The organism is Nocardia sp. NPDC049190 (assembly GCF_040648115.1).
Taxonomy (GTDB): Bacteria; Actinomycetota; Actinomycetes; order Mycobacteriales; family Mycobacteriaceae; genus Nocardia.
Window position 1 is genome coordinate 1 of record NZ_JBEZDE010000025.1, and the last position, 57,671, is coordinate 57,671.

The following is a 57,671-nucleotide window of genomic DNA, read 5'->3' on the forward strand; positions in this document are numbered from 1 at the left end:
CCGAGCGACCGACGCGCCCGCGACGAAGTCGCAAGCGGCGGCCGCTCGGACGCGAGCCACCGGGGGGCCGCGAACCCGCAGCGCCGCAGGCGCTGCCGACTACACAGCACCCTTGCGCATGGGCAAGTGTGGGATGCCGTCTTCGTCGAACTCCTCGCCGTCGACTTTGAAGCCGTGCTTGCGGTAGAGGTCGACCAGGTAGCTCTGCGCGTTCAGCCGTACCGTGGCGGAGCCGACCTCGGCCAGCGCCGCCTGCAGGAGTCGGGTGGTGTACCCGTGTCCGCGTGCGGGCGCGGCGGTGCAGAGCCTGCCGATGCGGAAGCTCTTCACTCCGTCGTGGTGCTCCTCCCACAGGCGCAGAGTCGCGATGACTTCACCTTCGTCATCGAGCCAGAAGTGCCGGGTCTCGGGAAGCAGATCGTTCCCGTCCAGTTCCGGATACGCGCATTTCTGCTCGACGACAAAGACTTCGACGCGGAGTTTCAACAGCTGGTAGAGCGTGGCAGTGTCGAGATCCTGTGCCCATGACCGTTTGAGAGCAACCGTTGACATCATCGCGCCTTGCTATCACACCTAGGCGTTCGCCGCGACCCCAACGTGGTTCGGCGTGTTCGCGAGGCTCAGTGTCTTGGTGGTCCAATCCCATATTTCGTGGAACAGATCCGGGTTCTCCGACAGCGACACACCCAGCGACGGAACCATTTCCTTCAGCTTGGGTGTCCATTCGGTGTATTCCCGTGGGAAGCAACGCCGTAGGACGTCGAGCATGGCGGTGACACAGGTCGAGGCGCCGGGCGACGCGCCGAGCAGGCCGGCGACCGTGCCGTCCTGCGCGGCGATCACGGCGGTGCCGAATTCGAGCACGCCACCCACACCTTTGCGACGGATCACCTGAACGCGCTGGCCCGCGGTGATCAGTTCCCAGTCTCGTGCCTCGGCGCGCGGAATGAACTCCGACAGCGTGAACACCTTGCCTGCTTCGGACTTCAGCAGCTCACTGACCAGGTACTTGGTCAGGCCCAGTTCGGTGACGCCGACGCCGAGCAGCGAGAACAGGTTGTTCGGCTTCACCGACTTGAACAGGTCGGTGTTCTTGCCGTCCTTGAGGAACTTCGGCGTCCAGCCCGCGTACGGACCGAACAGCAGGCCGGGTTTGCCCTTGATCACGCGGGTGTCCAAGTGTGGCACCGACATCGGCGGGGCCCCGACCGCGGCCTTGCCATACACCTTGGCCTCGTGCTGTTGGATGAGCGACGGGTTGGTACAGCGAAAGAACTGGCCGCTGACCGGGAACCCGCCGTATCCCTTCGCCTCCTTGATGCCCGCCTTCTGCAACAGCGGGAGTGCGCCGCCGCCCGCGCCGACGAACACGAATTTGCTGACCAGCGTGCGGGTTTCCCTGGTACGCAAATTACGTACCGTGACCAGCCAGGAACCGTCGGACTGCTTGGACAGGTTGCGTACCTCGTGACCGAAGGCCAGGTCGGCCCCGCTGGCGCCGAGGTAGGCGAGCAGTTCCTGGGTGAGCGCACCGAAGTCGATGTCGGTGCCGCTGTCGGACCAGTTCAGTGCGATCGGGTCGGAGAAGTCGCGACCGCGCGCCATCAGCGGCAGCCGCCTGGTGAACTCGTCGGAGCTGTCGATGTACTGCATGCCCTCGAACAGCGGGTGCGCCGCCAGCGCCTCGTACCGTGTGCGCAGGTACTGCACATTGTCGGCGCCGTGCACGAAACTGACGTGCGGGATCGGGTTGATGAAGGTGGACGGGTCGCCCAGGATGCCGTTCTCCACGCCGTAGGACCAGAACTGGCGCGAGACCTGAAACCGCTCGCTGATGTCGACGGCTTTGCTGATATCGACCGAGCCGTCGGCGTTCTGCGGACTGTAGTTCAGCTCACACAGCGCGGAGTGCCCGGTGCCCGCGTTGTTCCACGGGTCGCTGCTCTCCGCCGCGGCGGCGTCCAGCCGCTCGAACAGGGCGATCGACCAGTCCGGCTGCAACTGCCGCAGCAGCGCGCCGAGGGTGGCACTCATGATCCCGGCACCGATGAGTACTACATCGGTCTTTTCAGTCACGGCAGCGTTCGGCACGGGTAGATCGACTTCCTTGTCCTTCTGCGCGGGCCCACCGAGCGGGTGGACCTGCCTGGGCGCGGTGTTCAGTTGTGGCCCGGGTCCGGCATTCGCCGTTCCCGAACAGCATGGCTAGAGGTAGGTTACCCACCGTTCACCTATCCCAATTCTGCACCTCACCACGCGCATCGTCCGCAACCAGCCTGCGGAATGTGCCGAATGCGACAGAGATCATCGTCACCACCAGGGCCTGGAAAGAGCCACACGCTGTCGGGTCGCGGCGCCGTCAAATACATTGGTCGGGTGACGAACGAACAGTCGCTCGCCGAGCCGGTCGGCACCGCCGCGCAGGACGGCGGCTGGCTTCCCGATGTGCTCGGCGCGCACTTCCAACAGCGCACGCTGATGCTGGGCGCCGATCCCGACGGTGAGGGCGAAGTGGTCGCCACGCTGGTGCGCTACGTGCCGAACGGGACCGTCGAGCAGACCGCGGGCGCGGTGCTCTACGTGCACGGATTCACCGATTACTTCTTCCAGGAGCATCTCGCCGAGCATTTCGCCGAGTGTGGGTTCCAGTTCTACGCGCTCGATCTGCGCAAGTGTGGTCGCTCGCTGCGGGATGGGCACACACCGCACTATGTGACGGATCTCGCTTTCTATGACCGGGAACTCACCGAATCGCTGCGGATCGTCCGGGCGGAGACCGGTGCGCCGGTGGTGCTCAACGCACACTCCACCGGTGGTCTGATCGTGCCGCTGTGGCTGGATCGACTGAACCGAACGCACGGCACGGCCGCCGCGGGGATCACCGGTCTTGTGCTCAACAGCCCGTGGTTCGACCTGCAAGGTCCGTCTTACTACCGGACCGTCGGCACGCCGATCATCAAAACACTCGGGCGGTTCCGGAGGATGATCGAAGTACCCGGCGGGAAGGTCAGCACCTACGGTGACAGCCTGCACCACACGGTGTCCGGCGAGTGGAACTACAACCTGGACTGGAAACCGCTGCACGGCTTCCCGGTTCGGCTCGGCTGGCTGCGCGCGATCCGCCAGGGCCACGCGCGTCTGCACGAAGGACTCGATATCGGGGTGCCATCGCTGATCCTGCGCTCCAGGATGACCAAGTTCGCCAGGACATACGGTCCTGCCGTGGACGTGGCCGACGCGGTGCTGGACGTGAAACAGATCCAGCGCTGGTCGGGCTGCTTGGGCGATCGGACCAACATGGTGCCGATCGACGGAGCCAAGCACGACGTGTTCCTGTCCGGCCCGGAGCCGCTGGCGCGCGCGTTCGCCGAACTCGACAGCTGGTTGGACTGGCTGCGGGTCTACCGGACCACGTCCGGCGACAGGTCACCAGAGGCTGGTGCGTAGCACGATCTCGGTGGCCAGTTCGTGGTCTGCCTCGGTCGCCACATCGGTCACGTCGACCTCGACCACCCGGAACTCGCCGTGGACGAACCGCCCGGAGGTATCGGCCACCGATCGGGGCAGGTTCTTGGTGACCAGCACGGTGGTGGGCACCTCCACCGGACGAGTGTTCGCGTCGAGCACCGTCCCATCGGCGCCCGGAACCGCCGGGTGGCCCCGGTCTGCGACGACCAGGCTCTGGTAGCGACCGAATCCACTTGCGCATACCTGCCAGGCCAGCGCGGCTCCCGCGCCACGCCCGGCGACATTCACCCAGGGCAGCCCGAGTTCGTCCAGGATCGCGGTCACCCCGCCCGGGTCGAGGCCCTCGATCGATTCCACCGCGAACGTGCGCAGATCCGAGGTGTGCAGTCGGGCGCATACCTGGTCGAAGACGTCCGCCGGGTCACCCGAATCAGGCAACAGCAGCACGCTGTGCCGGGATTCCGGCCCGTCGATCCGAACGGTCCATGCCCGGTCACCCACCGCGATCTGCCGAGATTTCATGCCGAATCACGCTACACGGGTCACCGGCTCGAGGCGTCGTGTCGCGAGTGCACGCGTCAGGCGAGCAGCCGCATTCCGGCCTGCTCACCTGCGCAGTGATCGAAGGTGACGGTCAGGTCACAGCCCGCCTCCTGTCCGAGCTGCTGAATCAGCGCGTCCGCGAAATCCGCGCCGTCGGCGGCCCTGCGCAGCGCCTGGCGCACCGTGTCGGCGCGCTCGACCACGATCTCGCTGGAATCGAGCAGCCCGAGCAGCACGTCGGTGACCGCGTCGGGGTCCTGCTTGTAGCCCCGGCGCAACACCCAGTGGATCTCGGCGAGCACGATCATCGTGACATAGCCGGGCTTGCTCTCGCTGAGCCCGTCGATCACCTGGTTGGCCCGGGCGGACTGGTCCGGGTCGTCCTGGGTGAGGTAGCGAATGAGCACGTTCGCGTCCAGACCGATCATCGCTGCTTGCTCTCCACCACGTTGCCTGCGATCGCCTCGTTCATCTCGGAGAGTCCGATCGGCGAACCGGACCAGCCGACGATCCCCTTCAGTGATTTGATCGTGCGCGTCTCGGGGACCAGTTCGTAGGTGCCGTTGGGGGTCGGCACGAAGGCGACGCGCACGCCCGCGCGCAGCCCCATCGCCACGCGCACATCGATCGGGATGGTGATCTGGCCTTTGCTCGTGACGGCCGCCGAGACCACGTTTCCCCCTCTGCTGGTCGACCTTTTGTCCGTCACCATCACCCTCACCCGACCGTGATCGTTTCGCGTCGGATTGCCCGGCGCCTTACTCGGAGTCGAATTCCTTACTGCAAGGTAAGGCTCGGAAGTCGCCGCGTCAACCATTCAGTCACGCGACGAGGTACCGCCGGGCACGACGTCGGTGGCGAGGATCGGCAGATCGGCAGGCGCCCCATCGGCGAGCAGACGTTCCAACCGCACGATGTCCAGGTGGTCTTCGACCAGGTCGGCCAGCAGATCGAGCTGCCCTTCCCGGACTGCGGCGACCGAGACATCCTCGGCGGCAACGAAACCCGTGCGCCCGGCGGCGAACGCGACCGCGCGCAACCAACTGCGCCGGAATCGGTCCGACTCCAGCAGGCCGTGCAGATGGGTGCCCCACACCGCGCCACGGACACTGCCCTCCGGCTGCCCGTCGAGGGTGAGCCATGCCGGGTCGCCGCGGCGGACCACCCGACCGTGATGAATCTCGTAGCCCCGCACCGGAATTCCCGCGCTGTCTCCAGAGCTGGTACGCAGTACCTTGGCCGCGGCGAACTCGACGGACAGGTCGAGCAACCCGAGCCCTTCGACCGCGCCCGCATTCGACTCGACCCGGTCGAGGATGTGGTTACCGAGCATCTGATAGCCACCACAGATGCCGAGTATCGGCGCGCCCGCGGCCGCGCGTGCGCGCAGCACGTCGGCGATACCGGTGCGGCGCAACCACTCCAGGTCCGACACCGTCGCCTTGCTCCCCGGCACGACCACCAGATCCGTGCCGGTCAACCTGGACGGCTCACTCACCCAGCGCACCGCGACTCCCGGCTCACAGGCCAGCGCCTCGATATCGGTGGAGTTGGAGATCCGCGGCAGCCGGACCGCGGCGACGGTCAGCCACTCCGTGCCCACCGGCGGGCCGGGGCGTCCGACCGGCGCATCGGCAACGGTGCCGAGCGAGTCTTCGGCGTCGATCCAGAGGTCGTCGGTATGGGGGAGCACGCCGAGGGTCGGTCGGCCGGTGAGCTCGACGAGGCGATCCAGCCCGGGGCGCAGCAACTCGACGTCGCCACGGAACTTGTTGACGATGAACCCCGAGATCAGGCGCTGATCTTCGGGTTCGAGGATCGCGACCGTGCCGAACAGGTGGGCCAGCAGACCGCCCCGGTCGATGTCGCCGACGAGTAGAACCGGCAGCCGCGCGGCCCGCGCCAGACCCATGTTCGCCAGATCGGTGGCCCGCAAGTTGATCTCGGCCGGCGAGCCGGCACCTTCACAGATCACCACGTCGAATTCGGCGCGCAGCGTGGCGAGTTCGGCGGCGACGACAGCACGCAGCTCCCGCCGGCGCAGGAAGTAGTCCTCGGCGCCGACGGTGCCGACCGCGGCTCCTCGCACGACCAGCTGTGCGCGCCGGTCGCTACCCGGCTTGAGCAAGACCGGGTTGAACCGCACGCTCGGCGCCAGCCCGCACGCCCGCGCCTGCAACGCCTGCGCACGCCCGATTTCCCCGCCGTCCAGCGTGACGACGGAATTATTGGACATGTTCTGCGCCTTGAATGGGGCCACCCGCACACCGCGGCGTGCCAGCATTCGGCAGATCCCGGCCACCACGACACTCTTGCCTGCGTCCGAGGTCGTCCCCGCGACCAGCAGTGCACCCTTCATCGCGCGGTGCCGATCTCGACGGCACCGCGGGTCGACGCCGTTCGGCGCGGCATGGCGCCGCTCGGATCGCGCAGCAGGCCGGCGCAACTCGCACACCCGGTCGGCACGGGCCCCGGAGTGATCCGCCCTTCGTCCGGAACGCACCGCATCCCTACTGCCAGGCTCGGAGTCACGGCAGGGTCAGAATCTCGGCCCCCGTCTCGGTGACGACCAGGGTGTGCTCGAACTGCGCGGTCCACTTGCGGTCCTTGGTGACCACGGTCCAGCCGTCATCCCAGATCTCGTAGTCGATGCCGCCGAGGTTGATCATCGGCTCGATGGTGAAGGTCATGCCGGGTTGGATGATCGACTCCACCGCCGGCTGGTCGTAGTGCAGGATGACCAGGCCGCTATGGAAGGTCGGGCCGACACCGTGACCGGTGAAATCGCGCACCACGCCGTAGCCGAAGCGATTGGCGTAGGACTCGATCACCCGGCCGATCACATTGAGCGCCCGTCCCGGCCGAACCGCCTTGATCGCCCGCAGCGTGGCCTCCTCGGTCCGCTCGACCAGCAAGCGCACCTCCGCATCGACGTCGCCCGCGAGGTAGGTCCGGTTGGTGTCGCCGTGCACACCGTGGATGTAGGCGGTGACATCGATATTGACGATGTCACCGTCCTCGATCACCGTCGAATCGGGGATGCCGTGGCAGATCACCTCGTTCAGCGAAGTGCAGCAGGATTTCGGAAATCCCTTGTAGCCCAACGTCGACGGATACGCGCCGTGGTCGCACAGGTATTCGTGTGCGATCCGGTCCAGCTCGTCGGTGGTGACGCCGGGCGCGACCGCCTTACCTGCCTCGACCAGCGCCTGGGCAGCGATCTTGCTCGCGATCCGCATCTTCTCGATCGTCTCCGCGGTCTGCACCCAGGGCTCATGTCCCTCATTCACGGTTTTCTTCCACGCATACTCAGGGCGTTCGATGGTGCGTGGAACCTCGCGGGTGGGCGACTGCGTGCCGGGGATGAGCGGCTTGCGGGTGCGGACAGACATAGCGAACAGCGTAATCGGGCGACCGAGCCCATGCCGAGAGCCGGGCGGAATAGATCCGGACCACGGTCCGATAAATAATAAATCCGTCGCACCCGCGCCGACCCATCGTGTGACGCCGACGCCCGGTCCGGCCATCCGACCACGTGATGGCCGAAGCAGAGCCGTCACAGGCGCGCACACCACTCGTCGAACCGGTTCCCCAGCATGGCGTAGACATCCAGCCATCCGCTACTGGCCGCGATCTCACACAGCGGCCCGGTCGGCAGGAACAGAAATCTGAGATCGGACATCCTGCTCACATCGCCCCGCCGGATCCGGCCCGCATGATCGGTCAGATCGTCCACGAGCTCCCGCTCATCCGAGTACCGAGCTTGCCAGGTCAGATCCTGTGGCACGCGTTGCACAATCGCCAACACGTGATCGAGGATGTCGACAATCTCCGCAACGGACGGCTCCATCACGCCAGTATGACCAGAGACCGGCAGCGCGCGGAGGCGCCGCACCGAACAGTATTCCGCGGCAAGGAGTTCCGGTCGGCGATCCAGACCGGCGCCCGGTTCGGAACGCGGCGCGGGAAAGCGGACCATCAGTTCCATACCCGAACCGACGTTCCGCGATCGTTCCCAGGCGCGGCAGGCAACTTCGCAGGCAGTCGTGCCACGGGCCGTCATATCCCGTCGAGTTCGACGCATAACCCGCGCATACGGCGGCGGACGCGCATCCGAGGTCCATCAATGGCGGAATACGTGACGACAGCCCCGCGGAGCGCGTTACGATCGACAGGTTATTTGCTGTGAGATAGCGGGGGTGTGGACGTGCGGCGCGGTACGCGCCGCGGTGTCTTCTGATCGTGTTCCGCAATCCAATTCGGCTACGCAGGAGGAGGAAGATCTACGATGACTATCCGGAACTACCGACGTTCTGCCGCCATCATGACCACATTCGGAGCGATCGGGGTGGCCGTTGTGTCGGCCGCCACTACCGCTCTCGCCGCCAACACCATCGATGTCAGCGGTGTCGGGCCGACCAATGTAGGGGTCGACTACAACTGCGAGGCCGCGGCCGGCGTGACCGCCATTCGGGCCATGGTGGGCGAACCCGACGCGGACGATCCGTCCGCTACCGGCACGCAGAGCGCCGTCACCTGCGACGGAGCCCCACACACCGCCGTGGTCACCCTGGTCGGAGCCGCGGGCGAGGAGGCGCCGCTGTCGGCGGGGCAGACGGTCCAGGTGCGGGTCGCGCTGGTCGACAGCAATGACACTGTCGTTTCCGGGCAGTCGAAGGTGGTCTCGCTCGGGCAGTGATCTGTGGCAGCCGGGCCCCTCGACGTCGGGTCATATCCTCTGGCGGGATATCGGCTCGCGCCGAGGGCCCCGGTTCGTCCGACCTTCCGGTCACCCCATGCCTACGCGCTCCGGCACTCGCTCGAGCGTCGATGTCGCGGCCGCGCTGATATCGAGGCGGCGCGACGCGCCGGCTCCGGCCTTTCCTGGCGATCAGGTCGTCCGGGATTGTGCCGGGCCGGCGGGCTTCGGTAGGCATGCGGCCGAACTGTTTCGATGACCTGTCGGCGTACACCGCTAATCTGCCGACATGGTCAAACCGGAGTCGGCGTTGCGCCGCCTGATGCGCGATGCCGGGAAGCTGTTGCAGCCGTACGGGTTTCACGGCTCCGAGCCCACCTGGGTACGGGTCGAACCGAGCGGTGTGGCGTCCGTCGGTCGCACCAGGACATTCCGCACGTGGACGGATGGGCAGCAGCTCCTCAGATTCGGCCTGGTTCTGAGCGCGACTCCGATCGCCTGGTGGGAGTACTGCAACTGGCGCAATGCGCGGCTGGGTCGCCCGCCCACGCCACTGGAGAAGGCCACCGGCCCCGACCTGATCAATGATCACGGCATACCAGCGGACCTGACCGAGTTGTGGTCGCTGCGGCTCGACCCGGCGCGATCGGGGCACCACGTGTTGCAGACGGATGTCGACGCCATCCGCGCCGAGCTGCCCCGGCGGGTGCACGCGCACGCGCGACGAGCGATCCGACTGGTAGAACCGGGCCGGTATCTCGACGAGTTGCTGGCGCGTCCCACCGCGCAGATCGCAGGCTGGGAGGCGCTGGTGGTCCTGCTCGCAGACCAAGGGCCGGGACCACGACTCGACAGCGCGATAGACCACCTGCGCGTGTGCTGCGCGGAGCAGAACGCGGCCGCCTACGCGGCGGAGGTCATCGAATACGCGCAGGCCAGGGCCACCTTGGTGTGAACATCCGGCTACGACTCGAACCGCCGCGGGCCATGGCGGCAGACGTGCCAGCACTGTCCCGACAAGCTCCGCCAGACACTGCCACCACGCGGCAGGCCCCGATTTCAACGCACAGCGGATCGCGTCGGCTCGACTTGACCTGGAGCGCGCTCCAGCACTTAGCGTGGTCAGTCAAGGTCGTCTAGCACAAGGGATCGCTTCATGGAGCTGGGATTTCACATACCGATATTCGACGTCGACGGCGGCGCCACTGCCATCGCAGGCGAGCTGGCCAGAGTGGGCGCCGCGGCGGAAGAGTCCGGGGCGACCTGGCTGTCGTTCATGGACCATTACTTCCAGATCGAGCCGACGGGCCTTCCGGCGGAGTCGAACATGCTCGAGGGCTACACCACGCTGGGCTACCTGGCCGCGCACACCTCCAGCATCGACCTCGGTCTGCTCGTCACCGGCGTGACGTACCGCCACCCCGGCCTGCTCGCCAAGATCGTCACCACTGTCGATGTGCTCTCCGGCGGCCGCGCCGTGCTGGGCATCGGCGCCGCGTGGTTCGAGCGCGAGCACCGCGGGCTCGGCGTGCCGTTCCCGCCGATCGCCGAACGGTTCGACCGACTGGAGGAGACGCTGCGCATCTGCCGGCAGATGTGGGACCCGCAGAACAACGGACCGTTCGAGGGTAAATACTTTCAACTCGCCGAGACACTGTGCTCTCCGCAACCGATCAACCGACCCAAGGTACTCATCGGCGGCGCCGGGGAGCGCAAGACGCTGCGGCTGGTCGCTCAGTACGGCGACGCCTGCAACCTCTTCGGTTCCGCGCCGCAGGACGTCGCACACAAGCTCGACGTCTTACGACGGCACTGCGACGACGTCGGACGGGACTACGACCAGATCCGCAAGACGATCCTGGCCAACAACCCACGGCCCGACCCGGACAACCGCGATGCCTTCGTCCGGCAGATGGCCGCCTACGCCGAACTCGGCGTGCATGCCGTCATCGTCACTCCGACGACCGGCTCGCCGGCCGCTTGGATCGACCGCATCGCTCCGGTTGTCCCGCAGCTCGCCGAACTCGGCTAGGCGGACACCGCACCGTGTCTCAGCAGCCGTGATCCGGGCGCACAGCAGCGTTCCGCTCGCCCCCGAGGCGGGGATACCCGATGGTCAGGTGTTCGTTGCGTCCGCCCGGGCCGGCGCCTCGTCGAGATGTCGCGGATATCAACGACTCGGACAGCGCGGTGTCATTGGTGTCCGTTCGCCGAAAACCCACAGCCAGAAGACTTCCCACACACCGCGAACGCCACGCGTCCGTGAGCCGGACTTGCCGCGATCGACCGGTTGCCGGCAGCTCACCCGTTCTTCGCCCGCTCACTCGCCGCCTCCATCACCACCCGCGACCAGTCGATCAGGTCCTCGCTACCGTGCTCATCGCGTACCGCCCGGTGTAAATCCCGCCATACGCCCGTCTTTGTCCACACCGTGAAACGGCGATGCGCAGTAGGAACAGTGACCCCGAACAAAGCAGGGAGCGTCCGCCACGCACATCCGCTGGTCAGTACGTAGACCACGGCGGTGAATACCGCCCGCTGGTCGACCGGCGCGGTGCCGCCGCCCTGCATGCGCGCGGCGAATTTCGGCAACAACGGCTCAGCCAACTGCCACAACTCGTCCGGCATCAGCCGCTTCGAAAATTCGTCGACCACGACCGAACATCATGCGACACAGGAGATTCCGACACACCGAAATCAAACCACTTCGATAGCAGACCCGGGCGCGGCGCCTTTCGCGCAATCGCCCGGCCCGCCTCCCGAGTCGTCGTCGCCGACGCGGTGCGGATGCCCACGCGTCGAGGCCGGGCCACCATACGATGGGCACGTGTCCGCGCTACCTCTCCTCTTCACCGCCGGTTGGGCCAGCGGCGTGAACGCCTACCTGGTCGTCCTGCTGCTCGGGCTGCTCGGTCGGTTCGGACTCGCCGATGCGGTGCCGGAAACATTGCAGCGCAGCGATGTCCTGATCGCGGCGACAGCACTGTTCCTGATCGAGGTGGTCGCGGACAAGGTCCCCTACCTCGACTCGTTCTGGGATGCGGTGCACACCGTGATACGACCGATCGCGGGGGGCGTGGTCGCCGCCCTGTTGGCCGGGCAGGACGACTCGCTGCCCGAACTCGCCGCGGCCGCGGTGGGCGGCACCGCGGCGCTGGTCAGCCACCTGGTGAAGGCGGGGACCCGAATGGCGGTCAACACCTCCCCCGAACCCGCCAGCAACATCGTAGTCAGCACCGCCGAGGACATCGGCGTCGCGGGCATCATCACTCTCGCCGTCTTCAACCCGGTGGCCGCGGCGGTGGTCGCGACCATCCTGCTAGTCATCGGACTGGCGCTGGTGTCCTTGTTCGCCAGCCGGATCCGCCGCGCGCTACGCCGCCGAAGGGCGCGACGTACAGCACGCCACGTCGTTGCCGCGAAGTAAGTACCGGAACGGGTGTAAACAACGGGGCGTGCCGCGCTGAATCGACCACGCGGCACGCCGGGCGGGGCGCCCCATTGCGCCCGCCGTCACTGTGTCGGCGATATAAACGCCCAGGTGGAGTCGCTACTGGACAACTCCCGCCCCTGGCGACGTCGCCATTCGGACAAGTGACGCTGACGGGCATTATCGCTGTTGTGGACGAGACCCCTGTCGCTACGGATCACTGCTCGGGCAAACGAGATCATTGCTCGGGCAAACGACGGCGGCCACCGGCCACATCTGCTACCAGATCAGTGTACCCGTCGACGAGTTCAGCCAGCTGATACCAATGCCTGTGCGTATTGCCACTGCGCGCCCCCTCGGCGTCGATGACCTGATTCGCGTCCACCCAGCTGCGCGCCATCCGATCCACCACCGCGCCGAGGCTCTCGGTGTGCAATGAGGCGCCGTTGCGATGCTGCGGAATCTCCTGCGTGATCCATTCGTTGATGTCATCGACGAGTTCACTTCGCCGACAGTCGATTTCGGCGATCAACGCCACATCCCGGACTTGTGCGCGACGCTCGTGCAGCTCGGCGAGTGCGTGCGCGGAACGCAGCAACTCCCGATCTTCGAACCGCCGCCCCTGGAATGCGCACAACAGCTGCGGCGCGGTCGGCAATAATCCGACCGTCGGCGCGCTCACCGCCACACCCCGAGTCCACCCGACACCAACGCTCTTTGTACCAACATAATTGGCTCTCGATTCGGCTATACCGGTCATCGGATCGTTGTCACCACTAGGCTAACCGGATTATGCACGTACAGGTGCAAGAACGCACGATTGCGTCCGCATTGCTGCAGTCAAGGTCTCCTGACAGCGCGACGCCACCCACAGTCCCTCCGCGGCAATGACTTCGGAGCCGCTGGCCGCCCGCGCATCGGGCGGGCCACGCGGGCCGCTCGAAGCCCGAGCGCTCGCCGCCACCGGGTAGTTGCCACCCGACTCCGTCGGCACCCGATCGCGATCGGAGACACCCGGACCGTCGCCGCCCGCCACGCTCGGATCACCAGAACTCGCCGATACCGGCCGGCAGCCCCGTGGCGCCGGTCGCAGCCGGACCACAATCTCACCCCTGGACGGCGAGAACCGAGGCCCCGTCGATCGCACGACCGGATCCCAGCCACCGCCGCGCCGGGAAGGACTTCGACCCTCGGGCGACCGGGCTGACGGCGGAGGGCACGCGGAACAGCATTTTCCACCGCGTTGCTCGAGCACCCGTATATGACGAGATCACCGCCGAGGATAGGGCGCGGCCAGCGCGATCCCCAGCTGATCGGACTGATCCGGCGGTTCGCCAGGCATAAACTGGTTACCGACCGCAGGGACCACAGATACCCGACACAGAGCAGGGCCATGGCCGGTTCAGACCCCTTCGCGATACAGAACGGCCGACCTCCAGAGATCGAGCAGGAGCTGGAGGACGCAGGTTTCCACGAACCCCGCGTGGTAGGCGAGGGTGGTTTCGGCGTGGTCTACCGGTGTCGGCAGCAGGCGCTCAATCGCAACGTCGCGGTCAAAGTTCTCACGGCGAGGCCAGATCTCGAACCGGAGCATGTCGAGCGGTTTCTGCGCGAGCAGCAGGCCATGGGCGCACTGTCCGGACATCCGAACATCGTGCCGATCCTCCAGGTGGGCACCACCGGTGGCGGACGATCGTATCTGGTGATGCCGTACTACTCGCATGGCTCGCTGGAGACGCGTATCCGCAAGGAGGGGCGCCTCCCCTGGGCCGAGGCGATCCGGATCACGATCAAATTGTCCGGCGCGCTCGAGACCGCGCATCGAGCCGGGGTCCTGCATCGGGACATCACGCCGGGCAATGTCCTGCTCACCGACTACGGTGTGCCACAGCTGACCGATTTCGGAATCGCCCGCATCGAAGGCGGTTTCGAGACCGCCATCGGCGTGGTGACCGGATCCCCCGCGTTCACCGCGCCGGAGGTGCTGCGTTCCGGCGGCCCGTCGGCGGTCTCCGACGTCTACGGGCTCGGCGCGACACTGTTCGCCATGATCACCGGTCACGCGGCCTACGAACGCCGTTCCGGCGAACAGATCGTCACGCAGTTCCTACGGATCGCCGCCGAGCCGCTTCCCGATCTGCGGCTCGACGGCATCCCCGATGATGTCTGCACCGTCATCGAGGCGAGCATGTCGCAGAATCCAGCGGATCGTCCCCGTTCAGCCGCCGATTTCGGCGAACTGCTTCGCGATATCCAGCGCGCCAACGGCCTGCCGATCGAGGATATGACCCTGCCCTCCCCCGCCGACGACCACGACGCGCGTCCGACCGGAGTTCTCAGCCCGCGTCCGCTGCCATCCCCCAGCCGACCCCCGTCCGCTCGCCCCAGGACACCACCGGCACCCGACACGAAATTCCGTCCGGCGATACCTGCCGGAGCATTGGTTCAACGCGACCGACTGATCGATGCCTTACAGACCGACCCGCGGCCACGGCTCGCCGTCCTGCACGCACCGGCGGGATTCGGGAAGAGCACGCTGGCGGCACAGTGGGCACAACGCCTCGCCGAGAAGGAAGGGGTCGCGGTCGCGTGGCTCAACGCCGACCGCGACGACAACAATGTCGCATGGTTTCTCACGCACCTGATCGAGGCGTTCGACCACGCCCGGCCCGCGCTGGCGCCGGACCTACCTCGCATAGTCGAAGAGGGGGACTTCAGCGCGACTCGCTATGTGCTCACCACCCTGATCAACACCATTCACGAGCGCGACGAGCGCTTCGCCGTCGTCATCGACGACTGGGATCGGGTCACCGACGCGACCACCATCGACGCATTACGCTTCCTGGTCGAGCAGGGTTGCCACCACCTGCAGATCATCCTCACCAGCCGGTCCCGCGCGGGGTTGCCGGCGCTGGATACCGTGCGCCTTCGCCATGAGCTCGTCGAAATAGACACCGCTGCTTTACGTTTCGATGCCGACGAAGTGAAAGCGTTCCTAGCCGGTCAGGGTGGCCTCGAGCTGAACGACAAGCAGAGCGCCGAACTGCGCGACTGCACCGAAGGGTGGGCCGCCGCACTGCAACTCGCCGCGCTGTCCACGCGTGAACACCCCGACGCCGCGAGCCTGATCACCCACCTGACCGGGCGTAGTGACACCATCGCCGAGTACCTCGCGGCGAACGTTCTCGACACCGTAGAGCCCGATCTCCTCGACATTCTGCTCAAAACCGCCCTTCCCGACCGGATCTCCGGCAGCCTCGCCACCGCGCTGACCGGGCTGCCGAACGGACAGTCCGTGCTGGAGAACCTCGAACGCCGCAACCTGTTCCTGCGCCGGACCGACGACAGCGGCGAATGGTTCCGCTACCACCGTTTGTTCGCGGAGTTCCTCCGACTACGACTCGAACGCGACCATCCCGAGCAGGTCGCCGAACTGCACCGCGCGGCCGCCGCCTGGTTCGGCGAGCACAGGATGCTCAGCGAGGCCATCGATCATGCGCTGGCCTGCGGTGATGTCGAACAGGCTGCCGACATCGTCGAAGCGAGGGGCCGTGAGCTGGTGCAACATGCCCAGTTCGCGACATTTCTCGGTCTGGTCACCAAGCTTCCACCGACGGTCGCCAACGCACGTCCCGTTCTGCAGATCGGGGTCGCTTGGGTACACGTACTGCTTCGCCAGCCCACCCAGCTGCATGCGGCATTGCGACTCGTGCGGACAGCACTGGAAAAGTCCCCGGCGGCCGAACCCGATCTCGCCGTAGAGGCCGATCTCATCGAAAGCGTGGAGCATGCCTTCGCCGACCGCGTGGTGGGCGTGGACGCCGTAGTCACCGAATGCCTGGCCCGAACCGACACGCTGGGCCCGTGGGCGCTGTGCGCGGCCGCGAATCTCGCCGCGTTCTGCGCGACCGCACGGTTCGACTATGCCCGAGCAGGCGAATGGCACGACTGGGCTGCCCCGTATCACCGACAGATCCGCGGCACGTTCAGCCTGATGTACAGCCACAGCCTGGTCGGCATCGCGGCGCGCGAACAGCTCGAGATCGCCGAGGCCGAAGACAGTTTCCGTACCGCGTTGCACGTCGCCACCACCTCGTCCGGCCCGCAGTCCTACGCCGCGCGGCTGGCCGGCGCATTGCTCGGTGAGTTGCTCTATGAACGTGACCAGCTCACCGAGGCCGAACGCCTGCTCGACGCGGCCGGTCGGCTCGGCACCGAGGGCGGACCGGTCGACTTCATGATGGCGACCTACGCCATCGGCGCTCGGACCAAAGCCCTGCGTGGCGACCTCGCCGCCGCCGCGCGACGCCTGGAGGAAGGCGCCGAGGCCGCGCGTGCCTTGAAACTGCCACGTTTGGCCACCCGCATCGCCAATGAACAAGTCCGGCTCGGACTGACAGCCACCTACGTCACCGAACCACCCGCTGGAGAGAACGGCATCGCGACGATGGCCGCGGAACTGCGTGAGGATTCCGCGATCCGGATGCTGTTGCGATCCGGAAATCCCAGGCGGGTCACGGCCGCCTGCACCCGTGCCACGCAGTTGCGCGATTCGATCGCCGCCGCTCGACGCCCACGGGCGGCAGCGCAGGCGCAACTTCTGCTCGCCTGCTGTCTCGCTGCGGCGCGAAACATCGATGCGGCGAAGGACGCACTGGTGCCGGTGCTGGCCGAGTACGCCGGCATCGGCCTGATCCGGCCGGTGCGCGATGAGAGCCCGTGGATCCTCTCGCTCATCATCGCCCTGCATCGCGACCTGCAGGAGCACCGTTGGAAAGACGAGTGGCCGAGCGTCCCGGAGGGATATCTGCGGAGGCTGCTGAACCGCTGAAGGAACTCGACGGCGCGACTCAGGGAACAGGTTGCGGTCCGCGCGTCGAGTCCGTGTCGAGAATGTGCAGCACCCACCGCCCTTTGCCATCGGCCTTGGCTCGGTAGAGCCCGGTGTCGGCGGCGTCGAGCAACGATTCGGCGTCCGCGCCCGCGACCGTCGTCACCACTGCCCCGATGCTGATCGACATCTGCAGTCGTCGATCGCCGACGGTGATCGGGTCGATCAGCGCTTCCAACAGGCTGTTCGCCACCGTCGCCACCCGGTGGTCGCTGGCCGGCGGCGGAACCAGCCCGACGAACTCGTCACCCCCGATCCGGGCGATCAGGCACCCGGTTCCGCGCACGCTGTCCTGCAAGCGAGCGGCCACCGCGGTCAGGATCTGGTCCCCTGTTCCATGGCCGTAGCGGTCATTGACGTTCTTGAAACGATCGATGTCGACGAAGCACAGCCCCGCGCGGTCCCCCGCGCGGGCGTCGGCGATCATCGTGTCGATCCGCTCGATGAGATGCCGACGGTTCGGCAGACCGGTGAGCGGATCGTGTCGCGCCTGCCGATGCAGCTCTTCGCGCATGCGATGCTGCTCGGTGACGTCTTCGCCGACCGCGAGCAGATAGTTGCCCTGCCCGTCGACTCCCTTGACGAAGGTGATCGCGAACGACGCCCACCCATAACTGCCGTCGGAGCGACGCATCCGCTGTTCCAGTTTGACCGTGCCTTCCCCGGCCGGGACCAGCTTGTCGTAGACGAGCGTGCGAATCCCCTCTCGGTCGTTGGGGTGGGCGAAGTCGTAGACCGACACGCCACGAAGGGTTTCGATCGGCACGCCGATCATCTCGGCCAAGCCGCGGTTGACGTCCAGCAGGGTGCCGTCGGTATCGCCGATCGCGATCGCGATCCCCGCGTTGTCGAAGACCACGCGGAATCGCTGGTCGGTGGTCAGCCCGCCTGCCGTGTCCTCGGCGGGGCGTTGCTCGGGCCGTGGCCGACGCGATTCGGCGGCATGACCTTGACCGACCGCGGCGAGCAGCGCCGCGAGCCGAGGACCGGTACGCGGATCCCCGCTGTTCTCGGCCAACTGGTAGAGCACCTGCGCAGAGGTGCTCGGCACGGCCGGACCTGTCAGCCCGGCGGCAACCAGCGCCACGCCGACCCGAATACCGACGCTCGCGTCGAATCGTTCGGATTCCAGTGCGGCGACCAACTCCTCGACCAAGCGCGAGAATAAGACCTGCAGGTCGGATCTGGGCACGGGTTCGCTGGTGACGGCCAGCAGCTCACGCCGCCACGAGTCCGCCAGAACGTCGAGGTCGATCCGGTTCACCGCAACCCCCTCACAGGTCAGGCCGCCGACAGCCCCCCCGAGGCATGGTAACCACCTTTACGCAGCAGCGTCGAGAATCTGCCGCACGGAAGCATTCCCACCGTCGGAAATAGCGGTATTACGCCAGGCTGTTCTCCGCGAAGATCGATTCGCCCTTGTATCGCAGCGTCATGATCTGCCACGTCCACGTCGCCTGCACACAGCCGACCAAATCCACGAGATGGGTCGAGACGGTCGCCGCCAGATCGGCCCCGACTCCCCCGACCCGCGCACATCGCTCGGCCGTGGCGGCACTGACGCGCCGGAACTCCGTAAGCCGCGACCGCACGATCTCGGCGGCATGGCGCACAGCGTCGGCGAGCGTCCAACCCGGATGGTTCAGCATGACCACCGGGATCAGATTGAAGTCCGCCAGATCGACGATGCATTCCTTCTCGAAGGAGAACAAGTCGTTCATCAACGCGCCGATCTCCACGGTCAGCACCCGCATCCGGCGCAGATCACCGTCGAGCCCGGCGTGCCGGATCCGGTCCCAGGGCAGGTAGTCGTCTCGACCGAACTCGCACAAGGCGATCGCCGGGTACATACCCGAGACGTGGGCACGCAGGTCGATATATTCCTCGACGCCGAGCAGCCCACCACGGGTGCGGGCATTCTGATCCCGAATCGCGGGCTGCAGGTGCTCGATGGTCGCGGCGACGAACCGATCGAGCCAGGCCGGCTCCGCGAGGCCGGTCAGCATCGCGAGGAAGGCCGACGTGGACGTCTCCAATGCGGTCGGATCGACCGGCGCCGAACGAGTTCGAAGAAGCTCGCAGAGCCGGTCGGTCGCCACCCGCGCCTGCGCCTGCGTGGCGCCGTCCAGGTGGGCGAACTTCTCCCGGCCGACAGTGTCGTTGAGCCAGAACAGGATTGCGTTGTAGAGCCCGATGATCGTCATCCGCTCGGCACTGATCGCCCCGGGGTGCAAGTAGGGCGTCATGCTGTTGTAATGCTCGCCGCCCGGCTCGAGCCAGATGCCATACGAGCGGCAGAACCGCTCGATCTCGGCACACGCCTCGACGCCGAAGCGGTTCGGCCGGAATTCGCGGCAATAATCGACGATGTCCCAGTCGGGCGTGCCGAACAGTGTGCGCAGCGACCATTGGTGTCCTGAACGCAGCAAGTTCTTGTGCTGCGCACGCATATTCACGATTTCGCGCTCCAGCGCCGATGTGTACTCACTGACCACAGCAAATCCCTCCCACAGCGCTCACACTTCACATGAATTGTCATCCACATAAGGCCGGCACGGAAGGCCAATCCGCGAAGACGCAGGACATCCGGCTCATCTGTGTTGGCGCACAGGGCATGTGGCGCCGACGGCCGCGGCATCCCCGGATCGCGCGCACCATGTCATCCGCCACGACACAACGCCATCGGCCGCCGCCGCACCTCGACTCGACAGTCGGAGTTCTGCGTGGCGCGCCACGTCCCACCGCCTCGCAGCGATCGATACCCCTGGAGCGCACCGGTCGGCCGCACGAAGGCCGGACCGCGGCGCGGCATGCTTGCGGTCCGCGATCTCGGCCGACTGTCGCTGCAAAGTTGCTAAGGTCAGAAAGTAATGGCAGCGAGCATTCGGGAGTGGAGGACAGCATGGGCGATGCACGCCAGCCGCTCTATCGGATGAAGGCAGATTTCTTCAAGACGCTGGGGCATCCGGCGCGAATTCGAGTACTGGAACTGCTCAGCGAGCGAGACTACGCCGTGTCGGAACTGCTGCCGGAGGTAGGAATCGAGCCGGCCAGCTTGTCCCAACAGTTGGCGATCCTGCGTCGCACCGGACTGGTCACGGCTCGCCGCGAAGGGCTGTCGGTCTCCTACGCGCTGACCTCGTCGCGAGTGGCGGAGCTGCTGATGGTGACCCGGCCATCCTGACCGGAGTGGTCGCCGGGCAGGCGGAGTTGCTCGAAGAGTTGACCGAAGCGGGATCGGTCCCCGAATCGGTGAGCTGACCGCCGCGGCCCGGCGGGCTCAATTCGGCGGGACGTGATCGGACCGCAAGGTCAGTAACAGATGATCGAAACTGGTCCGCAAGGTCGCCGGGCCGCCACCCATGGCCAGGATTTGGTCGACCAGCAGCAGCGCCAGGGTCCGCAGTTTGGTGTTGGTTTCCTGGGAACGCCATTGCAAGACGCCGAACGCCTGCTCGGCGTTGATGCCGTAGACGAACATGAGCACACCTTTTGCCTGTTCGATCACCGCCCGGGATTCGACGAGTTCGGGCAAGGTGTCGTCGAGGATCTCCTGCCGGTTCTCTTCGATGGTGTCGGACACGTCGACGAAATAGCCGGTCGTGCCGACCACCTCGTTCCGATCATCGAGCATGCGGTCGGCGACGACGATGACATGGTGGATCTGCCCGGCGGTATCGATGACTCGATGGCGGCCGCAGAACGGCTCGCCGGTGCGCACGGCGACGGCGATGGACTGCGCCACTCGTTCGCGATCGTCGGGGTGCTTATGTGACAACAACAGCTCCGTGCTGGGCTGCATGCTGCCCGAGGCGTAGCCGTAGATCGCGGCGACTTCGTCGGACCACTCCCACCTCTGGTCGTCGAACCAGAAGCGGAAACTGCCGACGCTCTGCGGCTTGCCCGCTACGACGCGCTCGACCGCGTCCGCGCTTCGCACTGCAAGACGATCCATCCCCGTCACGCGTCGATTATCCCTCGCCATCCGCGCGAAGCACGCAAAACACGGTCACTAAAATGTGTCGAGCAAACTTTCCGCACACCTCTAGTCATCCAGGTAAATCGGCCATGATCATTGATTTGGGTAGAAATATCTCGTTATGGCAACTATCTCGCACCACATGCTGGACAGCAGACACACGCGACCGTACGCAGTAGCGGTCACGCCACGGCGCGCCGACCCGCCAGATCACAGTGGCTTTGCGCACGGGCTCACCTGATCGCCACCAGCGCGTGACAGTCACTCCGCCGAAACCGTCCGCAGCACCACACCTGCACGGATTCCACGGACTCCGACGATCGGAGTCGAACTTCCAGGGCGGTAGGCGATCCCGGTTGCGAACAGGCCGGCTGAGTCCTTTCCGTCCGTTCTCACTCGTCGCGCCGACCAACGCAATACGTGCGGCCGACCACCGTCGGCCTTGCCGCACCAGCACTGACCATACGGCAGATCACTGGAGGTAGTCTCTGATGCTGAGACCACGCTTCCGTCGCAGACTGCTGCACGCCATGCAGCGGCAGCACCTGTGCGCACCGCGTAGTCCGACGCCTCCAGTGCGCACACCGAAAGGGTTTTGATGGCAGGCAAGCGCACCGTCCTGACCGTCCGATTACGACGTCTCGCGGCGATGCTGCACGAGATGCGAGAACAAGCTCAGCTCAGCAAGGAAGAGGTCAGCGCCAAAACGGGGATCAACGTCACCACCCTGTATCGGATCGAGACCGCGCAGGCCCGTCCGCAACGCCGCACGCTGATGGCGATGCTCGATCTGTACCGCATCGGCGACGAGCAGCGCGAGGACGCGCTGGAGCTGCTGTCCGACGCGCTGAAGCCCGGAATGTCGCGCGCGTACGAGGGCAGCGTGTCGGAGGTGTACGCGGCCTATATCAACTTCGAGGCCGAGGCGCTCTCGGCCCGGCATTACCAAACCTCGATCGTCCCAGGGCTTTTGCAGACCTACGAGTACGCGACAGCGGTGATCGAAACCTCGATGCCGAAGCTCGAAGCGTCGGTCATGGAAAGCAGGGCGAAGGCCAGGATGGACCGCGCGGCCAACCTCGCCAAGGAGGATCCGCTGGAGCTGTGGGTCGTCATGGATGAGGCGGCGATTCGTCGCACGGTCGGTGGGCCGGTGGTGATGCGCGGTCAGCTCGACCGCCTACTACAAGAAGCCAAGCGCAAGAATGTCATCCTGCAGATACTCCCCTTCGACGCGGGCGCTCATCCCGGCATGGCGGGCTCCTTCACGGTCCTGGACTTCCATGATCCGGCCGACCCCGAGTTGGTCTACGTGGAGGGCATCGCGCGCGACGAGCTGATCGAAGGGCACAACGAAATCCGGCGCTTCGGCGTGATTTTCGACCAGTTGCGCGCCATGGCGCTGAGCCCACGGGACTCCGCCGCGATGATCATCGATGCCGCGACCCGGATGGGTTAGGCCCGGCTGGCCCTCCGGTATCCGATCGCGGCGGGCACCCCGAACAGCGCCAGAGTGCCGACCGTCCACGCGATCGTCGCCAGCAGCGGTGCCCGCACCGCCCCGCCGAGCGACAGCCCGCGCATGGCCTCGATCGCGTAGGTCATCGGCTGGTGCCGCACGATCGGCTGGGCCCAGGACGGATACGCCGCCAATGGTACGAACCCGGTACTGAAGAACATCATCAGCGACGTGCCCAGCGAGACCGCTTCCACCAGAGCGGTTTTCGCGCTGTAGACGGCGGCCGCGGTGACCAGGGTCGCGAAACCCAGACCGTACAGCAGCGGCACGCCGAACAGCGCGATCCCGGCGAGCGGACCCTGTTCGAACCGGAAGCCGAGCGCTACGCCGACACCGAAGAGCACCAGCGTGCACAGCAGAATTCGGGCGCCTTCGGCGGCGATCCGCGCCGCGAGCCCGGAGCCGCGGTGTACCGGCAGCACCCAGAAGCGGGCCAGCAGCCCCTGTTCCCGCTCGCGCCCCAGGGTGACCGCGCCCGCCACCGACCCCGACATCACGGCGACCAGCGCGACCATCGGCACCGACCCGTACAGCGCACTCACCCCGGAGAACATCGAAATCTGTTTTCCGAGAACAGTATCGAGGACCACGAGCAGTAACGCGGGAAAGATCAGCGACTGCACCATCGTCAGCGGATCGCGCCGCCACCGCAGCAGTAGCCGCCGGGTCTGAATGAGTGTCTGCGGGACCAGCCGCCACACGGTTTCGGTGCGGCCGAACACCATCGGCAACTCCGCCACCGTCCCCCTTGTTGTCACCGTCATCCTGACCTCCGCGCCGATACCGCCACCGCCGCGCCGCCGTAGACCACCAGCGAGCCGACCCCCCACGCCAACGGCGGACCGAGGACCGGCCATCCGACCGCGCCCGCGTTGCCCGACGGGTCACCAGCCAGCGCCCGCAGGGCGTATACGAACTGCGAGATAGGCTGGTTGCGCGCGAAACCCTGGAGCCAGGAAGGGAAATCAGTCGCGGGGACGAGCCCGGTGGACGCGATGCCGAGGATCAACTGCGGCAACAGCAGCGACTGGGTGGCCGCCTCCGGGCTCTTGGACAGGCTGCCGAGCAGATCGGCGCCCAGGCTCAGCGCCAACGCGATCAACACCGCGAACGCGAGGAATCCGACGGTCTCTAGCGCGCTTCCGTAGAAACGGAACCCGATCACCGTGCCGGACACCAGAGCCGCGACCAACGCCACCACTCCCCGGCACAGCGCCGCGGTGACCCGGGCCGCCAGCGGTAGGGCCGACGCCATCGGCATGGCGCCGAATCGCACGTTCAGTCCGTCCCTGGCATCGCTGGCCGCACGGAACGAGGCGCTGCTCACACAGAAGCCCACCGCTTGCATGACGATCATCGGCATGAGGAACTGGGCGTAGCTACTCAGCCCGTGCCCGTACACGTTCATCACCATGCGCAGCGGCACGTAGAACCCGAGGGTGAACAAGACGGGGGCGAGCACGGCGGTGAGCAGTTCGCCGTTGCGCAGCGCAGGCCTGACCAGACGGCGAGTCAGCACCCACCACTGCGCGATCGTCGCGGTCCGCGGTCGCGCCGCGCCCATGAGCAATCTCGTCTGCACGCAGTCATCTTCCGGTTGCCCGCCCCGGTTTGCCAGGACCGGGCCGCCTTCCGCGGGTCGCGGGGCGCGTCGATCTCCGGATGACACCGATCAGCCGGTTCGAGTCGCCGTTCGGCCGGAACTACCTGGATATCGACGAGACAGACGCTGAAACGCGCGGACGATCCGCTGCCCCAGCGACCGAACACGCTATCCGCCAGCGAACCGCGCGTGAACGGATTGTCCGGATCAGCTGATGACTAGTCGGTGCGTGATGGGTAAGGTGAGCGCCGATGACCAGCATGGAAGCCCGTTTCGGGGACGCGACCCGGACGGTGCCCCTCCCCAACCCGTGGAACCTGACCGCGTATCTCGCCGCAGTGGCCACGCACCGTGGCCGCTCGATCAGCCTGCACCCAGTGCCGACAACGATGCTGGCCGAGACGGGGTGCGGTATCGGCGGTCTATGGGTAGCCCGCAAGCACGATGACATTATCGTGTACGACGCGGATGCCACCGGCCGTCATGCCGACCACATCATCCTGCACGAGATCGGGCACATGCTGCTCGAGCACGGCAAGGACGGCGGCAGCGGCGGTTCGCTGCCGCCCTCGGTGGCCGTTATCCTGCCCTCGATCTCGCCGCACTCGATCGAACGGGTGCTCGGCCGCGACGAATTCGACGCCGATCACGAGCGGGAAGCGGAGGTGTTCGCGGACATGACCCTGGTGTACGCGACGCTGCCCCGACGGCGCCGACGCTCGTTCCGCTGGTTCAGGCGCGGCAAGTAGCTACCAGCGGTCGTAGCGTTCCTCGGGTAATCGTCTGATTCCGACACGCAGGTCATCGATCAGATCCTGATAGCCGTCGGCCAATTCGTCGATCTGGATCCAGGTGTCGTAGAAGACCGCCTCGGGCGCGTACGCGAGGGCGACGAACGCCTGGGCGGTGAGTATGGCCAGTCGATCCACTACCCGGCCCACCGTCTCGGTGTGTTCCGGCGCGCCAGCACGCGGGACCGGGGTGGCGAGTGTGATCCAGCGGTCGATACCGCGCGCCAGTTGTTGTCTCCGTCGGTCGAGTTTGGCGGATCGGACGACCGGGGTGTGCTCGCGGACCTGATGTAGTTGGGCCAGTTCACCGGCGGCCTCCAGCATCGGGTGATCGCCATGCGGTAGGCCACGGAATGCCGCGAGCAGCAGTTCTTTTCCGGGAATCGCCCGGTCATCGGCGGTCTGTGTCACTCGAGCGCTCCCATCCCGACTCGGGCGGGCGCGATCCGGTCGCGTGTGCACCGGTCGCGTCGTCGACGCCCTGCCACGCCGGTTTCCCGGCACCTTGTCTATCGTCCGTACCTGCCGACAGTGACCCGAGATCGGCAGCCCGCCGATCGAGCTCAGATCACGCACCCGCTCGACAATTGGCGTCATAGCAAATATTCAGTGACAGCACTGTATCCGGTCGATCATGATCTATTTACTGCGGCTATGACAAGTTGATCCGACATGACGGCCACTCCCTGGCGAGTCAGGCAAACGCAGCACAGGCAGTGCTGCACTAGCAGCCGCGTCGGACCGGTCGCGATGGTGACAGCTGATGCCGCGCGATGCGCAGACCGACCGAGCCAGTCGCGCAGCACCGCCGCGCTTGACCTTCGACCTGGTTGAGACTCCATGATGGCCGGGTGACAGGTTCGGCATCCGAAGGATTGATCACGATCGGCGTCCTCGCACGCGCCAGTGGGCTCACCGCGAGTGCACTGCGTTTCTACGACGACTGCGGGCTCCTGATCCCGGCGCTGGTCGATCCGCTGACCGGATACCGCTACTACACCGAGGCGCAGCGTGAACGCGCGACGCTCATCCGGCAGTTGCGCGCGATCGACCTGCCGCTGGACACGATAACGAGAATCTTGTCCGGCGACCCCGCGCAGGCACACCAGCTCCTCGACGACCACCTGGACGAACTGGCACGACGGGCCCGCGACGCCGCGCGCGTCGTCGCGACGGTGAAGCGATCGCTCGGAACAGGCGCGCACGTCGTGGTGTCCGCGGCGGCCCTCGCCGAGGCACTCGAGCAGGTCCGCGCCGCCGCCGCGACCACGCGGGCGATCCCGGTGCTGGCCGGCGTTCTGGTGGAGGCCGCCGCGAATGTCCTCACGCTCACCGCGACCGACCGGTACCGGCTCTGCACGCGCAGCGTGGCGGCGCACCGCGGGCGCGGCGACGCATGGTCACGGGTACTCGACCCGGACGAACTCGGGGCGATCACCACATGGCTGCGCGGCGAGGACGAGATCATCGCGACTCCGACGGAGCACGCCCTGATCCTGATCGGCAGCAACGCCGAACAGCGTTCCACCGTCATCGACGCGCCGTTCCCGGATTATCGTGCCGTGCTGTCCGGACTGGGCCCGGTGCGGACCAGGGCGGTCGTCGCCCGCCACCAGCTGCTGGGCATACTCGAAAAAACCGAAGCCACCGTGCAATTGGCGATCGACCGGACCGGCATCACCGTGTCGGAGAACCACCTGCCCGCCACGGTCACCGGCTCCGCCCTCACCGTGTACTTCGACCCCGCGACGCTGCTCCCCACCGTCCGCACCGCTCTCGGCCCCGATCTGATGCTCGACATCGCCGCTGCCGACCAGCCGGTGCTCCTGCGCTCGGCCACCGACGGCGCCCTCACCACCCTGGCCATGCCCACTCGGCCATCGACTCTCGCGGGACCGACCACGTGACCGCTGCGCGAGGCTGGACCATGCCCGCTGCCGGCGCCCACCCGATCACCGCCGGCGCAAGGCCCGACCGTCGACCCGTCCCCGATCCGCTACCGCACCACCATGACCATGCCCGAACGACCGACCGGAGAACCATGACCAGCCGCACCGACGAGACCATGACCGCGATCACTCGAGCGGTCGCCCTCGGACACGAAGGTCGTCCCGACCTCGCCCGCGAGTCCCTGCTCGCCCTGTGGGCCTCGCTCGGACCGCAGGGCGACCCACTGCACCGCTGTACCCTCGCCCACTACCTGGCTGACCTCTACGATGACGCGGCCGAAGCGCTCACCTGGGATGTCCGTGCCTTGGATGCCGCTGACAGCCTGTCCGACGATCGCGCGAGCCGCTACGCCGGGTCACTGCGCGTCGCCGCCTTCTACCCCTCACTGCATCTCAACCTCGCCGACGCCTACCGCAGGCTGAGCTCCTTCGCCGCCGCGCAGCGAGAGATCGACGCCGCTCGCGCCAGCCTGCACACCCTCACCGACGACGGCTACGGCGCCATAATCCGCACGGCAGTGCACGAGGTCGAGTCGGCAATCCACGATCGGTGCACCGACCGCCGGGTATCGGCCCCGACCGGAGGCCGGTAGCAGCCAGCGGCCCACACCGTTCGATGCGGTCCGCTGGGCTGAATCGGCTTACTTCACACGGAACTTGCCGAACAAACCGTCCTTCTCGTCGTGCGGCCCCGCGGTGAAGTAGAGCGAGTCGGCGTCACCGAGGCTCTCGCCGTTGCCGAACATCAGCGCCCACAGACCTTCGACCGCGACCGGCTTGCCCGCGCCGTCACGCAGGTAATCGATGAACGTGCCGGTGGCATCGTCATAAGCCACCACGTGTCCCGCGCCCCCGAAGTTGCCCACCAACAACGCGCCACCCAGCGGCCCGAATTCCGCGGGCGCGATGGCGACGGCCCACGGGGCATTCAACCGCTTGCCGTCGACGAGGATGCGCACCAATTTGCCGTTGGCGTCGAACTCGGCGACCTTGCCCTTGTCCGGCTTACCGCTGGCGTCCTTCTCCTCGTCCTTGTCCAGCGAATCCTGCTCGCCCGCGTCGAAAGCGGTCGAGTCTTTCTCGTCGGGCTGGGTATCGGCGTAGGTGATGAACACGCGGTCGCCGATGGTGGCGACGTTGAACGGCGCGGGGTCGCCCGGCTTGGCCTTCTTGCCTTTGTCCGGCGCGGACGCATCGATCGCCACGCCGGTGGCGAACGGGTTGGCGAAGCCCACGGTCGGAATCAGCTGCCAGTCCTTGTCGAACGTCCGCACCTGCGGGTCAGCGCCGAAATCGGCGGCGAGCAGCTTGTCACCCGAGGGCGCGAGCGCGATCCCGAAGAACTGCATGCCCTGCGACTGGCCGTCGAAGACCAGGTTGGCCGGGCCGTCGCGGCGCACGATCTGTCCTTCGAAGCCCTGCTCGGTCCACGCCGAGAGCTTGCCGGAATCGGTGGCGAAGATGTAGCGGGCCGAGCCGTTCAGCAGCTGTGGCGCGCCGTCCACGTCGACCGGCTGGTCATGCACGAAAAACAGATCGGAGGTGATCGGCGCCGGGTTGCCCACGACCCCGGTGATCTTGCCCGCGCTGGTGTCCGAGGTGTCGGCGTCGGCGCCCGGAATGGTGACAGCCGTCAGTGGGTCCTGGAAGAGTTTCCGCACCTGGGGATCCGCGGACTTGGTGACGTCACCGACGAAGGGGAACGAGGAACCGCCCGCGCCGACCAAGAGGTGCCCGCCCGCGCTTTTCGGTCGGTCGGCGAGTCCGCGGGCGTTCACCATGCCGGGAAAAGTGAACTGTGCGTTGAACTCGGTGTTGTTGGACGCGAGATTGGACTGGACGTACCTGTTGCCGTCGAGGCCCGGTGCCGGCTCGTTCGTATTCGAGCAGGCGACGACGACCAGTGCGACGCCCAGCACCGATGCATGGCGCAGACCCTTTCCGGCCCGCGACCGCAGTGCACCGTCCAGGCGCGAATCACTCCACCGTCCGTTCAATTTTCCCGTTCCTTTCCGACCATCACCACTCTTGGCGATTAGGCGACGCTAACCTTAGCGTGCAGTAAGTTGGTGAGTATTCGAGCGCCCGGCGAAGCACGGGTTTAGGCTGTTCGCCGTGGTCGAACACCATCCTCCGATAGCTCTGCATCCGGATATCGCCCCGCTGGCGCCGCTACTCGGCACCTGGCGCGGCAGCGGGCAGGGTGATTACTCGACCGTTGAGCCATTCGGTTATGTCGAGGAAATACGGTTCGGCCACCTCGGACGCCCTTTCCTCACCTATCGACAGAAGACCCGAGCCACCGCCGACAGGCGCCCGCTGCACTCCGAAACCGGCTATCTGCGCTGCCCGCGACCGGACCGAGTCGAATTGATCCTCGCCCACCCGACGGGGATCACCGAAATCTGCGAGGGCCCGCTCACGCTCGACAACGGTCGGCTGTGTCTGGAGTTGGACTCCACCGACATCGGGTGCAGCACCACCGCGAAACTCGTGACCGCCCTCGGCCGCTCGATCCGGATGTCCGGCGACACGATCGACTACACCCTGCGCATGGCTGCCGTGGGCGAGCCGCTGCAACAACATCTCACGGCGACGCTGCACAAGGTGTGATCGCGGGGCGACGTCGACGTGGGTGTCCGCACTGGAAACGCACACCCACCACAGGCTCCACGGGCACAGAACACGCGTGACGATGATGCATTGCCGCCTTGTCGGCCAACCTGTCGAAGAATGAGCAAAGGCTGTTCGCGCCGCACGGATGGTTGCGGTTCATTCGAGAGATTGGATGGGACATGTTCGAGAAACTCGCGGGAGCCGCCGCCGCATTCGCGGCATGGACAGCGCTGATCGGGGCGCAGGGAGCTATCGCGCACGCCGCGAGTCCGGCCGTTCTGGGTGGCGGCTCCGGCATCGTTGTCAATGACCAGCGCATATGCACGCTCACGACGATCGGGCACGATTCCGGAGGTCGGCTGGTCGGGTTCACCGCAGGTCATTGCGGTGATGCTGGCGCCACGGTCGTTGCCGAGGCCAACCGCGACGCCGGCGTTGTCGGCACCTTCGCCTACACGAACACCGAATTGGACTACGCCGTCATCGTGTTCGATCCCGACCGGGTCATACCGGTGAACCGGGTGGGTAACACGACGATCACCAGTGTGGGCGGTCCTGCGCGGTTTCCGGATATCGCCTGTAAGGAAGGATTCGCCACCGGGCAGACCTGCGGACTGACCTATGGCGATGTGTTGCAGTCCAACACCTCGACGTTGACGCAGATATGCGTCGCTCCCGGTGACTCCGGCGGTCCGGTCGTGGTCGGAACGGTGCTCGTCGGCATGGTCAATGGATACTTGTCCGTGCCGTGCCTGGGACCACAACTCGGGTCGAACATCACCGCCGTCGTCAACGACGCCGACGCGCGAGGTGGCGTCGGCGCGGGTTTCCACCCGATCTAGCTGGATACCTAGCCGTCCGAGCGGTATTACTTACTCGGGCACCACCGCAGCATTCCAGCCTGCGCCGCGTCATCGGCGATCATGGCGCGCCCGAGTTCGTGTTCGACCAGAAAGTTCTGGCTCGGGCGAGTCTGCGCGATGGAATCGAAATAACGCCCGCATATGGGTCTGGCGGTGGAGATACGCAGACAAAGATCGACGGCAATCCAACGTTCGACACCGGATAGGAATACACAGACCGAGCAATCCCAGGGCGACACTGCGCCTCCGGAAACAGATACCGGTCGTCGGTCAGTGAATTCCGAGTCGGCAGGACGACTTGCGCGATCGTTATTTCATCGTCGGCGGTCGGACCGCCTTCGACAATGAACACCGAATTCCCGCCGCGAATCGTATCGCCGTAGTCGAGTCTCCGGACCATTGTTGACGAAGGTCCCGTTCTTCGACAGTCCGTTGGCCCCCGACAAGCCAGTAATCGGACACCCGGTCGATAGCGGGCAGAAGCGAAACAGTCGCCCGGCGGTCTCGATTACGTCGGCTGGGTTCGACCGGCCGATCGTCACAGTGGGTGCGTGACGGTCGGTCGGAGGTCGGGCCACATTCCATGGCCCATCCGGTGGGACAAAAGGGCAGCATCGGAGACAGGAGCCGCCCGATCCGGCGGATTGCCGCGGTAACCGAGTGGTCGCGCTGATCATGCGGCCGGGCCAGCGGCGGTCGCCGCCGAGTCGGATCATCCAGTCGCGGAGAAGGGCGGGGCCGACCGGCCCACCGACTACTGCCGCGGCGAGTTCGGGGGTGACCATCCTCCGAACCAACCAGGCCCTACTAGGAGGCCGGCCCGACGACTTCGTCCATCGAGCGTCACCGGACCCGCTCCGCACGCCGGGCAAGCAGCCCACTCCAGGCGAGGTTACCTCTCTCGCGTGGCGTACCGAGGTCCCCGAGAACGCACATGGGCCTCGAGAAAGTCAGCACGGAGCCGACCACCCGAGACCGGACTGGGTCCGATCCGCGTCGCTACACCTGGCCGTCATCGAAAATGTGCCGAGCAGCCACAAGATTGATACTCGAGCCGCACTTTGTTACGCAATCGCTATCTTCGTCGGCAGCTGGGTGTTCGGCCCGGTCGAGACGCGCCTGCCCAGCCGATTACCCAACCTCTCGTATGGACACTGTCCAGTTCGAACCGTGTGCAAGACAGGATATTCCACGCGAGTACCGCCGGCGCCGATCGAGGTGGCCTGAGCGCGTGGCACGGTCACCGACCCCACGACTCCGGCAAACCGCTCCGATCGACCGATAGGCGACTCTCCCGGTCGCGTACACATGGGACCACCTCGACCCGGAGTTCTCGACGACACGCATTGCCAGAGCATTGCCGCTGCGCCCCTGACGATTTCACACCGTCATGGACCGAACCCGTCGCCTCGGCGATCGGCACACCGCCGGGAGAACACGGGCGCTCGGTGGGTACGCGTACCCACCGTCACGGACGACCGTGGGCGATCCACCCCACATCGTCGGCCAGCCACCACCTTCCGTTCGATGCGGTGCACCAGCGGCTTCCGCAAATGTCCACCAATTCTTGCCGCCCGAGGCCCCGCACCGGAACCCCGCGACGCGGTTCAGCCCGAGAGAAATGCGCCATTACCTGTCCGAACAGAGCACCCGGCCCCGACAACTCCGGTGGTCGAATCCCATTGATCGCCACGTCGAAAGTTGTTATTGCACAACATAACGAAGTGCGGCTGGAGTGCCGATTCTTTGGGCCGGCGGGCCATTGGTCGCCAACCGGAACGCGCGCCGATCCGCCGACCCGCACGTAGCTGACCTCCGGAAACGCCAGAACTCGGCGAAGATCCGCGCGCCCTATACCCAGAAATGGGAAGCTTGCGCGAGATCGACTGGGCCACAATGGATAACACATTGCTCGACCGAAGAAGCGGAGGCCTCGATGAGCCATTCTGTTTACGGCGAGGCGAATTACCTCGGCAACAGCAAGATACGGTCCGCTCGAGCATTGCCTTCGTGAATATGCCCGACAGCAATCGGAACGTCGTCAGTCCAATGGAATAACTGACACTTCTAACCGGCGGCATTTCTTCTGAATGCCCGCCCCTGTGTACTCAGGCGGGAAATCCGCCCGAGTTCCGAGACTGCCTGGGGCATAACCCGCCTCAGGCTGATCAAAGAGGAAGGAACCTCCGATGACCAAGATTGCCCCGCCGCCCGGCACAATGACGCCCCCTCCCGGCATGATCGTTCCGCCGCCGATGGCCCCGCCGCCGTTGGCGCCGCCGCCGTTCGCTCCGCCGCCGCTCGGGTGAGATAGTCGAGACTATCGGCCGGCTTCGACATTGACTGCGAAGCCGGCCGATACTCGCATGGCGGCCGTTGTCACCGCACACGACCCAGTACCATCTCGGGTTGTGTTGCGTTGATGGTGCTCCCGCGCACCGCAAGGGCGAGCATCGCGACAAGCAGTGCCCACCGGGTGGCAACGATCCCGACGGCCGACAACAGGTAGCCCGCACTCAGCGCGCCGAGCGCCATTGCCCCCTCGGAGACCAGCGACATGGTCCCGAGAGCGCGACCGAGAACCCGCTCGGGTATGACGGACACCCGATAGACAGTCAATGCGATGTTGCTGGCGACGGCGACACATCCGATGCCGCACCAACACAGCGCCAGCACAATGGGGTTGGCGCTGAACGCAATCGGCACGAGCAGCGCTGTCCACATCCACAGTGCCCCTCGATAGGCGCATTCCGCGGAGAAACGGTCGGTGATCCATGGGCCCATCGCGGCGCCGAGGATTCCGCCCACCCCGGACATGCCCAGCACGACACCGGTGGTCCAGGCCGGCCGACCACCGGTTTTCAGCTCCACCAGGATCAGTAGCAGGACAACTTGGATGATGACATTCGAGGCTCCGATCAGCAGTGTCGAGGTTCGCAGCAGCGGTTCGGCCCAGACGATGCGCATACCGGCCACGATCTCTCGCCCGGTCGCACGGTAGGAGTCCGCGGATTCCGCCTCCGCCGGCTTCGGTCGAATCCGGGATAGCGCAGCGGCGCAATAGATGTAGGACGCGGCATTGGCGATGAACGGCAGCCAGCGAGCGACACCGTACATCGCAGCCCCTGTCGCACGCCCGACCAGATTGGCGATCGATTGCTCGGACTCGAGGAAGGCGAACGCTGCCGGCCGCTGGTCGACGGAGACCAGATTCCGCACCATGCCCAGTTCGCTCAGACTGACGAAGACGTAGACGCTTCCCTCGATGAACGCGGTGCCGGCGAGGATCACCCCCAGACCCGGAGGCCGGATCGTAGTCGCCGCGGCGGCCAGACAAGTGCCGGCCAACCCGACCACCTGGCAGATCTCGAGGGTTCGCAACCTATCGGCGCGGTCGGCGAGCATGCCTGCCGGAATCTGGAAGAGCAAACCCGGCACGCTCAGCGCGAACCCTGCCCAACCGGCCGCGACGGGCGAACCGGTCACCGCCAGCACCAGCATCGGGTATGCGATTCGGACGCCGTGAAATCCCATCAGCGATAACGCGTTTCCGGACCACAGGAGCACGAAGTTCCGGTCCGTATAGATCCGCGATCTACTCATTGTCGCCGGAGGTGCACAACTGTTGCGGCGCCACACCGAACTCCGCAGCCGCATTTCGAGCGCATCCATTGCCTTTCTTCGATTCCGCGCGGCCGGGCAGGACACCACCAGATCCGGCGTGGAGTGTGGCCGAATCATATTGGCGCACCGGCATATTCCTCGATGTCGGATTCCCATCGCTGAGAGTTCGACAATGGAGATCGCGAGCCTGAACTCCACCGAATCCCTGCCGCAACCGAACCCAGGAGGCCGCCGAAAGGTTGGGCGTTCCCGACACAGCAGACCACACCGAGGACTCGACCGACCGCGAACCATGATCAACTCAGCCCTCGCCGGCCCGGCCGCAAACCAGTTCGGTAACGAAGCCAGAAGATCCGCGCGCTTGTGTCACACGTGATAACGAACCGGCTGCCGGGTCTGCCCGGAGATAGCGTGCGGTGCATTTGGGCGACTAGGCTGGGGCGATATGTCGGCGACGCACCGTGAGCGTGCCAGGGGTCCGGTGGCGACAACGGATAGTTTCGTTGGTCGTGGTCCGGAGCTCGATAAGACCTGCGCGTTGCTGGTGGGTTCGACTCGGTTGATCACCCTGGTCGGGCCGGGTGGGATCGGGAAGACGCGGCTCGCGACCGCGGCGGTCAGCCGGTTCGGCAAAGCCAGGAATACCCCGGTGTTCTGGGTGCGACTGGCCCGATTGACCAAAGGCGCCGACGCGGTGGCGATCGAAGAAGAGGCGACGGCATCGGTGGTCGAGGCCGACTTTTCGGGACGGTCGGGGTGGGAGGCGCTGGTCGATACATTGACCAGGACCGACGAGTCGGGACACACCCTGCAGACGGTACTGGTGATGGACAACTGCGAGCACGTCCTCACCGGCGCAGGACAGGTGATCGCGGAATTACTCGCGGCGGTACCGGGATTGACCATCCTGGCCACCAGCCGTGAAGCGATCGGCTGGGTCGACGAACACGTGGTAGTGGTTCCCCCGCTGACCCGGCAAGAGGCGGTGACCTTGTTCAAGCAGCGTGCCGAACTCACCGGTCACCCCGTCACCGACGCCGATCATGGGACGGTGGTCGGCCTGATCTGCGGTCGTGCGCACAATCACCCCCTGTGCGTGCGGTTGGCGGCGGCGCGGTTGATGCGGCAGCCGTTGGCGATGATCGTCCGAGAGTTGTCCGGCGAGGCGACCGACAGACGGTTGCGATGGTCACATGGACCGCGAGTGGGCGCCGAACGACGGCATCAGGGCATCCGTGACGTCATTGCCTGGTCTTATGACCTGTGTTCGGACAAGGAGCAGCTGCTGTTGGACCGCATGTCGGTGTTCGCCGCAGGTTACGACACCAACCCCGAAGACCACACCTGCTCGTCCCTGGATGTCGGCGCCGATCTGGAGGCCATCGAGGCGGTCTGCGCCGACCCGGCACCCGAACCTGATCACAATGGAAAGATCGCGGTAGGTGTGGCGGCTGATGAAGTCGAAGGCCTGCTCGAGCGTCTGGTCGACCAGTCGCTGGTGACCGCTCACATCACGCCGAGCGCGGTGCGCTACTCGATGCTGGAGTGTATTCGCCTGTTCACCCGGGAACGGCTCGAAGAACGGTCCACCGACGAGGTCGACGAACCAGCGCGGTTCGAACAACGTCACCGCCGCTACTATCGGGACAAAGTCGTTCATGTACAACGCCATTGGTACAGTCCCGCCGAGCAGGATCTGTTGAATTGGGCGCGTGCGGCATGCGACAACATCATGACCGCGATCGAGACCAGCCTGGCCGCGGGCGACCCGGTCCTCGGCTTGGAAATCTCCACAGGTCTGATATCCCTGCGAGCATCCTTTTTCAAGGGCTCACTGCGAGAACTGCTGCTCTGGACCGAACGCGCACTGCAGGCGACCCGCACACTGACCCCGCAGCCCGTCGAGCTCCAAGTCGAGGCCATGACCTTGGTCGGCTGGCTTTCCCTGCTCCAAGGCAACAACGAGGACGCCGAACAGATCCTCGAGGACTGCGTGAGCGCGTGCATCGATGATCCGAAGACCAGACAGAACTGGCGACGCACCCCCGAAGACGACATCGGGCTTCCCGCTCCGGTCGAATTCGTCTGGGGCGTGGAACTGATGTTCGCCCACGGCGATCCGAGGGCTATCCCGGTGTTGGCGCGGGCTCTGGACAAGTACCGCGCGCACGGCGTGCGCGGCGGCGAGGCGAGAAGCGAATGGCACGAGGCATTGGCCGCGAGCCTTCTCGGATCCGCTGGACAGGCCATGGAAATCACACGGCGTCACCTCGAGCACGCCGCCGACACCGGAGCGTGGTCGAAGGCATGGGCCGAGTTGCCCGTGGCGATCGCGCTGACCAAACATGGTGATCCGACGGAGGCGTTGACGATCGGGCACGCGGTACTTGCACACCAACTGGCTGTGCACGACCAGTGGGGCGCGGTGTGGACCGTACATGTCCGGATATGGTCGTTGGCGCAGATCATTGCCGATTCGATCGCGGCGGGCAGCACCGACTCGATGAAACTGGAGAGATTGGCCACCAAGACCGCGCAACTTGCCGGCGCAGCGGCAACTTTATCCGCGGAGTTGGGTGTCAGTATCGACGTCCTGAGCCCCGTTGCCTATGAAACGAGCAAGGCTGTCGACGTCGCTCGCCAAGTGCTCGGATCCGACGCGTTCGCCACCGCACAGCAGCAAGGCTCCCGGTTACGCCCCGAGCTCTGTGAAGTGCAGCGCTTGGCGCTGGGGACGCTGTCCATCGAGAAGATGCCGATGGACCACCCCGCCCGGGAGAACACCCTCTCGCATTGGGGCGAACTGTCGGCAGCCGAGCAGGAGGTTGCGGCGTTGGCAGCGGCGGGATGGACGAACACCGCGATCGCGGCCCGCCGAGGAATTTCCCGCAGGACCGTCGACGCGCAGATGGCCGCCGTCCTCCAGAAACTGATGATCGCCTCACGCGATGACATCATCGGATTCGTTCCCGAAGACCAGATCAGCGAGGTTCGGACCGAGGCAACCAGACAGCCACACCGAACCGGGCAGCGACCACGTAGCCCACGGTCACGGAAATAGTCGGGCGCCTCCCCCGATCCAGCCGCGCGATCGGGCCGTCGAAGCGTCCGTGGCGATGGGTTCAGGTCCAGAGTCTGCGACAGGGCAGGGGAGGCCGACTGTCGCACAGTTCGTCATCGATCGTGACGTCTGCGCCGACCTTGTGGGCGACTGCGGCGAAACGGTCCGCCACCTCGCGGTAGTCCTGGTAGTCCAATTCCAACGACGGACACGTGAACCGCACCCGGATGTGGCACAGATCCTGTTGCCACGTACCCACATCGTGGATGGGTGTGTCGTTCCAGCCGAGATCGTCTGCCTCGCAGACCGACCTCAGCCGGTGTGAATCCGGCGTCCGGTCCTCGGTCACCGGCCAGGATTCCGAGTGGGTGGGCTGCTCGCCGGGCCGCACGATTGCGCTGGTCATCGCAGTTCTCCCCTCGGCCGGATCGGCGCGGAACGAGGACTCGGAGCGTGCTGATCCGATATCGACCGACATTTCACCTGTGTACGGGACAACGTCATGGACATCGGGGCCCCAGGGGTTCGTACCGCGATCGACAACAGGACCGGCCGTGCGTTCCGCAGCGGACGATGAGCCAACGGCAAACCACGCCCGCCCACCTGACTCTGTCCGCGTCGCACCCGTCGATCCTTCCGGCCATCGAACACAAATCCTGACAATCACCAATAGTTGACGAATAGGGGTGGTACCGCGCATCGGCAGATACCGATGGATATACCTATAGCGGCTACCTAGTCACCCCACATAAGCCACTGTGTGAGGTGCCCGCCTATGACCGCCCGGCACACCGGACACCACCCTTTTCGGATAAAAGTGCCAGCTCAGAGGCCATCCGCCCGCGCTGTCCATGGTCGAGTACTGGCCGAGGACGCGCACTCTCTCGCAGCGGCGATGACCTCAGCGTGGTGGCGACGCCGCGCCGACGAGCTTGATGAGAAACCTCTCCATCTGGTCCTGCACAACGGCGGCCAGGGCTGATCCGGCTGATTGAGCCGCATCGACACCGCACCGTGGACGGCTGCGCGCAGGTCGAGCGCAACCACAGCCGCCCCCTCGTCGACCGGAATCAGGTCAGCTTCCATACACCGCCGCACCGCGGCGACCGTGCGGTCGGCAAACTCCCGCTTGAACGCCATCTCGGTCCGCTGATTGAGAGTGGTCGTGCAGCACCTTGTACAGACCCGGATGCCGATATGCCCACTCACCCAGAATCAGCGTACGCGCGCGCAATGCCGACACCGGATCGTCCTGCCGCGCCTGCGCGTCATCGATTGCCTGCATCAGGTCCTCGTGGCGCCGGTTCAGCGCCGCCAGCACCAGTGCATCACGGTCGGCGAAATGGAGATAGACCGACGTGGCGGCGCTGCCGATCGCACGAGCCACCGCCCGCATCGACAGATGCCTGGTCGTCACCGAGTTCGTCGAGCATGCGCATCGCGGCGGTGACGAGTCTTCGCGCAACCGTCTTGCAGGACATTCCCGAGGAAGCTCGTCATCAGAACGGCGTGTTCTGAGTCGGTGCGGTGACCACCTCGTACCCGACGCAGCGACGCCGCGGCGACGGGTACCGCGACCGGCGCGACGTGATCGTCGGCTCCTGGCCGTCCGGCCGGGGAAAGCGTCAATACCCGGCGGGCAGCGCCGCGAACATGTCCCGCGTCACCGCGACCGCGTTGTCGGAACTGCCGCCCCGCACCAGCAGCGTCGCGAAGGCTATATCACCGCGGAAGCCGACGAACCAGGAATGCGACCCACCGTCGACCTCGGCCTCGCCGGTCTTGCCGGACACCTCACCCTGATCGGCGATCCGCTCGGCCGTGCCACCGGTGACCACTCGGCGCATCATCGCGCGCAGCCCGTCGACCACGTCGGGAGCGAGGGCGGGACGATCACCATCGATCTCGGTCGGGCGCCCTGCGATCAGATAGGGCACGGGCGCCGAGCCACGCGCGATGGTCGCCGCCATGAGTGCCATGCCGAACGGGCTGACCACTACCTTGCCCTGCCCGATGCCGTCTTCGGTGCGCTGGATCAGATTGTCGGCGGGGGGCACCGTGCCGGACACCGTTGGCAGTCCCACCACCGAATAGCGCGGGCCCACACCCAGTGTCGCGGCGGCGTCATGCAGCGCCGAGCCCGGCAGCTCACTGGCGAGTTGGGCGAACGAGGTGTTGCAGGACCGTTCGTAGGCAGTAGCCATCGGCACGCTACCCACGGTGAACAGGTTGTAGTTGGGGATGGTTCGCTCCCCGATCACGATCTCGCTCGGGCACGGTAGCACCGTGTCCGGTGTCGCGATGGCGGTCGAGATCGCCGCGGCGGCGGTGACCGTCTTGAATACCGAGCCGGGCGGGTATTGGCCGATCGTCGCGATCGGGCCGTCCCGGTCGGCGGCCTTGTTCTGCGCGACCGCCAGAATCGCGCCGGTGGACGGGCGAAGCACCACCATCATGGTCTGCTCGGTACGCGGGTCCACGGCGCGCTGGGCGGCGTTCTGCACATTGCGGTCGATGCTCAGCGAGAACGACGGCGCGGGTTGCGCGGGCACCTCGGTGAGCAGATCGGTGTCGACCCCGTTGGCGTTCATGGTGACCACGCTCCACCCCGCCTTGCCGTCCACCTCTTCGATCACCGTCTTGCGCACTTGGGCGAGCAGATCGGGTGCGAAATCGCGGTCGGTGCCGATCAGGTCCCACTGTTGGGTCAGCGTGACGCCGGGCAGTCCGATGAGATCGGTACTCACCTGACCGGATTCGTTCTCATTCAGTTGCGCGACGGTGTAGGCGCCGGTGGCGGCCTTCGCCGCACGGAGGATGGACTCGGGCGTCAACGACTTGTCGAAGCGGTTCAGCGCGGCGGCCAAGGCGGTAGCCACCGCCTTTGCGTCGGTGGCCTGCGCCGCGGTGAACGCGACCCGGGACACCTTGCCCGGCACCAGCACATCACTGCCGGACTGTTCGTTGACCCTTGCCCGTGGCGCCGGCGCAGACCGCAACGCCAAGGTCTGCGTATCGCCCAGTTTGGGGTGGATGTCCGATGAGGTCCAGCGGACCATCCAGCGCCCGTCGCTACGGCCCATCTGCAACTGCCCGGCGTAGCGCCATGTCCGATTCTTGGGCAGCCGCCACTCGTAGGTGTAGTCGACGGTGGCGGTATCACCGCTGACCCGCGCCGCGCCGGTGCGCGCGACAAGCTGTTCGGCCTGCAGCTTGTCCCACGCGGAACGCAGTGCGCCGCTGGCCTTCTCCGGCAGATTGGTGAATTCGGCGGCGGCAGCCACATCTTTCCGGGCAAATGCCTCGACGAACGCGTCGGCAACGGGGAGCGGACCGCGTGGCTCGCTCGAGCAACCGGCCGCGGCGACCGCGAGCGCCACGACCGTGAGCGAGAGGACCATCCGTGTCGGCATCGGCACCGATCGTAGCCGCCACTGTCAGGCAAACGCCTGCGGCGCTCCGGAATTCGGCCGGACTCGCAGCGCCGATCCGCGCTCAGTCGACCAGGATCGTGGCGAAGGTCGCGATCTGCCGGAAGCCGACCCGGCTGTAGGCACGGCGGGCTGTCTCGTTGTAGTCGTTCACGTACAGGCTCGCGGTGCGACCGGAGGCAACCACCGCGCCGGCAACCGATGCGGTGCCCGCTGTGCCGTGCCCCTTACCCCGATGTTCCGGATGCACCCACACTCCTTGGATCTGGCCGGTACGCCGAGACAGCGAACCCACCTCGGCCTTGAAGATCACCTCGCCATCCTCGAAACGGCCCCAGGCCCGCCCGGATTCGATCAGACTCTGGATCCGGCGGCGGTAGCCACGCCCGCCGTCGCTCGCCCGCGGATCGACACCGACCTCCTCGATGAACATCGCGATCGCGGCCACGAGGTAGCGATCGAGTTCGTCGGGGCGCACCCGGCGAACCGCCAGGTCGGGTGTGGCCAGCGGCGGCTGGGCGAGCGCGAGCAGCGGCTGTTGCTCGCGCACCTCTCGTTCCGGACCCCAATGATCGGACAGCATCTCCCACAGTGGCAGTGCCAGCTCTCTGCGACCGACCACCGAGGAACACATTCGGGGCCACTGGATCGCGCGGTCGGCGAAGGCGCGCAGCGCGTCGTGGTCGCCGAGCAACGGCACCAGATTCGCGCCCGAGAAACACAGTGATACCGAGGGACCGCCCCGGCTCCACAGTTCGCCATGGCCGCAGCGGGTGTCCAGGCCGAACTCCTGTAACCGGGCAGCGATCATGCACGAGGCAATCGGATCGGCATCCAGAACACGGAGTACCTGCGCCAGGTCCCGGTTGGCGAGCTGCCGCGCAGGGAGGTCTTTACTCCGGCGCGTCGGTTCCAGCAGACTCCGCACGGTGACAGCCTGCCACGATCCGACGCGATCCGGAACGGCTGCGTCGAAAGCCCAGGTACGCGGGTTTCGCTCAGCTGACCGTGACGACCGGTTCGCCGGTGCCTGCGTCCTCGCCCATCTCCTCGGCAATACGCATCGCCTCTTCGATCAGGGTTTCCACGATCTGCGCCTCGGGGACGGTTTTGACGACCTGCCCCTTGACGAAGATCTGGCCTTTGCCGTTTCCCGAAGCCACACCCAGATCGGCCTCGCGCGCCTCGCCGGGCCCGTTCACGACACAGCCCATGACGGCCACGCGCAACGGTACCTCCATGCCTTCCAGCCCTGCGGTCACCTCGTTGGCCAGCGTGTACACGTCGACCTGCGCGCGTCCGCAGGACGGACACGACACGATCTCCAGCTTGCGCGGACGCAGGTTCAGCGACTGCAGGATCTGCCCGCCGACCTTGACCTCCTCGGCGGGCGGCGCCGACAGCGACACCCGAATCGTGTCGCCGATCCCTTCCGACAACAGCGCACCGAAGGCCACCGCGGACTTGATCGTGCCCTGGAACGCCGGTCCCGCCTCGGTGACGCCCAGGTGCAGCGGGTAATCGCACCGCGCGGCCAGTTGCCGGTACGCCTCGACCATGATCACCGGGTCGTTGTGCTTGACCGAGATCTTGATGTCGCCGAACCCGTGCTCCTCGAACAGGCCCGCCTCCCACAGCGCCGACTCCACCAGCGCCTCCGGCGTGGCCTTGCCGTACTTCTCCAACATCCGCTTGTCGAGCGAACCGGCGTTCACGCCGATGCGGATCGGGATCCCGGCCGCGCCCGCCGCTTTCGCGACCTCCGCGACCCGGCCGTCGAATTCTTTGATGTTGCCGGGGTTCACCCGCACCGCGGCACACCCGGCATCGATCGCCGCGAAGATGTAGCGCGGCTGGAAATGAATATCGGCGATCACCGGAATCTGCGACTTACGAGCGATGATCGCCAGCGCGTCCGCGTCCTCCTGGCGCGGGCAGGCCACCCGCACTATGTCGCATCCCGACGCGGTGAGTTCCGCGATCTGCTGCAGGGTCGCGTTCACATCGTGGGTCTTGGTGGTGGTCATCGACTGCACCGAGATCGGGTGATCGCTGCCGACACCGACATTGCCCACCGCCAACTGACGGGTCTTGCGTCGGGGCGCGAGAACAGCCGCCGGTGCAGCGGGCATCCCCAATCCGATTGTGCTGGTCACGTTCGGGTGCCTACTTTCATCATGTCCATTCCATTCGCAGCCGAGTCTAGCGGTGGCCGCACCTGTCCCACATCTTGTGACAGCCATGACAGCGCTCCCGGTTGCCGCGACGGGCTACGGGAAAGACCGACCACCGGGATGCGCCCTGATGACGATCAGAACAGTTTGATCGGATTGACGATGTCCGCGACCAGGGTGAGCAGCATGTATGCACCGCCGATCACCACGAACACGTAGGTCGCCGGCAACAATTTCAGGTAGTTCACCGGTGCGCCGGGGGCTAGACCGCGCCAGCCGCGCAGGGTGTTGCGAATCTTCTCGTAGAGCACGACGGCGATATGGCCGCCGTCCAGCGGCAGCAGCGGCAGGATGTTGAACGCGCCGAGGAAGAAGTTCAGGCTGGCCAGCACCAGGATGAATACGCCCCACAGCCCACGTTCCGCGGTCTCGCCGCCGATCTTGCTCGCGCCGTACACACTGACCGGGGTCTCCGGGTCGCGCTCGCCGCCGGTCACCGCGGTCCACAGCGCCGACACCTTCTGCGGCATCTGGGCCAGCGATTGGAACGTGCGGATGAACATGTCTCCGGTGAACGCGCCGGCCGCGGGGATCGCGGTGACGACGTTGTACTTGACCGGGTCGTAGTAGTCCGAGCCGACTCCGACCGCGCTGACCTCCCGCCCGGCGCCGCCGCCCTCCGGGTAGCGCAGGACGCGTTCGGGCGTGACCGGAATGGTCAGAGTCCGGCCGTCGCGCTCGATGACGTAGGTGAACGGGCCGTTCTGCTTCTGAGTTTCGGCCTGGAACTCCTTCCAGGTGCTCACCTCGACGCCGTTGACCTGCTTGACCACGTCGCCACGCTGCAGTCCGGCACGCTGCGCGGGGCCGGTGCCGGTGCACGGCTGGGTCGAGCCGTCCGGATTCTGCTGCGCCACACAGCTCAGGTCGCCCAACGCGGTGCTGGGCGGCTGATCGAATCGTGGCAGCCCCCAGCCGATCGCGAGCACGACAACCAAGAGGAAGCCGAGGAGGAAGTTCATCGCGATACCGCCGGACATCACCACCAGTCGTTTCCAGGCGGCCTGGCGGTACATGGCACGGTCGAGTTCTTCGGGGCGCAGTTCGTCGAGAGCGGTCATGCCCACGATGTCGCAGAAGCCACCGAGCGGAAGCGCCTTGAGGCCGTACTCGGTTTCGCCACGGCGGAACGAGAAGATCTTCGGCCCGAACCCGATGAAGTAGCGCCGCACCTTCATGCCGGTCGCCTGGGCGGTCCACATGTGCCCACATTCATGCAGCGCGATCGACACGGTGATGCCGAGCGCGAACAGCACGAATCCCAACGCGAACACCATTTGCTCTACAGCCCTCCTGCGTTTGCGCAGCTCGAATATCCCGCACGCACGCGTCCGCACCTGGCCGCGAGCACCACGACCACCCTAACCGGACACCGCCCGACCCGGTGTGTTCAGTGTGCCAGGCGCGGTCGCCGGGCGAGTCCGATGCGTGGTGCGGGCCGTGTCGGCTCAGGCCCGCACGTGAGCGGCCGCGAACTCGCGCGCCCAAGCGTCGGCGGCAAGGACCTCCGCGAGCGATTGCGGCTCCGCGCGCCATTGGTCGGCCGACTCCACCGCGGCGGCCGTCGTCCGGACGATGTCCGGAAAGCGGATAGCTCCGTCCAGGAACGCCTGCACCGCGATCTCGTTCGCGGCGTTGTACACCGCGGTCACGCTGCCGCCCGCCTGCCCGGCCCGGCGAGCCAACTCCACGGCAGGGAAGACCTCGTTGTCGACCGGCTCGAACGTCCAGGTGGCCGCGCTGCCGAAATCGCACGCCGCGGCGGCGCCGGGCACCCGGTCCGGCCAGCCGAGGGCCAGCGCGATCGGCAGTTTCATATCCGGCGGGCTGGCCTGGGCCAGGGTCGATCCATCGGTGAAGGTGACCATCGAGTGCACGATCGACTGCGGATGCACGGTGACGTCGATGCGGTCATAGGGGATGCCGAACAGCAGGTGCGTCTCGATCAGCTCGAGGCCCTTGTTGATCAGGGAGGCGGAGTTCAGCGTGTTCATCAAACCCATCGACCAGGTCGGATGCGCCTTGGCCTCCGCGGGACCGACCGATTCCAGCATCTGCGTTGTCCACCCACGGAACGGGCCGCCGGACGCGGTGAGCACGAGCCGATCGACCTCCTCGGCCCGACCACCGCGCAGACACTGCGCCAGCGCGGAATGCTCCGAGTCGACCGGGACGATCTGCCCGGGCGCAGCCGCGCGAGTCACCAGGGAACCACCTGCGACCAGCGATTCCTTGTTGGCCAGCGCGAGGCGGGCGCCGGACTCCAGAGTGGCCAGGGTCGGCTCCAGTCCCAGCGAGCCGACCAGCGCGTTGAGCACGACATCGGCCTCGGTACGACGCACCAGTTCGGTCACCGCGTCCGGTCCGCCGAGGGCGAGGTCGAGCTGCTGGGCCGCGGCGGGGTCGGCGACGGCGACGTTGTGCGTGCCGGTGGCGGCCATCTGGCTGGCCAGCAGTGCGGTATCGCTGCCGCGGGCGGCCAATCCGACCACCTCGAAACGGTCGGGGTTGGCGGCAATCACCTCGAGCGCTTGGGTACCGATGGATCCGGTACTGCCCAGGAGCAAGACTCTCACGATGTCGGACACGCCTTCATTGTGTCCTACGCTCGGGAACGCGTTCGGCGGGCGCGGGCCGACTGACAACGACGCATCGTCGTATGTCACGATATGCGGCATAGCTCATCGAGTGAGTACCGCCGAAGCGGTACCCGAACCAGCTAAGGAGCGATCGTGGCCGCCACGGAAATCGAACACGCCGACACCGAGCGCGGCATCGTCACTCACGTGGACACCGCCGAAGTTCCCTCCGCCGCATGGGGCTGGAGTGGCGAATCGCGCCGCACATTCCGCATCGCCGGCTGGATCGTCGCGGTGATCCTGCTCTGCATGCTGAAGGGCAACCACAAGGGCAGGGTCGAGGACGTATTCCTGATCGGCTTCGCCGTCCTGATCGCAGGCATCCTGATCCGCGATTCCCTGCTGCTGCGCAAGCCGCGCTAGTTCAGCGACCCGAAAAGTCTTCTCGCACAATTCCATTCGTCCCGTACCGCCGAATCCGTCCGGTACCGTGTGCGTCCGAGGTCCGCGCCCGCGCCGGGTCACGGGCCTCGTTCCTGTTCATGCGACACCGAGGACGTAATGACCAAGACCTTCTCCGCTGCCCTGCTCATCGCCAGTGCCGTCGGCTCTGTGCTGCTGCCCGCGGGCCCCGCACACGCCCAGTCGGCGGCATGCAGCGCGGCCGTGGACCTGATCAACGCGAGCATCGCCGAGTCCAACGGCGATCTGAACCCGACCGTGCAACAGACTCTGGCCACCAAGCTCGCGGCCATCGACGCCACCGGGGCGGACAAGGACGCCATCGACGCGTACGCCCACGCGCTCACCGACGACAACGTCTCCAGCATGGACGCCGCGACAACCGAATTCAATCGGGTCTGCGCGGGCTGATTCCGGTCGGCGCGGACTCGGTCGTCGGTCCGCGCTATCCGCCGGGCCACGACAGATCGGACTCGGTGCGCAGGCACACCCTGCTTGGACGAGCTGATCGGGTATGTCCGTGCCGCGACACCGTGATCGCGCACTCCCTGAACCGGCATCGCCCACCCTCCACGACCCGCGACAGCTGGTGCGCACCCTTGACCGGCAAAGGCGTACGGGTGAATCCGCGCAGCAGTCGCCGACCTTCACCGGCGAGGTGATGACGCCGTCAAAGTTGGCTGATACCAACATTTTCTGTGCGCCGTGGTGTCAAATTTTCATCGAAACTTCGGTGTGGGTTGCCGATGCCACTAGTCAGGAGTTGCACGTGCCACGTGAGGTAGATTCCGCTGTTTTCCCGCATCTGGATGCGGACTTGGACCGTGTCCGTGACGTTCTCGGGCCTGTGCAGTTTCGGGGCCGCCCTGAGCTGACCGCGCTCACCGACGAGGGGCCCGAGACGTCTCGGCGGCTGGTGCGTCCGACGTTGACGCTGCTGTCGTACTACCTGCTCACCGATCCCGCGGCCCCAGCTGATGACCGGGTAGTGCGCGCCGCCGCCGGGGTGGAGTTGATGCATGTGGGCTCGCTGTATCACGACGACGTCATCGATCACGCGGACCAGCGTCGTGGCCGCCCCAGCAGCAACGCGGTGTGGGGTCCGCACATGGCGGTGTTGGGTGGGGACTCGGTGACGTTCTCGGGCATGCGCATGCTGGCCGAGCTCGGCGGGCGTGAGGTTCTCGCGGCGACGATCGCGGGCGAGCAGATGTGCGCGGGCATGGTGATCGAGGCCGCCGACCTTCATGTGGCCTCTCGTACCGAGCAGTCCTACCTGGACACGATCGACGGCAAGACGGCGGCGGTGCTGTCGTTGGCGTGCCGGGTGGGCGCGATGCAGGCGGGCTGCTCAGAGGAGCAGGAAGAGGCGTTGGCCAGGTTCGGTCGACAGTTCGGATTGGCCTATCAGCTGTATGACGACATCCTCGATGTGACTTCGACCGCCGAAGAAATGGGCAAGACCGTCAACGCGGATCTAGGCGAGGGTATCTACACCCTGCCCGTGATCCGCGCCGCCGCCCGCGACCAAAGCCTCGCCCACCTGCTGCGCAGCAGAATGACGCGTGAGCAAGCCGAACGTGCCCGTGAGCTCGTCATCGCCTCCGGCGCCGTGGACGAAGCACGAGCGGCGGCCGAGGATTTCATCGACCAGGCCGACGGTCAGCTCGCTGCCGTGGCCGGTGACCCGCGCGCCCGCCAGGCGATGATCGCCTACGCCCGGTCCATCCTCGACCGGAGAACTCCTGCTCCGGTGGTCCCCCGGCAGTCGACGCAGGCACCCAGGGCTCACAGTGATGGGCTCCCGCCTGGGATCGGGCAATGGTTGCGGAGCTGGCTGATGGACACCGGCCTTGCCCGCACCCCGGCCGAGGCCGACTACCATCGGTGGACCGGAGCGATCCGGAGCCCGGCACAGATCCTGGCCCCAGCGGCGGACGCGTCCCGGGAACAGACCGCCTACGGGATGGCCGTGCTCACCCTCATGTGGGATGACCTGTTCGAAGATCCGCAGCTGACGGACCCGAAAGCCGTGACCGCGTTGCGGCGCGGGCTGGTGGCCACACTGCGCCAGGACCCGGAGGCGCCGTGGCGACCGGGCGCGATCCCGGCGGCGTGGGCCAGTTTGTGGCCGCGGCTGCGGGCGGGGCGCAGCGCCCGCTGGCAGAAGCGGTTCCTCGACGGCATCGAAGACTGGTTCGAAGCGGCCGAACGCGAAGCGCACCATCGCATCAATGGCTACATCCCTTCCACGGCCGACTATCTGCCGCTGCGGATGTCGACCAGTGGGATCGACACCGCTCTCGCCTGCGCGGAGGTGTACCAGGACCGGGAACTGCCGCCGAAGCTGCGCAACCACCCGGTGATCCGCCGTCTCGAGGAACTCGGCTTCTGGGTGACCTTTCTGGAGAACGACCTGGTGGGGTTGGATCAGGACGAGGCAGACCACGTTCCCTACAACCTGGTGCGGGCGATCCGTCACGAGACCGGGTGTACCCGCCGCGAAGCCGTCGAGCAGGTACAGCGCCAGGTGGCCGAACAACGTGCCCAACTCGAGGCGGTGATCCGCTACGTCCCCGCGCTTTTCCGCGTGCTTCCCGGCTTGTCGGGCCGGGGGAAGCACTACGCGGAGATATACGTGAACATCGCGAGCGTAGGGCTGTGGGGGCGTGAGAGCGGTCGGTATGAGCCGACCTCCGGTTCCGCGGCGCCGGACTTGGAACGCTTGCGACGTGAGGTCTACTACCCGGCCGACGACCTGAATCCTGCCGCGCCGTAAGCGCCGCAGCCGGCACAAGCAGGAGAGTGTCCCGCGCGATCCACCGTGGTGGTCACGCGGGCCGCCCCCCAGTGCTTCCCGGCACCCGATGATTCCCGGAAGGGCGGACCATCTTGATCGTGATCGGTGTCGTCACCGGGGCGACACCGCGAAAACTGGCACCTGCTGCGGATGCCATGGACGACCACCGCAGGTGTGCCCCGAACCGCGACGGTCATCATTGATCGTCTTCAGGAAATGCCTTTTTCCTTGCTCAGGTGCACAAATTCACTCGCGTCGAACTCCTTTGTGCGGCGTCGGTATTCGGACGAAGTGCCGGGCCAGTTGTTGGCGACCCTGCCGTCGGCCGCGCGGTACCAGCTCGTGCACTTCGACCAGACCCCGTCTACCAGACGCGCCTGGGTTTCCACGTCGTAGCGATTTTCGACGTCGGCACGGACGACGACGGCATCCCCGCCACGGAGGCCGGCGACGGCCCGCCGGATGTACTCGGCCTGGCTCTCCAGCATGCACACCATCGAGCCGGAGCCCAGATTCGTGTTGGGGCCGTACATCAGAAACAGGTTCGGGAAATGCGGGATGCTGACGCCCAGGTAGGCGCGCGCACCATTACTCCACTGGGCGCGCAGATCACGACGGCCCTGACCGAGTATCTTCATCGGGGCCAAGAAGTCGCTCGCAGCGAAGCCGGTGGCGTAGATGATCACGTCGACCTCATGAACCACGCCGTCCACCGTGCGTACACCCGCGGCGGTGATCTCTTCGATCCGATCGGATTCCACAGCCACGTTCGGTTGACGCAACGAGGGAAGGTAGTTGTCCGAGAACAGGATCCGCTTGCAGCCGACCGCGTAGTCCGGCCATACCTTCGCGAGGAGCTCGGAACCTCTCAGTTGCCGTTTCATGTGCCATCGGCTCAGTGCTGTGACAACCCTCGACAGTGGCTTGGAATAGAGAAAAGCGATCGACAAGGTCTCGGCAGCCATCCACCAGACCGCCCGCTGCGCCTTCTGAATGATCGGTAGCCGCTGAAACAGCGCGTGGTGTGCGTCGGAGAATACGGTGTCGAACCGGGGAAGTAGGTAGGGCGCCGTCCGCTGGAACAGGATCAGCTGCTTCACCTGTGGTTGGATCTCCGGAACGAATTGGATGGCGCTCGCTCCCGTGCCGATCACGGCAACACGTTTGCCGGTCAGGTCGATTGAGTGGTCCCACTCCGCGGAATGGAAGGCGTCATGTTCGAAGTTCTCCCGTCCTTCGACGTCCGGCAGCGCTGGCCGCGACAGCTGTCCAACCGCTGAGACGAGGACGTCGACCTCGACGACATCGCCGGCGTCGGTACCGATCGTCCACCGGTTCACGACCTCGTCGAACTCCGCACTGATCACCTCGGTGTCGAACCGGACGTGCCGGAGGACATCATGCTTCCCGGCGGTTCTGCGCAGATAGGCCAGGATCTCGGGCTGCTCCGAGCTACGCCGCAGCCAGTTGAGGTTCGGCTCGAAGGAGAACGAGTAGAGCGACGACGGCACGTCACAAGAAGCGCCAGGGTAGGTGTTCTCCCGCCAGACCCCGCCTACTTCAGAGCCACGTTCGAAAAGCACGATGTCGTCGTGGCCGTGCTTCTTCAACTCGATCGCTGCGGCGAGTCCCGCGAAGCCGGTTCCGATGATGGCGATGGCGAGACGGTGAGCGCTCATGAGAACCGCGTCCTACTGGTTTCATACCCCATGACCGTCAGTATGGCGCGAGGGCCGACGCGATTTGACCCGACTCGGGAAACCGGACACTGTCACTGCCGCGCCGGCGCTTCGGAACTCGTCGGTCCGGACCGGCGCGCAATGTGCTGTGCCTGGCCCGCGGAAACCGCTTGTCCACCGTGAGTGTCTCGCCAACGACCATGGCGGAGACATGCTGAGGGTTAATTCCGACTGAGGGCTTGACCTTGCCCCATGGGCAGGGTTCGAGCATGGAGACATGAACGAGATGTCACAGGAATTGTCGGAATTCGTTACGAACTCAGCCGAGAAGTTGGGGGTGCCGGGTGCCGCCGTGGGGGTATTGGCCGGTGGCCGTGAGATCTTCGCATGCCACGGGGTGACCAGCGCGGACAATCCACTTCCAGTCGACCGGGACACGATGTTCGTGGTGGGCTCGGTGAGCAAGACGTTCACCGCGACTGCGCTGATGCAGTTGGTCGCCGAGGGGCAGGTCGAGCTGGACGCGCCAGTGCGGCGGTATGTTCCGGAATTCACCGTTCCCGATGCGGCGGCTGCGGACGGGATCACCGTGTCGCGGCTGCTCAACCATACGGCCGGGCTGGAATGGCGGCTGAGCGACGACCCCGGCGAGGGCGACGACGCCCTGGCGCGGCACGCGGCGAAGCTTGCCGAATCGCGGCTGATCGCCGAACCGGGTGCGCGGGCGTCGTACAGTCAGGCAGGATTCAACCTGGCAGGCCGGATCGTCGAGAACGTCACCGGACTGACCTTCGAGCGGGCCGTCGCGTCGCTGTTGTTCGAGCCGCTCGGGCTGGCGCACAGTTGCTACGCGGTCAACGATGTCATGACTCGCCGGTTCGCGGTGGGACACAACATCGATGTGAACGGTGCGGTCGCGGTCGCCAGGCAGTGGAAGGACAACCGCGCCAACAACCCCGGCGGCGGCGTGGCGTCGTCGGCGGGCGACTTGCTGCGGTGGGCGAGATTTCATCTCGGCGACGGCCGGGCTGCTGGCGGCGATCGCATTCTGCCCGCCGAGTTGCTGCACCGGATGCGGGAGCAGACGGTAGAACTGCGTGGGAGCACGTTGGGTGATGGGCTCGGCATCTGCTGGTTCCTGCGCGAAGTGGACGGTGTCGCAACCATCGGGCACGGCGGATCGGCCAATGGCCAGTTCGCCGATCTGCTCATCGTGCCCGAGCGGAACTTCGCTGTCGTTGTGATGTCCAACGCGGGCCCGGACGCGGGCCTCGCGTTCAATCGCGCCACGGTGAATTGGGTGCTCGAGCGCGTCCTGAGCATGGTGGAACGCGACCCGGAGCCGCTGCCCTACGACGGGGCGCGAGCACGGGAGATCGTCGGACAGTACGAGAACGAGATGATGCGACTCACCCTCGACACCGACGGGACCGGATTGACGATCGAATGCGCCATCAAGCCGGAGATCCGTACCGCCACAGACACCGAACTGCCGCCCGACCTTCCGCCCGCCGCCTTCGGCCTGCTGCCCGGCGACGCGGACGGGTACATCGTTACCGGCGGCGGTCTACAGGGACAACGCGGGTTCTTCACCCGGGACGAATCCGGCGCCGTGGCTGGAATCGACCTAGCCGGCCGGTTGTTCGCCCGGGTGTGATGATGGCGAGGGCTGGACAGCGCACCGGCGAAGGGAGACGCGGATGATCACCATCGGACAGCTCGCGCAGTATGCGGGCGTGACGATCAAGGCCGTGCGCGTCTACCACGGGCGTGGCCTGCTTCCCGAACCGCCGCGTGACTCCTCCGGCTATCGACGCTATAGCGCCGAAGACGCCATAGATCTGGTCAAGATCAAGACACTGGCGCAGGCTGGCGTGCCACTGGCGCGGATCAAGGAATTGCTCGCCGCGAACTCCGACGAGTTCGCGGCGGCGATCGCCGAGATCGACCGCGCGCTCGCCGAACACGCCGAGGAGATCCGCCGAACCCGCGAGCGGATCGTCGAATTGAGTTCCGGCGACAGGCTGTTCGTGTCCGCCGAAGTCGCCGAGTACCTCGAACGGCTGCGGCGACTCGGGGTCGGCGACCGGGCAGTCCGGATGGAGCGCGATATCTGGATTCTGCTGCAGTCGGTTGCCCCGAAGCAGGCGGCGGACTGGGTCGCCGACAAGCTCGACGCCATCGACGATCCGGAATTCGAAGCTATCTACCTCGACTACGACGCAGCGTTCGACTGGTCCCCGGATGACCCACGCCTGATGGAACTGGCCGACCGCACCCGACGGTGGCTGGCGAGCAGACGCACCGGAGCCGGACGAACGACCCCGGCGCTGGATCCGAAGCTGGTCGGCCTGGTGAACGAATCAGTCGGAATCACCTCGCCCTCCTGGGAAAGGCTGGCGCAGATCGTGCGGAAGGCCGCCGAATAACACTCGCGTTTCAGCCCCGGATCCCACCCGGATTTCTCGAGCCCCGACGGTGAACACCGCACCGGGCACCCCCGACCTGCCGCGGCGGCACACTCATCATCAGCGCCGCCTGGCAGCATTGTGCGCACCAGCGGACTAGTGCGCCGGTTCGATCGTGCTGAGCGGGATGGGGGTGAACATCGGGGGCTCCTGGTCCGGGGTCAGGGCGGTGGGTCCGTAGAGCCAGTCGATGAAGTGGAAGTCATCGATGGCCCGGTCACGCAGGATCGCGTTACGCCGCAGTCGAAGATCTCCGTCGAGGTGCCACAGGTCGCCCCACGCACGCGCGGTGGCCTGGACGCGCCCGCAGTGTGCGGCACGCACAGCTTGGTAGGCGTCCAGCGCGGGTCCGGGATGCGCGGTGCCGGTCGCCGCGAGGTGCTGGGCGAGGACCCAGCCGTCCTCGATCGCCATGATCGCGCCTTGGGCAAGATATTGCAGGGGCGGGTGCGCGGCGTCGCCGAGCAAGACGACGCGACCGTAGGCCCAGGTGCTGATGGGGTCGCGGTCGAACATTTGCCACCAGCGGTCCCGCCACATGAGTGCGGTGGCCTCGCGGACCTGATCGCAGGTACCGGTGAACGCGGCGTCGAGTTCGTCGGGGGTGCCCCAGTTCTGTTCGCCCGCGCGCGCTTTGGTTGATTCGAAGACGGCGACCTGATTGACGGTTGTGCCGCCGCGAAGCGGATACTGCACGAAGTGGCATCGAGGTCCGACATGGACGACAACCTCGTCGTCGGCGACGGTGATGCCATGGTCGTGGACTTGTTCGACCGGCAGGGCGGCCCGGTACGCGACATAGCGGGAGTTGACCACGTCGTCGCCGACGTATTGGCGGCGAGCGACGGAGTGGATGCCGTCGGCGGCGATCACGAGACGTGCGCGGTGCGCGGTGCCGTCGGCCAGTTCGACACCGGCGCCGCCGACGACGTTGTCGTAGCTCGTGACCTGCTGGTCGGTACGCAGGTCGACACCGGCGCGCCGGCAGGCTCGCAGCAGCAGCCCGTGCAGGTCGCTGCGGTGGATGACGAGATATGGCGACCCGTAGCGGTGATGCAGATCGCGCAGGTCCAAGGCGGTGAGTTCGGAGCCGTCGACCGCGTCACGCATGACCATGCGGGTGGGGACGACACCGAGCGAGACGGCCTCATCCAGCAGGCCGTAGTCGGCCAGGATGCGGGTGCCGTTGGGGGCGAGCTGGATGCCGGCTCCCACCTCACCGAATTCAGGAGCCTGTTCCAGGACTCGGACACGGAGACCGTTGCGGGTCAAGGCGAGAGCGGCGCCGAGACCGCCGATGCCGCCACCGACCACCAGCACATCGGGTACGTCGTCGGCGGGAGAGGTGGAGTGGTTCATGGTGATTATCCCTCGTGTGAGAAACCGGGCGGATTACAGCCAGGGGCCGAGGACCGGCGGGGGCACTGCGTCGTCGGAAATGAGGTGGTAGGGGCGTCCGGTGAGATAGGCGGTGATCTGAGGTAGGGAGCCGACGAGCGTGATCGGCGATTCGTCCCCGGGCAGTACCCACCGGTCGCCGCTGTCGGTGGCCTCGAGGACCAGCGCCGGTCTCGGCGTCGTGGCGAGTTTGGCGAGCACGTCGTCGCAGAGCGCGGCGAGGAAGTCGGCGGGCAGGTCGGCGAAAGTGATGCCATGAGCGAGGTCGACGCCGTGCACACACACCTCACGCGCCCGCAGCCACGGGATCTCGGTGGCGGGCACGGTCCGGCCCTGCGCGGTCACGACCGATGTCGTCCACTGGCTGCCGTCGAGTGCGTTCATGGCGTGCTCGAGCGCATCGGCGGAACTGGACAGCCAGGCGAGCAGGTCGGGAGCAGGCAACTTGCTGCCGCGGGCGATATCCGCTGCCCGCGTATGCGGTGTGGCGTACATCGGGGTGGGTTCGCCGGTCGCAGCCCAGTGCACGAGGTTGCCGAGCGCGTCGGCGTTGGCGGCGACATGAGCCAGCAGCTGGCGGCGGCTCCAGTCGGGCAGCCCGCTCACGGCGCGCAGCCAGTCCTCGTCGTCGCTGACTGCCCGGATGAACAGGTCGGTGCCCAGCGCGGCCCAGCGCCGGGTCTGGGCGAGGGCGCGAGGGTGCATCAGTTGCCCGCTTCGGGTGCGGCGCCGATGATGCGATTGTCGAGCCGGCCCAGGCCGTCGATCTCGGCCACGACACGCTCCCCGCCACGGAGGAATCGCTGGGGGCTGCGGGCGTGGCCCACACCTCCGGGAGTGCCGGTGGCGATGATGTCGCCGGGGTTGAGCCGGACGGTGGTGGAGATGTACTCGACGAGCGTGACCGGGTCGAAGAGAAGATCGGCGGTGGTGTCGGACTGCATGATCTCGCCGTCGACCAGCAGCCGCAGGCCGAGGGCAGGACGGGTGCCGCCGGGCAGGTCGTCGGGGGTGACCAGGAACGGGCCGACCGGAGAGGTGGACTGCCAGATCTTGCCCTGCAGCCATTCCCGCGTGCGGAATTGCCAGTCGCGGCAGGTGAGGTCGTTGAGGATGGTGAATCCCGCGATGGCCGCCTCGGCGTCGGCGCCGCGAGCGCGGTGTACCGACGCGCCGATCACCACGGCGAGTTCGACTTCCCAGTCGAACTCGGCCGTTTCAGCTGGGCGGATGATGTCGTCGGAGGGGCCGGTGAGGGTGTCGGCGAATTTGGCGAAGAGGGTCGGATGTGTGGGCAGGACACGGCCCATCTCCTGAATGTGGCGGCGATAGTTGAGCCCGACGCACACGACCTTCGACGGGTCCGGGACGAGCGTGGCGAACTCCGCGCCCCGGGTGGGGTAGGTCTTGGCGGTCGTGGGGTCGGCTGCGGCGGCGCGCTGCCGCCAATCCTGGTGGGCCAGCAGCGCGCCCACGTCCGGCCGGCCCAGATCGGTGAGGACGTCGCCGTCCAGCCGGACGGCGCGGGTGGCGCCGTCGACGCGCAAGGTTGCCAGTTTCATCGGCCGGCCCCTTCCACCCGTGTGCGGTTCAGGCCCAGCGCCTCGAAGATGGGGGCGTCGCTGAAGCGGAACAGGTCCAGGGCGCCGGAGTCGGAATCGGTCGTACCGGCCTCGGAACGGGCCGAGAACGGCTGCCAGGACGGGACGACGAACAAATCACCGCGGTTCACTGTCCACGCGCGATCGGCGACGGTGACGGTGCCGGAACCGTCGAACACCTGGTACACCGAGGAGCCGGTCTCGCGAGCCGGCACGGTTTCGGCGCCGCGGAGCACACGGTGCATTTCGGCGCGCAGCGTCGGCAACACGTCGCCGCCGGTGGCGGGGTCGGCGAACCGGACAGCTGCGTGACCAGGGGAAACGGTACCGCCGCCGCCGGAAGCGGCCACCGTGAGTTGATCGTCGAGCGCCCGGTTGGTGTGTTCCCACCGGTAGGCCAGCAGCGGGGTTCCGGGCGCCAGCCGGCTCGCCGCGACCGGACGCAGACCGGGGTGACCCCACAGCCGCTCCGAGCGTGAGCGATCGGGGGTGACGCGCTCGGCGTCACTGATCTGATCGCGCCCGAATTCGAAGAACTGGCTTTCGGTCAGGTACTGGAAGGGAATGTCGAGTCCGTCGATCCACGCCATCGGCGCCGTCGTGGCGTTGTGGTGGGCGTGGAAATTCCAGCCGGCCTGGGGCAGGAAGTCGCCGCGGCGCATGGCCACCGGGTCGCGACCGACGACGGTCCACACACCTTCACCCTCGACGACGAACCGAAAGGCGTGCTGGGTATGGCGGTGTTCGGGAGCATCCTCGCCGGGCATCAGGTATTGGATGGCGGCCCACAGCGTCGGGGTGGCGAACGGTTTGCCGCCCAGGGCGGGGTTGGCCAGGGCAATGGCGCGGCGTTCGCCGCCGCGACCCACGGGCACGAGTTCGCCGGCGCGTGCGGCCAATTCCGCGAGCCGGTCCCAGCGCCACAAGTGCGCGACGGCTCGCGATGTCGGCTGTTGCGGCATCAGGTCACCGATCTGTGTCCACAGCGGGACCAGCAGTTCCTGTTCGAAGCCACGATAGAGCTCAGCCAGTGCGGGCGTGGACTCCGGCTGGTCGTCGAAGGCCGTGACGTCCAAGCGCACCGGGGCGGTCGGGAGAGGAGGAGATGAAGTCACGTCCATCAGCGTGCGGCCTGTTCTGCAGGACAGCATGTAGATTCTGTTCAGCAGAACAGGAGCCACTGAATGGACAAACCTCTCAAGACGCCGCCGCCGTACGCTATCGCCAGCGTCGACCACGCCCTACGGCTGGCCTCCGTGCTCCAACTGGAGGGCGGTATGACCGTCTCCCAGGCGGCCGCGCGGTTGGGTGTCGCTCGCTCGACCGCACACCGGCTCCTGTCGATGCTGGTCTATCGCGACTTCGCGATTCAGGACGAGGACCGCGTCTACCGCGCCGGGCCGGTGCTGGAGTTGGCCGCCCACTCCCGATCGCAGACCTCGCGCCTGCGTGCCGCTGCGCTACCGCACCTGCGGCGACTGGTCGAGGAGCTGGACGAAACCGCCAACCTCAGCATCCGCACCGGCGACACCGTACGGTTCATCGCCAGCGTCGAGTGCGCCCGAGCACTGCGGGTGGGCTCGCGCGAAGGCATGGTTTTCCCCGCCCACCGCACCACCACCGGGCAGTTGATGCTTGCCGAACTCGATGACCAGCAACTCGCGCAACTCTATGCCCCCGACCGCTACCGAGACCGTCCCGGCGAGCGGCCGGACCTGCGCGAACTGCGTGAGCGGCTGACAAGGGCAGCAGGCAGCGGCTTCGCCGTCAACCAGGAGAACTCCGAACGCGGCCTGATCGCAGTCGGAGTGCTCATCCGCGACCACGACGGCGCACCGGCGGCGGGTCTGTCGGTGGCCCTGCCCAGCGTTCGCTACGACCCGGCCCACCTGCACACCCTGATTGCCGCGCTGCGCGCGACCGCGCACGCCGTGCAGGTACAGCTGGCCGCCGCGCGTTGAGGGCGACCGAACCCCGCACTCG

48 protein-coding genes and 2 pseudogenes are annotated in these 57,671 nt (G+C 66.4%); 20 read left to right on the top strand and 30 right to left on the bottom strand.

Translation table 11 applies throughout. The features are described from left to right. Positions 1-99: 99 nt before the first annotated feature. Both AB0B25_RS21235 and mqo read right to left on the bottom strand, forming a co-directional pair. The gene (locus AB0B25_RS21235) at positions 100-555 is read right to left on the bottom strand and encodes a GNAT family N-acetyltransferase (protein ID WP_357182091.1); all 456 of its coding nucleotides are present in this window, start codon (positions 553-555) and stop codon (positions 100-102) included. Between the two features lie 18 nt (positions 556-573). Beyond that, positions 574-2,091, bottom strand: a complete 1,518-nt coding sequence (gene mqo / locus AB0B25_RS21240) for a malate dehydrogenase (quinone) (protein ID WP_357182094.1) — start codon at positions 2,089-2,091, stop codon at positions 574-576. Between the two features lie 387 nt (positions 2,092-2,478). Between mqo and AB0B25_RS21245 the strand changes: the two genes are divergently transcribed. After that, the gene (locus AB0B25_RS21245) at positions 2,479-3,447 is read left to right on the top strand and encodes an alpha/beta hydrolase (protein WP_357182322.1); all 969 of its coding nucleotides are present in this window, start codon (positions 2,479-2,481) and stop codon (positions 3,445-3,447) included. Here AB0B25_RS21245 and AB0B25_RS21250 read toward each other — a convergent pair. The 6 genes from AB0B25_RS21250 to AB0B25_RS21275 form a co-directional block, all read right to left on the bottom strand. Then, on the bottom strand, positions 3,427-3,990 hold the full coding sequence (locus tag AB0B25_RS21250) for an alpha/beta hydrolase (RefSeq protein WP_357067126.1): 564 nt from the start codon (positions 3,988-3,990) through the stop codon (positions 3,427-3,429). The two genes, AB0B25_RS21245 and AB0B25_RS21250, sit on opposite strands and share 21 nt — an antisense overlap. Positions 3,991-4,046: 56 nt before the next feature. Then, positions 4,047-4,439, bottom strand: coding sequence for a type II toxin-antitoxin system VapC family toxin (locus AB0B25_RS21255; protein ID WP_357182096.1), 393 nt, complete (start codon positions 4,437-4,439; stop codon positions 4,047-4,049). Continuing rightward, positions 4,436-4,723, bottom strand: a complete 288-nt coding sequence (locus tag AB0B25_RS21260) for an AbrB/MazE/SpoVT family DNA-binding domain-containing protein (RefSeq protein WP_357182098.1) — start codon at positions 4,721-4,723, stop codon at positions 4,436-4,438. The genes AB0B25_RS21255 and AB0B25_RS21260 overlap by 4 nt, the downstream gene beginning before the upstream one ends. A 105-nt stretch (positions 4,724-4,828) precedes the next feature. After that, positions 4,829-6,370, bottom strand: a complete 1,542-nt coding sequence (locus AB0B25_RS21265) for a cobyric acid synthase (RefSeq protein ID WP_357182101.1) — start codon at positions 6,368-6,370, stop codon at positions 4,829-4,831. 169 nt (positions 6,371-6,539) lie between these two features. After that, positions 6,540-7,403, bottom strand: coding sequence for a type I methionyl aminopeptidase (map, locus tag AB0B25_RS21270; RefSeq protein ID WP_357182104.1), 864 nt, complete (start codon positions 7,401-7,403; stop codon positions 6,540-6,542). Positions 7,404-7,567: 164 nt separating this feature from the next. Further along, positions 7,568-7,861 carry a hypothetical protein gene (locus tag AB0B25_RS21275; protein WP_357182107.1) on the bottom strand — a complete coding sequence of 98 codons (294 nt, stop codon included), beginning with the start codon at positions 7,859-7,861 and terminating at the stop codon, positions 7,568-7,570. A gap of 438 nt (positions 7,862-8,299) precedes the next feature. Here AB0B25_RS21275 and AB0B25_RS21280 point away from each other — a divergent pair, with 438 nt between their 5' ends. The 3 genes from AB0B25_RS21280 (at position 8,300) to AB0B25_RS21290 (ending at position 10,742) form a co-directional block, all read left to right on the top strand. Beyond that, positions 8,300-8,710, top strand: a complete 411-nt coding sequence (locus AB0B25_RS21280) for a hypothetical protein (protein ID WP_357182109.1) — start codon at positions 8,300-8,302, stop codon at positions 8,708-8,710. A gap of 289 nt (positions 8,711-8,999) precedes the next feature. Further along, positions 9,000-9,665, top strand: a complete 666-nt coding sequence (locus tag AB0B25_RS21285) for a hypothetical protein (RefSeq protein WP_357182112.1) — start codon at positions 9,000-9,002, stop codon at positions 9,663-9,665. Between the two features lie 201 nt (positions 9,666-9,866). After that, entirely contained in the window at positions 9,867-10,742 is an 876-nt protein-coding gene (locus AB0B25_RS21290; RefSeq protein WP_357182115.1) for an LLM class F420-dependent oxidoreductase, read from the top strand. Between the two features lie 228 nt (positions 10,743-10,970). Here the strand turns inward: AB0B25_RS21290 and AB0B25_RS21295 are convergent. Next, a pseudogene (locus tag AB0B25_RS21295) lies at positions 10,971-11,338 on the bottom strand (transposase); the annotation flags it as partial. Positions 11,339-11,537: 199 nt separating this feature from the next. On the opposite strand from AB0B25_RS21295, the gene AB0B25_RS21300 reads away from it, so the two are divergent. Continuing rightward, entirely contained in the window at positions 11,538-12,137 is a 600-nt protein-coding gene (locus AB0B25_RS21300) for a DUF4126 domain-containing protein (RefSeq protein WP_357182117.1), read from the top strand. 241 nt (positions 12,138-12,378) lie between these two features. Here AB0B25_RS21300 and AB0B25_RS21305 read toward each other — a convergent pair whose 3' ends face one another. Further along, positions 12,379-12,738, bottom strand: coding sequence for a DUF4254 domain-containing protein (locus AB0B25_RS21305; RefSeq protein WP_357182324.1), 360 nt, complete (start codon positions 12,736-12,738; stop codon positions 12,379-12,381). 795 nt (positions 12,739-13,533) lie between these two features. Here AB0B25_RS21305 and AB0B25_RS21310 point away from each other — a divergent pair. Then, positions 13,534-16,971, top strand: a complete 3,438-nt coding sequence (locus tag AB0B25_RS21310; RefSeq protein WP_357182120.1) for a protein kinase — start codon at positions 13,534-13,536, stop codon at positions 16,969-16,971. A 19-nt stretch (positions 16,972-16,990) separates the two neighbouring features. On the opposite strand, the gene AB0B25_RS21315 is transcribed toward AB0B25_RS21310, so the two are convergent. Continuing rightward, entirely contained in the window at positions 16,991-18,295 is a 1,305-nt protein-coding gene (locus tag AB0B25_RS21315; protein WP_357182124.1) for a diguanylate cyclase, read from the bottom strand. 118 nt (positions 18,296-18,413) lie between these two features. Then, positions 18,414-19,526 (bottom strand): terpene synthase family protein, encoded by a 1,113-nt coding sequence (locus tag AB0B25_RS21320; RefSeq protein ID WP_357182126.1) that lies wholly within the window; start codon positions 19,524-19,526, stop codon positions 18,414-18,416. A gap of 407 nt (positions 19,527-19,933) precedes the next feature. Between AB0B25_RS21320 and AB0B25_RS21325 the strand changes: the two are divergent. Beyond that, positions 19,934-20,292: pseudogene (locus AB0B25_RS21325) on the top strand (metalloregulator ArsR/SmtB family transcription factor). A gap of 19 nt (positions 20,293-20,311) precedes the next feature. Here the strand turns inward: AB0B25_RS21325 and AB0B25_RS21330 are convergent. Next, positions 20,312-20,971 (bottom strand): PAS and ANTAR domain-containing protein, encoded by a 660-nt coding sequence (locus AB0B25_RS21330; RefSeq protein ID WP_357182128.1) that lies wholly within the window; start codon positions 20,969-20,971, stop codon positions 20,312-20,314. A 637-nt stretch (positions 20,972-21,608) separates the two neighbouring features. On the opposite strand from AB0B25_RS21330, the gene AB0B25_RS21335 reads away from it, so the two are divergent. Next, a complete protein-coding gene (locus AB0B25_RS21335; protein WP_357182130.1) occupies positions 21,609-22,469 on the top strand; it encodes a helix-turn-helix transcriptional regulator in 861 nt (286 codons plus the stop codon). Here AB0B25_RS21335 and AB0B25_RS21340 read toward each other — a convergent pair. Together AB0B25_RS21340 and AB0B25_RS21345 are read right to left on the bottom strand one after the other, a co-directional pair. Next, complete coding sequence (locus AB0B25_RS21340) at positions 22,466-23,293, bottom strand: ABC transporter permease (protein ID WP_357182133.1); 828 nt, start codon at positions 23,291-23,293, stop codon at positions 22,466-22,468. The two genes, AB0B25_RS21335 and AB0B25_RS21340, sit on opposite strands and share 4 nt — an antisense overlap. Further along, entirely contained in the window at positions 23,290-24,111 is an 822-nt protein-coding gene (locus tag AB0B25_RS21345) for an ABC transporter permease (RefSeq protein WP_357182136.1), read from the bottom strand. The genes AB0B25_RS21340 and AB0B25_RS21345 overlap by 4 nt, the downstream gene beginning before the upstream one ends. A gap of 272 nt (positions 24,112-24,383) precedes the next feature. Between AB0B25_RS21345 and AB0B25_RS21350 the strand changes: the two genes are divergently transcribed. After that, the gene (locus AB0B25_RS21350; RefSeq protein WP_357182139.1) at positions 24,384-24,881 is read left to right on the top strand and encodes a hypothetical protein; all 498 of its coding nucleotides are present in this window, start codon (positions 24,384-24,386) and stop codon (positions 24,879-24,881) included. Here AB0B25_RS21350 and AB0B25_RS21355 read toward each other — a convergent pair whose 3' ends face one another. Further along, positions 24,882-25,334 (bottom strand): DUF4254 domain-containing protein, encoded by a 453-nt coding sequence (locus AB0B25_RS21355; protein ID WP_357182142.1) that lies wholly within the window; start codon positions 25,332-25,334, stop codon positions 24,882-24,884. A gap of 440 nt (positions 25,335-25,774) precedes the next feature. Between AB0B25_RS21355 and AB0B25_RS21360 the strand changes: the two genes are divergently transcribed. Together AB0B25_RS21360 and AB0B25_RS21365 are read left to right on the top strand one after the other, a co-directional pair. Continuing rightward, positions 25,775-26,830: a MerR family transcriptional regulator gene (locus AB0B25_RS21360; protein WP_357182144.1), complete on the top strand. Its 1,056-nt coding sequence runs from the start codon at positions 25,775-25,777 to the stop codon at positions 26,828-26,830. 134 nt (positions 26,831-26,964) lie between these two features. Further along, complete coding sequence (locus tag AB0B25_RS21365; protein WP_357182147.1) at positions 26,965-27,465, top strand: hypothetical protein; 501 nt, start codon at positions 26,965-26,967, stop codon at positions 27,463-27,465. A gap of 48 nt (positions 27,466-27,513) precedes the next feature. On the opposite strand, the gene AB0B25_RS21370 is transcribed toward AB0B25_RS21365, so the two are convergent. Further along, positions 27,514-28,776 (bottom strand): TIGR03118 family protein, encoded by a 1,263-nt coding sequence (locus AB0B25_RS21370; RefSeq protein WP_357182326.1) that lies wholly within the window; start codon positions 28,774-28,776, stop codon positions 27,514-27,516. 211 nt (positions 28,777-28,987) lie between these two features. Here AB0B25_RS21370 and AB0B25_RS21375 point away from each other — a divergent pair, with 211 nt between their 5' ends. After that, entirely contained in the window at positions 28,988-29,485 is a 498-nt protein-coding gene (locus tag AB0B25_RS21375) for a peroxynitrite isomerase (RefSeq protein ID WP_357182150.1), read from the top strand. Between the two features lie 182 nt (positions 29,486-29,667). Beyond that, a complete protein-coding gene (locus AB0B25_RS21380) occupies positions 29,668-30,330 on the top strand; it encodes a serine protease (RefSeq protein WP_357182153.1) in 663 nt (220 codons plus the stop codon). Between the two features lie 2,400 nt (positions 30,331-32,730). On the opposite strand, the gene AB0B25_RS21385 is transcribed toward AB0B25_RS21380, so the two are convergent. Further along, the gene (locus tag AB0B25_RS21385; protein ID WP_357182156.1) at positions 32,731-34,269 is read right to left on the bottom strand and encodes an MFS transporter; all 1,539 of its coding nucleotides are present in this window, start codon (positions 34,267-34,269) and stop codon (positions 32,731-32,733) included. Between the two features lie 151 nt (positions 34,270-34,420). Between AB0B25_RS21385 and AB0B25_RS21390 the strand changes: the two genes are divergently transcribed. After that, positions 34,421-37,036, top strand: coding sequence for a LuxR C-terminal-related transcriptional regulator (locus tag AB0B25_RS21390; protein ID WP_357182158.1), 2,616 nt, complete (start codon positions 34,421-34,423; stop codon positions 37,034-37,036). A gap of 61 nt (positions 37,037-37,097) precedes the next feature. Here the strand turns inward: AB0B25_RS21390 and AB0B25_RS21395 are convergent, their stop codons facing one another. From AB0B25_RS21395 to dxr, 7 genes are all read right to left on the bottom strand, one after another. Next, positions 37,098-37,442 carry a hypothetical protein gene (locus tag AB0B25_RS21395; RefSeq protein ID WP_357182161.1) on the bottom strand — a complete coding sequence of 115 codons (345 nt, stop codon included), beginning with the start codon at positions 37,440-37,442 and terminating at the stop codon, positions 37,098-37,100. A gap of 669 nt (positions 37,443-38,111) precedes the next feature. Next, on the bottom strand, positions 38,112-38,453 hold the full coding sequence (locus AB0B25_RS21400; protein WP_357182164.1) for a TetR family transcriptional regulator: 342 nt from the start codon (positions 38,451-38,453) through the stop codon (positions 38,112-38,114). A 208-nt stretch (positions 38,454-38,661) separates the two neighbouring features. Continuing rightward, positions 38,662-40,449 (bottom strand): penicillin-binding transpeptidase domain-containing protein, encoded by a 1,788-nt coding sequence (locus AB0B25_RS21405; protein WP_357182166.1) that lies wholly within the window; start codon positions 40,447-40,449, stop codon positions 38,662-38,664. Between the two features lie 82 nt (positions 40,450-40,531). After that, on the bottom strand, positions 40,532-41,395 hold the full coding sequence (locus AB0B25_RS21410; protein WP_357182169.1) for a GNAT family N-acetyltransferase: 864 nt from the start codon (positions 41,393-41,395) through the stop codon (positions 40,532-40,534). 70 nt (positions 41,396-41,465) lie between these two features. Next, positions 41,466-42,623, bottom strand: coding sequence for a flavodoxin-dependent (E)-4-hydroxy-3-methylbut-2-enyl-diphosphate synthase (ispG, locus tag AB0B25_RS21415; protein WP_357182171.1), 1,158 nt, complete (start codon positions 42,621-42,623; stop codon positions 41,466-41,468). A gap of 155 nt (positions 42,624-42,778) precedes the next feature. Beyond that, complete coding sequence (locus tag AB0B25_RS21420) at positions 42,779-43,978, bottom strand: M50 family metallopeptidase (RefSeq protein WP_357182174.1); 1,200 nt, start codon at positions 43,976-43,978, stop codon at positions 42,779-42,781. Between the two features lie 171 nt (positions 43,979-44,149). Then, entirely contained in the window at positions 44,150-45,289 is a 1,140-nt protein-coding gene (dxr, locus tag AB0B25_RS21425; RefSeq protein ID WP_357182176.1) for a 1-deoxy-D-xylulose-5-phosphate reductoisomerase, read from the bottom strand. A gap of 144 nt (positions 45,290-45,433) precedes the next feature. Between dxr and AB0B25_RS21430 the strand changes: the two genes are divergently transcribed. The 3 genes from AB0B25_RS21430 (at position 45,434) to AB0B25_RS21440 (ending at position 48,521) form a co-directional block, all read left to right on the top strand. Continuing rightward, positions 45,434-45,703, top strand: coding sequence for a DUF2631 domain-containing protein (locus AB0B25_RS21430; protein ID WP_357182179.1), 270 nt, complete (start codon positions 45,434-45,436; stop codon positions 45,701-45,703). 138 nt (positions 45,704-45,841) lie between these two features. Next, positions 45,842-46,153 (top strand): hypothetical protein, encoded by a 312-nt coding sequence (locus AB0B25_RS21435; RefSeq protein ID WP_357182182.1) that lies wholly within the window; start codon positions 45,842-45,844, stop codon positions 46,151-46,153. A gap of 358 nt (positions 46,154-46,511) precedes the next feature. Further along, positions 46,512-48,521, top strand: coding sequence for a polyprenyl synthetase family protein (locus AB0B25_RS21440; RefSeq protein ID WP_357182184.1), 2,010 nt, complete (start codon positions 46,512-46,514; stop codon positions 48,519-48,521). 230 nt (positions 48,522-48,751) lie between these two features. Here AB0B25_RS21440 and AB0B25_RS21445 read toward each other — a convergent pair whose 3' ends face one another. After that, positions 48,752-50,221 carry an NAD(P)/FAD-dependent oxidoreductase gene (locus AB0B25_RS21445; protein WP_357182187.1) on the bottom strand — a complete coding sequence of 490 codons (1,470 nt, stop codon included), beginning with the start codon at positions 50,219-50,221 and terminating at the stop codon, positions 48,752-48,754. Positions 50,222-50,498: 277 nt separating this feature from the next. Between AB0B25_RS21445 and AB0B25_RS21450 the strand changes: the two genes are divergently transcribed. Next, on the top strand, positions 50,499-51,878 hold the full coding sequence (locus tag AB0B25_RS21450; protein ID WP_357182190.1) for a serine hydrolase domain-containing protein: 1,380 nt from the start codon (positions 50,499-50,501) through the stop codon (positions 51,876-51,878). 43 nt (positions 51,879-51,921) lie between these two features. Then, on the top strand, positions 51,922-52,650 hold the full coding sequence (locus tag AB0B25_RS21455) for a MerR family transcriptional regulator (protein ID WP_357182193.1): 729 nt from the start codon (positions 51,922-51,924) through the stop codon (positions 52,648-52,650). Between the two features lie 135 nt (positions 52,651-52,785). Here the strand turns inward: AB0B25_RS21455 and AB0B25_RS21460 are convergent, their stop codons facing one another. The 4 genes from AB0B25_RS21460 to AB0B25_RS21475 are packed head-to-tail and all read right to left on the bottom strand — an operon-like array spanning position 52,786 to position 56,770. Continuing rightward, a complete protein-coding gene (locus AB0B25_RS21460; RefSeq protein ID WP_357182195.1) occupies positions 52,786-54,048 on the bottom strand; it encodes an FAD-dependent oxidoreductase in 1,263 nt (420 codons plus the stop codon). A gap of 33 nt (positions 54,049-54,081) precedes the next feature. Next, positions 54,082-54,792 carry a maleylpyruvate isomerase family mycothiol-dependent enzyme gene (locus AB0B25_RS21465; RefSeq protein ID WP_357182198.1) on the bottom strand — a complete coding sequence of 237 codons (711 nt, stop codon included), beginning with the start codon at positions 54,790-54,792 and terminating at the stop codon, positions 54,082-54,084. Continuing rightward, complete coding sequence (locus AB0B25_RS21470; protein ID WP_357182201.1) at positions 54,792-55,649, bottom strand: fumarylacetoacetate hydrolase family protein; 858 nt, start codon at positions 55,647-55,649, stop codon at positions 54,792-54,794. Before AB0B25_RS21470 ends, AB0B25_RS21465 begins: the two co-directional genes overlap by 1 nt. Next, on the bottom strand, positions 55,646-56,770 hold the full coding sequence (locus AB0B25_RS21475; RefSeq protein WP_357182329.1) for a cupin domain-containing protein: 1,125 nt from the start codon (positions 56,768-56,770) through the stop codon (positions 55,646-55,648). The genes AB0B25_RS21470 and AB0B25_RS21475 overlap by 4 nt, the downstream gene beginning before the upstream one ends. Positions 56,771-56,872: 102 nt before the next feature. Here AB0B25_RS21475 and AB0B25_RS21480 point away from each other — a divergent pair, with 102 nt between their 5' ends. Next, positions 56,873-57,649, top strand: a complete 777-nt coding sequence (locus AB0B25_RS21480; RefSeq protein WP_357182203.1) for an IclR family transcriptional regulator — start codon at positions 56,873-56,875, stop codon at positions 57,647-57,649. Positions 57,650-57,671: the final 22 nt, after the last annotated feature.

What these genes read in the sequence shown, in the direction of transcription:
- AB0B25_RS21385 (WP_357182156.1), bottom strand. Translation starts at nt 34,269, where the DNA reads ATGGTTCGCGGTCGGTCGAGTCCTCGGTGTGGTCTGCTGTGTCGGGAA.
- AB0B25_RS21350 (WP_357182139.1), top strand. Translation starts at nt 24,384, where the DNA reads ATGACCAGCATGGAAGCCCGTTTCGGGGACGCGACCCGGACGGTGCCC.
- AB0B25_RS21420 (WP_357182174.1), bottom strand. Translation starts at nt 43,978, where the DNA reads ATGGTGTTCGCGTTGGGATTCGTGCTGTTCGCGCTCGGCATCACCGTG.
- AB0B25_RS21390 (WP_357182158.1), top strand. Translation starts at nt 34,421, where the DNA reads ATGTCGGCGACGCACCGTGAGCGTGCCAGGGGTCCGGTGGCGACAACG.
- AB0B25_RS21335 (WP_357182130.1), top strand. Translation starts at nt 21,609, where the DNA reads ATGGCAGGCAAGCGCACCGTCCTGACCGTCCGATTACGACGTCTCGCG.
- AB0B25_RS21265 (WP_357182101.1), bottom strand. Translation starts at nt 6,370, where the DNA reads ATGAAGGGTGCACTGCTGGTCGCGGGGACGACCTCGGACGCAGGCAAG.
- AB0B25_RS21450 (WP_357182190.1), top strand. Translation starts at nt 50,499, where the DNA reads ATGAACGAGATGTCACAGGAATTGTCGGAATTCGTTACGAACTCAGCC.
- AB0B25_RS21275 (WP_357182107.1), bottom strand. Translation starts at nt 7,861, where the DNA reads ATGGAGCCGTCCGTTGCGGAGATTGTCGACATCCTCGATCACGTGTTG.
- AB0B25_RS21235 (WP_357182091.1), bottom strand. Translation starts at nt 555, where the DNA reads ATGATGTCAACGGTTGCTCTCAAACGGTCATGGGCACAGGATCTCGAC.
- AB0B25_RS21460 (WP_357182195.1), bottom strand. Translation starts at nt 54,048, where the DNA reads ATGAACCACTCCACCTCTCCCGCCGACGACGTACCCGATGTGCTGGTG.
- AB0B25_RS21245 (WP_357182322.1), top strand. Translation starts at nt 2,479, where the DNA reads ATGCTGGGCGCCGATCCCGACGGTGAGGGCGAAGTGGTCGCCACGCTG.
- AB0B25_RS21365 (WP_357182147.1), top strand. Translation starts at nt 26,965, where the DNA reads ATGACCAGCCGCACCGACGAGACCATGACCGCGATCACTCGAGCGGTC.
- AB0B25_RS21435 (WP_357182182.1), top strand. Translation starts at nt 45,842, where the DNA reads ATGACCAAGACCTTCTCCGCTGCCCTGCTCATCGCCAGTGCCGTCGGC.
- AB0B25_RS21340 (WP_357182133.1), bottom strand. Translation starts at nt 23,293, where the DNA reads ATGACGGTGACAACAAGGGGGACGGTGGCGGAGTTGCCGATGGTGTTC.
- AB0B25_RS21470 (WP_357182201.1), bottom strand. Translation starts at nt 55,649, where the DNA reads ATGAAACTGGCAACCTTGCGCGTCGACGGCGCCACCCGCGCCGTCCGG.
- AB0B25_RS21290 (WP_357182115.1), top strand. Translation starts at nt 9,867, where the DNA reads ATGGAGCTGGGATTTCACATACCGATATTCGACGTCGACGGCGGCGCC.
- AB0B25_RS21285 (WP_357182112.1), top strand. Translation starts at nt 9,000, where the DNA reads ATGGTCAAACCGGAGTCGGCGTTGCGCCGCCTGATGCGCGATGCCGGG.
- AB0B25_RS21255 (WP_357182096.1), bottom strand. Translation starts at nt 4,439, where the DNA reads ATGATCGGTCTGGACGCGAACGTGCTCATTCGCTACCTCACCCAGGAC.
- AB0B25_RS21310 (WP_357182120.1), top strand. Translation starts at nt 13,534, where the DNA reads ATGGCCGGTTCAGACCCCTTCGCGATACAGAACGGCCGACCTCCAGAG.
- map (WP_357182104.1), bottom strand. Translation starts at nt 7,403, where the DNA reads ATGTCTGTCCGCACCCGCAAGCCGCTCATCCCCGGCACGCAGTCGCCC.
- AB0B25_RS21455 (WP_357182193.1), top strand. Translation starts at nt 51,922, where the DNA reads ATGATCACCATCGGACAGCTCGCGCAGTATGCGGGCGTGACGATCAAG.
- AB0B25_RS21465 (WP_357182198.1), bottom strand. Translation starts at nt 54,792, where the DNA reads ATGCACCCTCGCGCCCTCGCCCAGACCCGGCGCTGGGCCGCGCTGGGC.
- AB0B25_RS21395 (WP_357182161.1), bottom strand. Translation starts at nt 37,442, where the DNA reads ATGACCAGCGCAATCGTGCGGCCCGGCGAGCAGCCCACCCACTCGGAA.
- AB0B25_RS21480 (WP_357182203.1), top strand. Translation starts at nt 56,873, where the DNA reads ATGGACAAACCTCTCAAGACGCCGCCGCCGTACGCTATCGCCAGCGTC.
- AB0B25_RS21280 (WP_357182109.1), top strand. Translation starts at nt 8,300, where the DNA reads ATGACTATCCGGAACTACCGACGTTCTGCCGCCATCATGACCACATTC.
- AB0B25_RS21445 (WP_357182187.1), bottom strand. Translation starts at nt 50,221, where the DNA reads ATGAGCGCTCACCGTCTCGCCATCGCCATCATCGGAACCGGCTTCGCG.
- AB0B25_RS21405 (WP_357182166.1), bottom strand. Translation starts at nt 40,449, where the DNA reads ATGCCGACACGGATGGTCCTCTCGCTCACGGTCGTGGCGCTCGCGGTC.
- AB0B25_RS21380 (WP_357182153.1), top strand. Translation starts at nt 29,668, where the DNA reads ATGTTCGAGAAACTCGCGGGAGCCGCCGCCGCATTCGCGGCATGGACA.
- AB0B25_RS21260 (WP_357182098.1), bottom strand. Translation starts at nt 4,723, where the DNA reads ATGGTGACGGACAAAAGGTCGACCAGCAGAGGGGGAAACGTGGTCTCG.
- AB0B25_RS21250 (WP_357067126.1), bottom strand. Translation starts at nt 3,990, where the DNA reads ATGAAATCTCGGCAGATCGCGGTGGGTGACCGGGCATGGACCGTTCGG.